The organism is Candidatus Woesearchaeota archaeon (genome assembly GCA_018303405.1).
Classification (GTDB): domain Archaea; phylum Nanobdellota; class Nanobdellia; order Woesearchaeales; family JABMPP01; genus JAGVYD01.
Map to the genome: position 1 here is coordinate 1 of JAGVYD010000012.1, position 57,671 is coordinate 57,671.

A 57,671-nucleotide genomic window follows, 5' to 3' on the forward strand; every position below is an offset into this window, starting at 1 on the left:
CAAAAATACACTTTTGAAGAATACCAAAGTGTAAGGAATCAGAGTCGGCTTACAGATTTCAACTAAACGCTGTGGGCTTCAGCCCACGGTAGTTTACAATCCACACAATGAAGATTAAAGAATTATTTTGCAAGAAACACCTGGTTTTTCACTTTATTCTGGATGTATGCCCTGACATTGTCCAATGATGTGTCCAGGATTCTCTGCAGCGCCTCCTGGCTGTTGAACGCATTGTGGGGAGTTATAATCACATTTTTCAGCTTGAGCAGGATGTGGTTTCGCAAAATTATCTTAAGCTCATCATTTGAAAATTTGGCTGAAAGCAGCTGGTTTTCCTCTTTAATCGCTGATTCCTCCTCAAGCACATCGAGGCCTGCCCCGCCAAGCTGGTTTTTCACAAGCGCCTGCACCAGCGCCTCTGTCTCGACAAGGCCTCCTCGCGCGGTGTTAATCAGGTAAGCCCCTTTTTTTATCTTGAAAACATTGTTCCTGTTGATTGTATGGTGAGTGAACTTATTATCCGGAAGATGCAGGGTAATGATGTCTGAGTTTGCCAAGAGATAGTCGAATTCAACATACTTGAAGCCGTTCCTGTGCGCCAGCTTTTCATTTGCAAATTTGTCATAGGCAATCACATTCATCTCAAATCCTTTCGCCATCCTTATGACGTGCAGCCCGATGTGGCCGGTGCCGATGACCCCTAATGTTTTTTTCCGCAGGTCAAAGCCCTGCAGGCCATCGATTGAGAAATCCGCCTTGACTGTCCTGTCATAGCTTTCGGGAATTCTCCTCGACAAGGCAAGTATCAGGGCAAATGTGTGCTCGGCCACGGTGTTTTCCCCGTAGAATGGCACATTGCAGACAATAATGCCCCTCCTGTCGCATTCTGCCAAATCAATATGGTCATATCCTGTCGACCTTGTTGCAATCAATTTAAGGTTGGGCAGCATGTCCAGGACTTTCTTTGTCAAATTAGAATAGATAAACACAGAAATAACCTCGCGGTCAAAGGCATCGTGGACATTGTCAAGCTTGAGCTCTTCGGAGAAGAATGTGACATCGCACCCGGCAAGATCGCTTTTCAGCGTAGCCTCTTCCCATTCCTGCACTTCAAAAAATCCCACTTTTACCCCTGTTTTTTTGCCGGATGGGCTGTACTTTTTCTTCACTAAAGGCACCTCTTTTATCCATTTCCAGATGCACAGGCAATATATATTTCTTTTTATATTGCGGCTTAGTAGAAAAGTTTACGTTTTGCCATCAATTCTGCGAGCACCTGGAAATAAGCAGACAGCAGTTTTCGAAGTTCCAGGGAGAAAACTGCCCTCATGAATAAGTATCTCATGCGAGCCGATGGCAAAACCTGAGCCTTCAGGCGAAGTTTTCTGCTAAGCTTATATTTGCATAGGATACCGGGATTGTGATGGGGTATTGGGATTATGGTGGCGCCAGGCATGCACAAAAACCGACAAGCATAAATATACCTTATGACACTGAATTTTTACCATGGGCATGCAAGAAGAACTCCATTACATTGAGCAGGAAGTCAAGCAATTGCGAGAAAGCCGCAAGTCCATGGAGGCTGAAGGCAGCACAGAGCAAAAGTCATTCCTTTACAAGAAAATCCTCCAATATGTTGACGGCTATATCTGGCGAATGAAAATAAGGATGTTCTGGATTGGCTTTTTCAACAAGGAGCTCAAGAGAAAGCTATACGTTGTGTCCGATTTCATTCTCAAGGCGCATGAATTTTTAATAGAGGAGTACAATGCCATTGCACAGCAGGCCGGCAAGGGAGAGGATGAAAACATCCTGGAATATCACATTGCCACGCAGCAGCTGGAGCACAAAATAAGGCAGCTGGACAAGGAAATCGAGGACAAGGCAAGGATTCTCGAGGAGACCAGGCAGAAGCCATTGTACAGGGAATTAGGTGCTATGCTGACACTTCGCCTTGTCGCGGCCATCTTTGTCAACCTGGAAAGGGACACCGTGCACACAAGCAAATTTGCAGAAGAGCTTGGCAAAAAATTCCTCCAGCTCAGGCCAGGCAGCAAGGATTCCCCCCTGAGCGGCAACAGTTGCCATCGCCCTACAAATAAGTGGTTCCCGTTGTAAACTGGACTTTCTAACTCTTATTGCAATTTAATCAATAATGTCCGGATAGAATCCTCTGTCTTTTCGCGCCATAATTTGACCGAGTCAAATTAGGGTTTATTTTTTTCCCCCTCGGCCAGAGCAGGGGAGAAAAATAAAGTCGTTGGAACAATGACCGCGAATGCCTATAGAACAATCAGTATACTGCAATTTATTCGCAAATTTAACCGATATCTTTATAAATTAACTATCATTAACATTGTTAACATGAAACTTCTAACTCCTCAGGAAATCGAGGTTTGGTACATCCTGCCGGCAGTCCGCCGGGAACTGGCCAAAATCATGATCAGCACAAAGGGCATGTCGCAAAAGCAGGCGGCAAAAGTCCTCTATTTGACCGAGCCGGCCATTTCCCAATACCTCAAGGAAAAGCGCGGCAAGGATGTCAAGTTCAATAATGCGGTCCAGCAGGAAATGAAAAAATCAGTGGACACAATCCTTGCCAACCCATCTCCATCATCCCTTATCTCTGAATTGCAGCGCATCCTAAAGGTCACCAAGCAGAACATGATTCTCTGCAGCGTGCATAAGAAAATTGACTCCAGCATCCCGCATGACTGCAATCAGTGCGTGAAATGGTGGTAGGGCTTTCTCTTCAAATTGTTTTACAATTGTTATTACTCTAGCATAGTATTCTTTTCCAAAGGTTTTTATACTACAGTTAATTATGAAGCTTTTCAGGGTGATATCAGTGTTTGAAAATACAGAAACTCCTGCTACAATGAAGCCCCTTGAAGCAATTCTCGCACCTGAGTATGAAAATGTCTTGGCTCCAGTCATCAGGCATGACAAAAAAGAAATGAGACGGAACCGGGACAGGATAGCCGAAGTGGCCGGGCACTACATGATGGCTGCCAAGCAATTCCATCCTGTGTACAAGGAAATTATTGGCGACTATGACTCACTGGGCTCAGACATCACAGAAGCCTTTATCCCTGATTCCAGTCCAACGGATTCAACCATCTCTTCCCTCAGGGAAAAGCTGGAAGGGCAAAAAACCATGCTTGCTGCGTCCCAGGTCGAATTGCTAATGACACTTGTCGACCGGAATCTGCCGATTGAAGAACAGGCAAAGCGATATCTTCTGAACATTCACGATTTAAATCAGAGGCTCGATAACATCGGCACTATCCTTGGCGAGGCAGCGGAATGGACATCCAATCCTGAAAAGGCAGCCAAATTTCAGGCCTTAGCTGCAAAAGTCCGAAATGTCTATGACAGGTTGCAGCATGCAGCTATTGACAAAATGCCCGGGATATATATCTCTCGGGCCGAAACACACTGATTTTTCTCTTAAATCTCATTTTTTTATCCAAAAAATAACAATTTATCCATATTTCTATAGTTTTCGGATGGAAATATTTATATATTAGTTGTGTCATAGATAGACAACTATACGATTGTGTATACTGACAATGTATGTTGATGTCAATGGCAAAGAAAAAAACCATCCCGGAAAACGTACCTGTCCCTGACAACTGTGAACGAGTCTTTGTGACCTTCACCGACGACGTGACTGTTTCTGATGGAGAAAAGGAGCTTGTTGTGGCAATAAACATTGAATTTGCCTTTGATGTGCCGCTGGACAACACTTATGCGGATGTGCCAGTATTGCTGAACAACAGCGCTGCGGCAGGCAGGCTGCCTGGCAGTGACTTGGCTTAGAAATTCTCCGGTTTGTTCTAGCTATTTGCCTTCCTGGCCTTGCCCGGGCTCTTTTCCATGGAAATAACTGCTTTCATGGAGGCAATGGCCACTTCAATCTGCTTGTTGTCCGGCACAGCTGTTGTCATCTTCTGTATCCAAAGGCCCGGCTGAACCATAATATTAATCAGCCAATTATCCTCAAATTTTGCGCCCAATTTCAGAATCTCATAAGCTATCCCTGCAATAACAGGAAGCAGGAGGATTCTCCACAAAAATTTCTCCCAAAAGCCAAAATAAGCCGGCACAAAAGAATAGACAAGGATGCTAAGGAAAATCACGATAAACAGGAATGTTGTTCCGCATCTCCTGTGGATTGGCGAATATTTCCTGACATTCTTGGGGGCAAGGGCTTTGCCCTGCTCATGGCAGGCAATGGACATATGCTCAGCACCGTGGTACATGAAAAGCCTTTTCACATCCTTCATCTGCGAAATCAGCCAAATGTACAGCACGAAAACCCCGAGCTTGAGCAAGCCTTCAATCAGGTTGAATAAAAAGCCTTGGCCAATCCCCGTAAGCCATTTGCTTATCTGTTGCGTGGCAAAAAGCGGTATGAGCTTGAAAATCAGCAGGGCCATCACAATTGAGATCAGCACTGTGAAGAATATCTCAGTGTTCGATGCCTTGTCCTCTTCGCCTGATGCCTGGCTCGCCGAAAAATTCAATGCTTTCATTCCCAAAAAAAGTATCTCAAAAAGCATGGCCATGCCGCGGAAAAAGGGCAGGCTGAACAGGTAGACCCTTTCAGAAATCGGGTTGAGCTTTTCTTTCCTTATGGCAATCTTGCCGTTCGGCTTCCTGACAGCAACTGCCATGTTCTTCTTGCTCTTAACCATGACGCCTTCAATCACTGCCTGCCCGCCGTAGGTTTGTTCTGCCATGTTGATAATAACCTGTCGCTTCAAAAATTGTAAAACATACTCATTATCCTATCATTTCCTGGCCCTGCCGCCCATGTAATCCAGTCGTATTCCTGCCTGGTTGGCATAAACCGTTATCCTCTCATCCCTGTAAAATTCCATGTAATGCACTGCCCTTATCCCTGAATTTGCGGCGAGCTTAAAGCATGTCAGGCAGGGCGAGGCTGTTATGAATATCTCCGAGTTGTCGATGTTCACCCCGTTTCGTGCAGCCTGGGCAATCGCATTCGCCTCTGCATGCACTGTCCTGACGCAATGGTCATGCTCCATGTCATGACCCACATCATCGCAATGCGGCGCGCCCCTCACGCTCCCGTTGTAGCCTGTTGACAAGATTGTCCTGTTCCTGACAATTACAGCCCCGACATGCTTCCTGTCGCATGTGCTTCTCGTTGCGACCTGGTCCGCAATGTTCATGAAGTAATTGTCCCAGTCAACCCTTTTGACATCCCTTTGCATTTTCTCCTGTGGTTTTTCTGCTGCCATCTTGCTCCCCCTTCCAGCTTCTCCCAGCTTTTTCTATTGAAATTATGTTTGTCCGGATATTTTTTTCCAGAATGCATTTGTATTTTTTTGCAATTCTGCAAGGCTGCCTTCATTGATTATTGTGAAATCCGCCATTGCAATTGGCCCTGCCTTGTGGCTGTTCTCAATCTCGGCCTTGTCGCGCGAGGCCGCTTCCTCATGTGCCAATGGCCTGATTTTCCTTTCTGCAAGGCGCTGGTACCTTGTCGCCGGTGACGAGGCAATTGCGAGCACAATCATCTTTTCCCCGAATTTTTCCCTGAGGAAAAGCCATTCCTCCCAGCTGTAAAGCCCGTCCGCAATTACGCTTCCTTTTTCCAGTGCCTTCTCAAGCTTTCCGGCATTCAGCCTGGCAAAGGCGTCCATTCCATGCTCTTTCCTCAATCCTTCGCGGACCATTCTTTCATTCTTCTCATTGACATCAAGCCAGCGTCTTTTCAGCTCCTCCATTGTCACGTCGCCAAACCTGACATAGGCAAGGCCATGCTTTTTCAGAAATTCAGAAACCTCGGTTTTTCCAGAGCCGGTCATGCCCACAATTGAAATGATTTTGTTCATATCCCAAAAGATAAATGACGGATATAAAAAGATTGACATAATTTTGGGCATAGTAAGTGTAGAAAAACATATAAACTTGAATGGTCTAAGATTGAGAATGGCATTGCTGAATCTGACACTTGATGTGGTTCTTTCTTTGGTCGCCGGCTTGACCATATTTTGGCTGTCAAGAATCTTCTTAAAAAGAAAATTTGATAATTTTTATGAAGCATATGGTCTAAGTTCAAGCTTTCTAAATTGGTTGTATGCTTTCTATATGGTAATATTCTTTTCATTGATGATCCTTACAATTTCGATGCTATCATTGATGACCTGCAGAGGAGAGTGTTATTACCTATTAATCTTTTATCCATTTTGGCAGTTTGCACCGTTCATCGTTGCCGCATTTCTTGGATTAATAATAATCTTGTTGCTTAAAGACGGCTATTTTATGACTTTTGTGCGTAGCGTGCCTAAAATATATTATCATGCCATCTTAGGTACTCTGTTCTTATGGGCTATTCTATCAGGCACAGATTTCTTAGAAATATTGCTGGGGCTTCGCGGCAATTGGCTATATGAGGCAATTAACGCGCTACATTATAAATTCTATTGGCCATTTATTGAACTTATAAGTGCAAACTATCATCACATAATTGCGATTATGATTGTGTTTTATCTATTTCTTCTGCTTTTCTTCATGATAAAAATACCTTCTAACTATCTGCCACACTATGTTATCATATTGGTAACTCTCCTTATTGTAAACACCTTTTTTCTTAGTGAAGGCGCGGAATTTTTGTATTATGTGGGTATACCTTACATCTTCTCACTTATTATCCTCGTCCCATTAAGAGAGTTTCAGACTAAAAAGTTGTTGATGGTGTTTGGGGCGCTGATTGTTCTGATCCTCCTATTTTTTATGCCCACACTTATTTCACATTTTACTCAATTTAGAGATGCAGCTAGTGAGGATAGCATAACGGTCAAATTTATTTGTCCTGCATGTGACAATCCTGAAAATTTGAACTATGCCTTTTACAAAATATGCTCTCGTAATTATTTCAGCAATCTGATGCCAGAAAAGGTTCAGCCAAATTATTACCGACAGAATGGCCTCGAGCGCTGTGATACCGGTGAAGACTGCTATTCCGTGATGTGTTTGATGGAAAACACAGGTGGAACAGCAACAACTAGATTTGGGCTGTACTCCTCGATACTTGATTGGCCACAAGGGAGTGTACAATCACTTAGATTCAACAATTTCACAACTAAAGATGATTGCACTGAATACTGTATCCATGAAATGAATTCTGTTAATGATTTCAATACTGAAATGGAACAAACTCAACTTACTGGCATTATTGATGACTACGCAGTGTATTTTGGCACAATTGATTCTAATAATCCTGTTAAAAATTGTGCATGTGAATTATTTATAACAGAAACAGAATAACATAAAATAGACCGAATTCATTGTGGACCGAAAGATTCAATACTCAATCCCCTTCCTCGCCTTTATCCCTCTTTGCCAGGGGTGCTTGACTTTCTGGATTACAGAAACATAGTCAGCGTGCTGGAACAATTCTTCAGGCGCGTCGCGGCCGGTGAAAACAAGCTCAACATTGTCGTGCATTTGCAGAAGCATTCCTGCATCTTCCATGGAAAGAAGTCCCTTGTCCAGGGCGCAGTTAATTTCATCCAGTATAACAAGCTCATATTCTTTCGATTTTAAAATCTCAAGCGCTTTTTCATATGCAAGCCGTGCGGCCTCAATTTCCATCTCATCGGGCTGGAAAACAAATTTCGCCTTCTGCTCCCGCAGGTTCTGCATGATTTCCTCCCTATTCTGGACTGCGTCAGCGCCGTACTGCTCAATTGTGAAATCCTTCTTGAACGATTCCGCGCTTTTTATCTCGCCGGTAAACCCACTTTTCAGGAATTGTATCATGTAAACCCTGTAGCCGTTTCCCAATGCCCTGGAAGCCAGCCCCAATGCAGCTGTTGTCTTGCCTTTGCCGTCGCCGGTGTAGATGTGCACCAGGCCAAGCTTGCTTCTGTCATCATCTCCCTGCACCACAATCGGTTTTTTTATTTTTGTGACCATCCCATTACCTCTCCTTTCTGTTCCCCGAAATCCAAGTCTCATCAGCCCTTATCGCTGCAGTGTCTTAATCTCCTCTTTGAAGGATGAAATGTCCTTGAATTCCTTGTAAACTGAAGCAAACCTCATATAAGCGACTTCATCCAGCTTCTTGAGCTTTTTCATGACCAGCTCTCCGATATATGCGCTTGAAATCTCCCCCTTCCCAAGCGATCTCAGCTTGCCTTCAATCTCCCCGACCAGGTGCACAATCCTTTCCTCTGTTATTGGCCTTTTTTCAAGGCAAAGCCTTATGCCTTTCTCGAATTTGGCCTTTTCAAACGGCTCTTTGGTGCCGTCTTTCTTGATGACAGTCAAATCAAGGTTCTCCACTTTCTCATAAGTGGTCCATCTTTTCTCGCATTTCAGGCATTCCCTTCTCCTGCGTATGGTCTGGGCATCTTCAATGTCCCGCTTATCAATCACTTTGGATTCAGAATTCGAGCAATACGGGCATTTCATGTCATTAACCCTCTTTATGATTTTGGGAACCATAATACAATATATTGTATTATTGCCACCTTACACCCCAATATATTGTAGTATCAGGCTTTTGCTATATATAAATATTTGTATACTTGAAAACAAGGTTTATGCTGATTCGGGCCCACTCTGGCCTTGTCCGAAAACTCGCCTTCCGGCTCGGTTTGGGCATCCGCTCAGCATTGCGGCTTCCCGCGAATTGCATTTTTCTCCTCTGCAACCCCGAAAAATGCATAATCCCTCCGGGAATGGGCTACGCAAAATTGATGCCCAAACTCACTTTTCGGACAAGGCCGCCCACTCCAGTATTATATAAAAAGGGAAATAACCAGGTAGGATAAAGCTGCAACAGCAGCAGATACCGGAATTGTCAGGATCCAGCTCCATAAAATCTTATTGGCAACTCCCCATCGCACTGCAGAAACCCTTTTTGCAGCCCCCACTCCCATAATGGAGCCGGCAATTACATGAGTTGTGCTGACAGGTATGCCAAACTGGGTTGCGCCAATAATCACGCTGGCACCGGCTGTTTCCGCGCAAAAGCCGTTGACAGGCCGAAGCTTGGTAATCTTATGCCCCATTGTATGGATGACCTTCCTGCCGCCAATCAGTGTGCCAAGGGCAATGGTTCCATGCGACAAAAGCACAATCCAAAAGGGCACGTAGAACTCTCCACTGAGGTAGCCGGCGCTAAAAAGCAGGATAGCAATAATCCCCATGGTTTTCTGTGCATCATTTGTGCCGTGGCCTAAGCTATAGACGGAAGCAGAAATCAATTGAAGCCACCTGAAGTGCTTGTTCACTTTCCGTGGGTCGCTGTTCCGGCTGAAATGGAAAACTATTGCTGAAAATAGCATGGCGCCAACCAGGCCAAGCAAGGGTGCCACAAAAATGAAAATAACAACTTTGGTGACACCTGAATAAATTATGGATTTGAGGCCAGCCTTGGCAAGGCCTACTCCCACCAATCCGCCTATAAGGCTGTGGCTTACTGAAATCGGGAAGCCCTTCCTGGTCATCAAATACACCCAAAAAATTGCGCCACACAAAGAAGCAAGGACTACATAGGGAGTTACAAGATTCGAGTCGATAATCCCCTTGCCAATAGTTTTTGCGACCGCAACGCCAAATACAAAAGCCCCCGCAAAATTGAAAAAAGCCGACATGAGTACCGCTGCCCTAAGTGATAGGACACCAGTCGCAACAACTGTGGAAACTGCGTTCGCAGCATCGTTGACTCCATTTCCAAAGTCAAATATGAGTGCAACAAGAATAATGATTATGACCAAAATAAGGCCGCCATCAAGCATGCTTCACCACAATCCCTTCAATGATTACCCCTATTTTGCAGGTCTTGTCTGTAATTGACTCCATAAGCTCATAAACATCCTTGTATTTGATAATCTCAATGGCATTCTTATTTTCCCTGAACAGCACTGCTATTGATTCAGACAGGACATCATCCGCATCCCTCTCCAACTGTTTCAGCTTATTGCAGTGCTTTTCGACTTCCTTCAATTGCCTTAGGTTATGCATGACCAGGTGGATTTCCTTGACGCCTTCGTGGATGATTTTGGAAAATTCCTTGATAAACTTGTCAACCTTTTTTATGTTGTGCACATAAAACATATTCCCGACATTGTCTATCGCGTCGATAATGTCATCCAGGAGATTGGCCAGATTATGGATGTCCTCCCTGTCAATCGGCGTAATAAAAGTCTTATTCAGCTTTTCAACCAATTCCCTGATGAGCTTATCCCCCTCATGCTCATATCTTTTCAGGTCCCGGATATGCCTTTGCCTCTTGGAGTGGATTGCAGAATTATAAGTATTGACCAGTGTCCTGAATGTCTCAGCCGATTTAAGGGCAAGCTTGGACTGCTTCTCTAAAAGTTTATAGAAGGTTTCGTCCCTCGGAAAAAGCCAGTTTAAGACCCCCATATCCGGTTAGTAGCAGATGTTAATTTAAATACCTATCGTCGCAACAGCTCAAGGTCGAAATTAATTGTTCATGGGGCCGCCCGGGAGATTTTTAGTAAAATCTCGTAAAAACAGGTGAGGCATAAAGCCTCTCGACGCGATCTAATGCAACCTTAAATTTCGCTATACCAACAAGGAGCGACGCATCAATATTGCAGAATGAAAGCTCGCAAGACTAAAAGGATATGGGGCTGCCCGGATTCGAACCGGGGTCACGAGGTCCCGAACCTCGAAGGATACCAGGCTACCCCACGGCCCCTTAAATCCTGTGAAAAACAATCCAGATGGAATACTATTTGTTATTTAAAGATGCCGGCATGGGTGTGATTTGCACAGTGCACCCAAGCAAATCATTTTTTCAGAGAAAAAATGTGTTTGGGTTCTATCCTTTCCCAGGGGATAGTACGATATCTTTAAATACTAGCATAAAATCCTCAGACTGGGTTAAGAAGGGTCCTAAATCATCTTTATACATGGAACCTCTGGAGTATATTATATGGTATCTACAAAAAGCTATGGCTCGACCAAGCGTTTCGGGGCCAGATATGGAAGAAGTCTCAGGCAAAAGCTGGGAGTAATAGAGGAAGAGCAGAGAAAAAAGCATAAGTGCGTGTTTTGCCACGCCACCCAGGTCAAGAGGCTTGCGGTCGGCATCTGGTATTGCCACAAATGCAAGTCCAAGTTTACCGGCAAGGCCTATGGCATTTCAAAGAAAATTTCATTTGAGGAAACCCCTAAAACCGAGAACATTGCCGAACAAATGGGCACATCCATGGAATCTGCCGTTGAAGGCCAGGACATTCTTGATGAAAAGAAAGAGGATGAATAAAAATGACTCTCTACAAATGCTTTGATTGCGACAAGAAGGTTGCGGAGACCTATATCAAGAAAAAGGTCAGGTGCCCTTACTGCGGAAGCAAGATGCTTTACAAGCCAAGGACAACCAGCACAAAAGTCAAAGCACGATAATAGCCAGGGCATTTGCCATGCCTGGCAAATCCACCACTGCACATGAAATTCCATGCCCAGATAAAAGTTGAGGACAAAAAGCCAGCCAGGCTTGCCAAGGCATTTTCAGCCGAGCTGGGGAATCCCAGGAAGGACAGGTCAACACTCAGGATTCAGCAGAAAAAGGGGCAGGTGCTTTTCAGCATTGATGCGGTTGATGCAGTTGCGCTGCGGGCAGCCGCGGACTCGCTTATCAAGCTTTTGATTGTTTACGAGAAAATGGGGGAAATTTCAGGGCAATCTTCCACGGAAGAATAGCCCGCATTATCCCGGGGCAAAAATGGAAAATACAGAAGATAAGATTCAGCAAATGCAGATGATTGAGCAAAATCTCCAGAATTTCTTGATGCAAAGGCAGCAATTCCAGATGCAGCTTATTGAAGTCCAGTCAGCCCTCGAGGAGCTGAAGGGCAAGGAAAATGCCTACCACATTGTTGGCAACATAATGGTGTCCACCAGGCAGGCAGACCTTGTGAAGGAGCTTTCTGAGAAGAAAAACATGCTCGAACTCAGGATCAGCAACCTGGAAAAGCAGGAATCAAGGCTCAAAGAGAAGTCCAAGTCAATCCGCCAGGAAGTGCTCGAAGGGCTTCAGAAAAAAGGTGAAAAGAAATAGATCGCCATAAGCATGCAACGAGGACAGGCGCAATTCATTTTGCTGACACAGCAGTTGCAACGAGAGACAAAAATGCTAGGAAAGGACAACTCAAACGCCAAGCCAAAGATACAGGACGTAATAGATGCTTTGCAGGACATAGCGAGCGACAATACTGTGCCAAGGAACATCAAGGGCAAGATCGAGGCGACCCTTGGAATCTTGCGAGAAAATACTGAGCTTTCTATAAGGGTCAACCGTGCCCAGAACGGGCTGGACGAAATCGCAGATGACATCAACCTCCAGCCTTATACAAGGACGCAAATATGGAATGTTGTCTCAATGCTTGAGAAATTCTCCTAAAACTCCAATATAACCTTGTCCCCGATATGGCCAATACAGTCCTATCCGGTTCGCCCTTTTTCCGGCCCGGCCTTGCCGACCCCGCCTGTCCTTCCTGCATTTTCTTTTCCATTATCCTTTTTATTCAGGACATGCACAGCATTCGTGTCAAAATGCACATTTGGGATGTAAATGGCATCACCCGACTCTGTTACAATATGCGTGTCATGATAGCCGATTTTTTGCACTTTGCCCGCCACCTTGCCGGTTTTGATGATGTCCCCCCTGCCAAAAGGCTTTTTTTGCACAAGCTTCAGATAGCTGATGAAATTTGGCAGGAAGTCAAGGCTGCTGATGGAAAAAGACGCAAGCGCAACAATCAAAATTGCTCCAATGATGGTGTAAAAAACAGCTGATGTTATGCCAAGCTGGTTGAATGCCACGACAATCGTGAAGAAGTATATGCCAAATGTGACAAGCTCAGCAATGATTTTTCTCGGTGAAAGCTTTCCCTTAAGCCTGAACAGCCTGTCGATGCTTAATTCTGCCAGGATTTTGTCAATAAGCTTGCCCACAAACCTTCCGGCGGCAAAACCCACCAGCAAAATTATGACAGCTATGACTGCATTGACAAGCAGATTTGCCACATGGTCCTGGAGCCAGTTAAAGGCAGCAACCATTGTTTCCTGTGTTTGTGCCATAGGATTCATGCTTATTCAGTAGTTTTTAAAGTTTCCCAGTTGGGGCATGAAAAGAAGGCTCTGTCCAGAGACTTGGTTTTGGCATCAATTTTGTGAGACTTATCAATCCTCACATAAAGCATTTTTCGGAGTTCCAGAGAGAAAAATGCAATTTTTCCCGGAGTTGAAGGCGAACAGATGCCAAAACTCGAGCCGAAGGCGAGATTCTGGACAGAGCATGAAAAGAATTAACTTTAATATAACCCCCTGCCATCCTATAACCATGGTTGACTATCTGGAACAGATTAAGCAGTTCGAAGATGAAATCAGGAAGACCCAGTACAACAAGGCTACCCAGCACCACATTGGCCTTGTCAAGGCAAAAATTGCAAAACTGAGGGAAGCCCATGAAAAAAGGCAGGCCTCAAAGGGGGGCGGCCAGGGTTATGCAGTCAGGAAAAGCGGGGATGCAACTGTTGTCCTTCTTGGCTACCCTTCAGTTGGAAAAAGCACACTCCTGAACAAGCTGACAGATGCAAACTCGCCTGTGGGCGCCTATGCCTTTACGACCTTGACAGTCATACCGGGTTTGCTGGAGCACAAGCACGCCAAAATTCAGATACTGGACGTGCCAGGCATTGTAATGGGCGCAGCATCGGGCAAGGGAAGAGGGAAGGAAGTTCTTGCAATAATCCGCTCAGCCGACCTTATCATCATATTGATCGATGTCAATGCGCCCGAGCATTATCGCATCATCCGCAAGGAAGTTTATGATTCCCATGTCAGGGTCAACCAGAGCAAGCCTGATGTCAAAATAAAAAAGGTGGCCCGCGGGGGAATAAAGCTTGGCACAACTGTCAAGCTGACAAAAATTGACCCGGCGACAATCAAAAGCGTAATGCAGGAATTCAAGCTCAACAACGCAGATGTCCTGATAAGGGAAGATGTCTCAGTTGACCGCTTTATAGACTCCATTGAGGCGAACAAGCATTACATCCCTGCAATAACCGTTGTCAACAAAATTGACATGGCAACGAATGACCAGATAAAAAAAGTAAGGGAAAAAATCAAGCCTGATATAATGATATCAGCCGAGCAGTCATTCCACATCAATGAGCTGAAGGAGCTCATCTACAAGAGGCTGCAATTCATGAACATTTACCTGAAAGAGCCCGGCAAGGAAGCTGACATGAAAATCCCACTGGTCATGAAAAAGGCAAGCACAATCAGGGATGTCTGCGAAAAGCTTCACAGGGATTTTGTGCAGAAATTCAAGTTTTCCAGGATATGGGGCAAGAGCGTGAAATTCAGCGGCCAGAAAATCATCAAGCTCGACCATAAATTAATGGACAATGACATTCTTGAACTGCATTTGAGATAATTGAGCTGTCTACCTCTGAGATTATATTATTTTATATCATTTCTGTATTTTATATCATTTCTGGAAGAATAATTCACCCCATCCCATCATGAATTAAGGCATGGCTCAATAATTTTATCTCGCTGACTTTGTACTCATCTGCCTGGTTCATAATTTTGTAGAGCCTGTGCGGATAATCATATTTTCGCAAGGTAGGGATACGTATTTTATCCCCTACCAAAGCCTTTTCCAATATTCGGAGGGGGTCATTTGACAATTCATCTGCCATCGGACCTGAATAATCCTTGGAGCGTGGTTCGATACCGATAAAAATGTGATAATCACTTCCCTCTTCAACAGTGCTATCAACCAAATCAGGGCTTATTTGGATATACACTCCGGTATTGGGGATTTCCGGATTCTCGGCTTGCAAAGGAGACGGAACTTCTGATACGTGCGCAAATTTTACCGATTTAATCGTCCCGGTCAGATAACTTTTCGCCACTGCATCTGGATCAGGAGATACCAAATTATAGTGGTGTGGATATTTTCGAGATTTTTCTATTTTGCCCGGAACCAGTGCGCCGTTTGGCAGGGTTTGTGTGTCCCATAAGGGTCTTCTCTCGCTTTGCTGGATGCATGCTTCCAATCCTCCAACAGCCGCGACACCCGATCCCAATGCAAACGATTTCAAAAAAGTTCTTCTGTCCATTGTAGTTTTCCACTTCTAATACAAGCTCAGCAAGTCTAATATTTACCTCTCTATTATAGTAAAAACTCTTTCTTTAAAAGTCTTTGCAGGGCAGGGCCTTGTCCGAAAACTCGCCTTCCGGCTCGGTTTGGACATCCGCTCAGCATTGCAGCTTCTCATGCATTGCATTTTTCTCCTCCGCAACTCCGAAAAATGCCTAACCCATCCTGGAATGGGCTTCGCAAAATTGATGCCCAAACTAACTTTTCGGACAAGGCCGCATGGCAGTGCATCATATGGTGAAAAATATCACAAGACTAATATAAGCTCAGCAAGTTCCATATCATAAATGGCACTCGAACTTGAACGCATCCCGAACACTGAATCCCTCAAGCCCAAGCCGGCATTCGAGGAACGGTATACAACGCTTCTTGGGGAAAGATATCCGCAGTTTATGGAATGCTCATTGTCTTTCCTCAGGAAATCAATTAGGGTGAATACGCTGAAAACAGATGTCGGCACTATTGTAAAGCGATTGTCGCCAAAATGGAAGCTTACACCTGTCCCATGGTGCGCAGAAGGCTTCTGGATTAAGGGGGAAAGAAGGGATGTTGGAAATTTGACAGAGCATGCATTGGGCTACATTTACATCCAGGAAGCGGCATCAATGATCCCGCCAATTGTCCTGGATGTCGGGCCCGGGCAATCCGTTCTTGACCTTTGCGCAGCGCCAGGCTCAAAATCAACCCAGATTGCACAATATCTCCAGAATTCAGGCGCGCTTATCTGCAATGATTTCCTCGGCGACAGGATAAAGGCCCTGGGGATGAACCTGCAGAGGTGCGGAGCGATGAATACAGTAATCACGCAAACCAAAGGCCATAGGTTCAAGGAGCTGAATCTGGAATTTGACAGGATACTGGTTGACGCGCCATGCTCTGGAACAGGCACAATTAGGAAATCCCTCAGGACTCTCAAGATGTGGAATCCGAACATGGTCAGGCGGCTGTGCGGAATACAGAGGGAACTCATTCGCACCGCATGGGGCCTTTTGAAGCCTGGCGGAATAATGGTTTATTCAACCTGTACTTTGGAGCCGGAAGAGGATGAAGGAGTTGTTTCTGATTTCCTGGCCGGGCATTCGGATGCAGAACTCCAGAAAATTGATTTCAAGGGAAGCAGGAGTCCTGCCATCCTGGAGTTTGAAGGCCGAAAATATGATGGTGCTGTCAGGAATTGCCTGAGGCTCTGGCCGCAGGACAATGACACAGAAGGATTTTTTGTGGCAAAATTCAGGAAAAAATAACCTGTTTTTATATTCCAATGGGAATAATTCAAGCATTAAAATTTATAAAGAGTTTCTTTCCCCAATGTATTGCAGCGATGGTGCTTGAACGATCATGATGGTGTTTGAATGAGCATAATATTATCCAATGGCTACAGGGAGACGGCAGAAGTTGAATTCTCAGGAAAGCATCCTGATATTTTCATGACATATGCCATGGCCAGGCTTGTGAAAAACCTGGCAGAAAAAACGCATGAAATTGATTCAAATGGCTCAGGCCTGCTGGGCAGGTTCAGGGCTGACCTTAACGGGCAGCTGGGCACTGTCAGGCACGAGCCTGGCAAGGTCACTCCCATAAGGCTGAGCATTGCAGGCCAGCTCGTGATTCCTGACGGTGTTGACTTTGAGGGGATTGCATACCAAACTCTTGAAGAACAGCTGAGGGAGTCAGGCTACCTTGATACAGGCAATTTTTCCCTGGACAATGCCATAATTGACCACAGCAGGATTACCCCGCAGGCTATCAACATCAATGCGACCTCAAATGGAAACAAGTTTGCTGATTCTGCCATTGCCTATGGCCATTATATCCGGCCGCCCCATGGAATACATGGAACCTTCCCGTCCCTTGAAGTGGCAAAAAAAATCGATGAGACCCTGGACAACCTTGTAAGGCTGAAGAAGAATGAGTTGATGCCCGACGGAAAAGTGCATGTCACAGTTGAGCACAGGAAAGACGGATTTGATGTCGTGGATGTTTATCTGTCCGTGGCCCACGCGCCTGGCCTGAACTCAGACTACAGGGAGACAATAAAAAAGCACATTATTGCAAACCTGCCGGAATACAGGCTCGGCAGGGCCCATTGGCATATCAACGAGGGGGATTTTGACCAGTATTTTATCCAGGCAGACTCAGGGGTAAGCAAGGCCAAGGACCCGGAGATTATTACAGGGGGCCTCCATCAGCTCGGCACTGACAAGGTCTGGGGGAAATGCATGTACAAGGCCAGCAGTGTCATTATTCCATATGCTTTTGCTCTCTCAAGGGCAGTTGCCGAGGAAACAGGGGCAGGTTTTGCATCGGTAAGGGTCAGCTCAAAATACGGGCAGAAAGAAGCTGACATTGAAATTGCTGACCTGGATTTTTTTCTCGGGGATGACCGGCCGTGTATCAGCGATGCTTTGCAGCACATGCCAAGGGACAGGAAGCAGATACTCGGGCTGCTTGGGATGGACACCGGCATTGCAGCATACCGCCAATTCAATGACGTCGCTGGCTTCCATGGCAATGATAAGCCTTGGAAACAGCACAATGCAGGGCTCCGCGCCCTATTCCATAAGCACCTGAGCAATGCCATAAGCGACAATGAGTGATGGCCACTGCCACAACAACATTAAGCATCAGCATTAATGGTGTCATTTCTTTTGCAAAAAATATTTATAGTCTAAAAAATGCATCCAAGCCATGTCAACAAAAATGTGGGTCGATGGCTCATGCCACTTGTGCAACAGGCACACGCTTAAGAAATGCGACGGCTGCAGTAAGTTTGCCTGCGAAAGCCATTCAAAGGTCATTAAGCTGGGAGGCTACACGCTTGATGTATGCACTGTCTGCATGAAAGGTATGAAGCCCGGCGCTAAGATTGGCGGCGTGATTATTACAGAAAAGGCTATGGAAGATATCTGAGAATGCTTATTTTTGCCCGCCAAAGCAAAGCTTTAAATACTAAAGATTTTTTACAAATCTCAGCATTCTGAGAGAAGTTCTGGGGAATTACTAGCGGAACTTAAGGCGAGCATTGAGGCCAGATAAACGAGCCAAAGCCGAGTCAATAAAGGAAACAGAGGCGAATAAAAAAATGGATACGGAAAATATCTTCCAAAAAGGAACCACAACAGTTGGAATTGTCTGCAAGGACGGAATAGTGCTGGCCGCTGACAGGCGGGCCACAGCTGGAAACCTGATTGTGAATAAGAGGACAGAGAAAGTCCAGCTGATAAATGACAATATGGCCATCACAATGGCAGGGACAGTGTCTGATGCTCAATTGCTTACAAAGTTAATAAGGGCGGAAACGACCCTGAAAAAGATCAGGAGCGGCAGGGAGCCGAATGTCAAGGAAACAGCCAATCTGCTGGCCAACATGGTCTATGGCAATATCAGGAAGTTTTCAATCATTCCGGGAATTGCGCATTTCCTCATGGGCGGCAAGGATGATGAGGGATTCCACATTTACGATATCTTTGCAGACGGCTCTATTACAGAAGTGGATGATTACATTACATCCGGCTCAGGCAGCGTGATGGCCTACGGCGTTCTGGAAACCCTCTTCAAGAAGGACATGTCAATTGACGACGGCGTTAAGCTGGCAGCAAAGTGCATAAACGCAGCCATGCAAAGGGACACCTATTCCGGCAATGGCATTGATGTTGTCACCATAACCAAGGATGGCCTCAAGAAAGTGCTGTCAAAGGATTTGACGCCAGTGTTGGAGATATAAAAGAAATATAAGAAAAGGAATCCCGGCGGCAAAAGCGCCATCCAGGTGCCAATAATCAACTAAATCAACCTGGTTAATTTATGAAACTAACAACAAAATAACACTAAAAACAATATCTGAGATGAAAATGCTGAAATGTGATATTCTATGATGAATGAAATCTTAAAGGAAGTTATGAAATTTTTGCCAGAGGACAAAATAAGCGACGCTGGTTTTGAAGGCGCAAACATTGTGCTATACACCAAGGACACTGATTTTTTCCTGAACAACAACGGCATAATCAAGAAAATAGTTGACAATATCAAGAAAAGGGTTGAATTGCGGCCTGACCCGTCAATAACCCTGAATGCTGAAAAGGCTGAAAAGGAAATCAGGAAGCTCATTCCGGAAGAGGCCAACATTGACCAGATAATTTTTGACCCGCAGCGCTCTGTTGCAATTATCGAGGCTGAAAAGCCCGGCATTGCCATTGGGAAGCAGGGAAGCCTTCTCCGCGACATAAAGAACGCCACATTCTGGGTGCCGGTGGTGAGGCGAACCCCCCCGTTAAAATCCAAGATAACAGAAAACATCCGCGCTGTGCTTTACCAGAACAGCGAGTACAGGAGAAAGTTCCTGAACAAGGTCGGCCACAGGATTTATGACGGCTGGATAAGGGGCAAAAAGAGCGAATGGGTAAGGGTCACCTATCTCGGCGCGGCCAGGGAAGTTGGCAGGAGCGCTATTTTCTTGCAGACTCCTGAGTCAAGAATACTGCTGGATTGCGGCGTCAACGTCGCCTCCGAGGAAAATGCATACCCTTACCTTGAGGTGCCCGAATTCAAGATTGAGGAGCTTGACGCAGTCATAGTTTCCCACGCGCATCTTGACCACTGCGGGTTTATCCCGTATCTCTATAAGTTTGGATACAAAGGCCCGGTTTATTGCACTCCCCCGACAAGGGATGTCATGGGCCTACTCCAGCTCGACCTTATCAAGATTGCCAGGGGCGACGGCAAGGAAGCAATTTACACGACAGATGACATCAAGGAAATGATGAAGCACACAATCACTCTTGATTTTGAGGAAGTGACTGATGTCACTCCTGATGTTAGGATCACATTCTATCCGGCAGGCCACATCCTGGGAAGCGCAATGGTCCATCTGCACATTGGAAATGGGCTGCACAACCTGCTTTACAGCGCGGACACAAAATTTGGCAAGTCACAGCTTCTGGACGCAGCAGTAACCGAATTCCCGAGGCTCGAGACCTTGATGATAGAGGCGACATACGGCGGGAAGGACAACATCCAGCCGACAAGGCAGGAATGCGAGGCTCAATTTGCTGATATAATCAAGACAACAGTCAAGAACGGGGGAAAAGTCCTTGTTCCGGTTCTTGGAGTCGGCAGGGCCCAGGAAGTCCAGCTCGTCGTCGAGGAAATGATTCGCATGGGCGAATTGGAAAAAATACCTGTTTATGTGGATGGCATGGTTTGGGATGTGACGGCAATCCACACAGCCTATCCTGAATACCTCAATACCTTTGTCCGCAAGCAAATTTTCCACAAGGATGCAAACCCATTCTTGTCCGACATTTTCAAGCGCATCGGAAGCCAAAAGGAAAGGATTGAAGTCCTTGAGGAAAAGGGGCCGGGCGTTATCCTTGCAACATCAGGCATGCTGACAGGCGGGCCGTCAGTGGAATACTTTAAGGCATTGGCATCAGGCTCCATGCATTCGATAATTTTCGTTTCATACCAGGGCGAAGGAAGCCTTGGCCGAAGGGTCCAGCGCGGCGAGAAGGAAATCATTTTCACTTATGGCAACAAGCAGGAGATGATTAAAGTCAATATGAATGTCCATACCATTGAGGGATTATCCGGCCACAGCGACAGGCGTCAGCTCATGAGCTTCGTGCACAAGTGCAACCCCAAGCCAAAAAAAGTCATTGTAAACCACGGCGAGTCCAGCAGGTGCCTTGACTTGGCGTCGTCTATCCACAAGGCCAACAGGATAGAAACTGCAGCGCCGAGAAATCTTGAGACAATAAGGATTAGGTAGATAGACAGGGAATAAGGTGGCTTGAGCATTAAGCAGGGGGATAATGAAGAATTCTATAATTGAGGGATGGTTTATAATCGAGAGATGGTTTGCTCAGCATAATAATCCCTGAGCAAATTCTCAGTAGCATGGATAAAAGGGCCCGCCCTTTGAAATGATTGGCCGTCAACAGGTATTTTTCCAGTAATTTTCAATTGCAGGCTTTGCTTGCCAGAAGCCTTTGATGCAGGGGTATGGTAAAATGAGACATTCGAGACCTCTGGCGCAACGGCCATGCCCAGCTTTCCGGCAAGGTCCCTTATTATCCTTAATTGCGGGGATTTCTCAAAAGTCTTCATCATGGAAGGAGGCAAGCCAACCAAAGTTGACAGGTACATTATTTCGATTGCACCAGAATCCGGATACTGCAGCATCGACATGGTTGATGTGCCAGCGGGATTCAAGACATATGTCTCTTCAAATCCATTCTGGAGCCTGTCATATCTTTTGTCTTCAATGGGCTCCCTTGGCAATAATCTTCTCCCAACACCATTCAGTTTAATCATCCCCGCAGAACCAGTCAGGAGCGTATATCCCTCCGGGCCAACTTTTGAATCTATTGCATCCAGGAAATCATCGAAATTCTGCCGGGCCTGTGTAATCAGATATTTTCTCGGGTTGCCGAATACTTTCATCTCTGCAAATTCTTTCTCTGCCCTTTTAATTAGTGTTTCAGTTTCCATAACTGTCTTGACAAGAACAAAAATAAGATTATACCTGGTTTGCCTCCAGCTTTTCCTCCATTGTCTTGAATTCCTTCCTGAGGCTGTCCAGCTGGACTTTCTTGTAAGGATTAATCTGCCCCATCTTCTCATCCCATTCAAGGACGCTGATTTTATCCCTCATTGTCACTAATCTTGACCGTATCTGCTCGTCTGTCATTCCGACCGTGGCCTGGGCATTTTCCATTATAAAGCACCTCTGCTTCCACAACCCCTGTATTCTTTAAAGATAAGAATTATCGAACTTCTATTCAGCAAAAGTGCAAGCTATTTAAAGGTTTGGGATGCAGTCAGGAGGTCATGGAGAGGAAAAAGAAGGGAAAGTTGCAAAAAACCAAAAAAAATGCCTATGACTTGGTTGTTTTTGACCTGGACGGGACCATCATTGACAATGTTAAATATATTTGGCAGCTGATCCACACTTATCTTAAAACAGACCAGAAAAAAAGGGAGCATTACAGGCAGCAGTTCTTTGCAAGGGAAATTCATTATGCTGAATGGGCGCGCATGGACATAAAGCTGTGGAAAGAAAGGCAGGCAAGGAAAAAAGACATCATGCGGGGCATGTCATCAATCAGGCTCATGAACGGGGCACGGCAGACACTGATGGCCCTTAAAAAATCAGGGCATAAGCTTGCAATCATTTCAGGCAGCCTGAACATCGCCGTGGAAAAAGTGCTCCCGGAATACAGGGAAATTTTTGATTATGTGCTTGTGAACAAAATTTATTTTCGCCGGAACGGGGAAATCAGCCGCATCATTCCAACAAAATATGATATCGAGCACAAGCTGACCGGCCTGAAGCACATTTGCAGGCTGGAGAATATCCATCTGAGCAGGACCGCTTTCATAGGCGACAATTATAACGATATCCATATCGCAGAGGCAGCTGGCCTGTCTATTGCTTTTTGCCCTAATTCAAAGGATCTTGAAAAAGTGGCTGACGTAATCATCAGGAAAAAGGATTTGCGCCTTGTTCTTCCGCACATAACCGAATAGCTTTGAATTTAGCTTGGCGCATGCCCAGGCCAAGCTTTGCCCATCCCGCCTGTGCATAATTCATTTGTTGATTCCCGGTATTTTTGGAAATCCGGAAACCACCTTTTCATTCAGCTTTTTTACCAGGTCTACAATAAAATTGATATTGTCCTCCACAGTTCCCATCAGGGTTTCCAGGACATTCCTATCCTCCGTCATCTTCATAATCTGCTCGACAAAGCTGGACATGCAAAAGGCCTGCGGGAAATTGCCATGCTGTTGTCCGCTATGCTGGTCGAAATGCTCGGCGCAGAGGTACAAATCAGTTGAAAATTCTATGGCATCAAGCAGCATCTTTCTTGCCTTGGCGAGATTCCTTGACCTTATATAATGGCTGACCAGCCACAGTGTGGGCAGAAAGAAGGGCAAGACTGCATCTTCATACCTTTTTACAGCCCCCTTGTCCATTATTAATTTCTCCTCAATCAGCTTGAGTGTTGCCCTCATTTTCCTGTCACCCGGCTCGACCAGGCCATAATCCTCCACCGCAAGCACCGAGATGTCAATTTGCGCATCCTCGTCATAATTCTGCAAAAAGGCCTGCCTTTGCTCTGACCAGGCATTCCTTGTAATCTCGCTTTTCATTTTGCTCCTTGTTTTTTCCCAAGAATCTGGATACTTGTGCCCGAGCACATTGGCCATTCTGATTGCCGACTCCAGGCCCACAAAGCACAGAACTTTTCCATAAACCCAATGCTCTTTTCTTTCCCTGAATTCCCATATCCCGTTCTCCGGCCTGTTGTAATTAGCCTGAATCCAATTTGCGGCTTTCCTTATCTTTGTCCAGCAATGCTCAAGCATCTCCACATCCTGAGTGAAAACATAATAAAGGTAAGTGGTGTGGAGAACACTCCCCTCGCTGTCAAGCTGCAGCTGGTTTTTGGCGCCATTATTGACACGAATAATCTCTTCCATATTGGGCCCTCTTAATTTCTTCAGGACCATCTCTTTAGGGGCAGTCTTGCCGTTTATTGTGTAGAATGGCTGCTTCCAGTGGCCATCATTGCCTTGAATGAAATAAAAAAACCTGAGCTGCCTCTTAACTTCCTCAAAATGCCCGGTCATCAGCAATGCCCTGCTCATAAAATACGAATCCCTTATCCAGCAGAATCTATAGTCCCAATTGTCTGTCCCCGCGGGCACCGCAGGAAAACTTGCAGTCGGCGCAGCAATCATTGCGCCTGTCTTTTCAAATATCAGCAGCTTCATGGTCAAAAGGCTTCTCTCCAGCATTTTGCTGAATTCCATATGGTCCAGCTTAATTCTTTTTCCCCTGTCCATCCAGTCCTGCCAAAATTTTACTGCTCTCCCAAACTCCAGCTCGGGATCAATGTACTTTGCCCTGTTCAGCATGCCCCTCACCGCCCGTGCGGTCTCGCTATAGGCCAGCACAAGGCTGGCATTCCTCTCTCCTCCCTCCTTCAGCTTGAAATCCTTGAAATTCTCCGGCTTCAGGTAAATGCCGAGGCTGGCCATGGGCTTTTTGGAAATCATCTGCGTTTCAGCCAGGTCCTTAAACTTTTTTTGGGAGCTGCCTATCCCTGAATTAACACGGATTGAGAATCTCCTTGTTTTGGGCGCAAGGTTTTTCACAGAAACGATTCTGAAGAGGAATCTCTGTTTCCACGGGAAGAAATCAGTGATGGTCATGGTTGTCTGCTTAAAGGAAATTGTTGTCTGCAAGACATTGGTTTTCGGGATATAGGCCTGTTTTGTGTTTTGGACCAGGAGCTCCCTGTTGTTGTCCAGCAGCGACAGGCCGAAGCTTTGCCCTGAAATCCTGTCCAGGGCCCTGGAGTAGACAATATTTCCGTCGAATTTTGGCAGGCATAGCCAGTCAATTTCTGCGGTGGGTGAGACTAAAGCGCAGGTCTCCCCATTGCCAATAATCCCGTAATATTGCTGTCTTGGCATAGCAATCCTCTTGTGTTGTACCCTTCATCCAGTGTCCTGGGTGGTAAGGGCCCGGCCCGGCAGCGAGGGCATAATCATTCTGGGCAAGGCCTCAACTTTTCAACTGGTTAATGATTTCTATTATCCCTCTTGAAGCTGGCTTTTTGGTAACATGGTCTGCCACCATTTTCAGTTTAGCATGGGCATTTGCAACCGCAACCCTATAACCCGGAAGGTTGAAGAGCTCCACATCATTTTCCGCATCCCCTATAATTATGACCTTTCCAGGGTCTAATTTAAGCAGGTCCAGTGCAATTTTGCTGCCTGTCGCCTTGTCCACATTTTTTGGCAGGACCATTATCTCGTCCACATTGCGCACCAGCTTGAGATGCTTGCGAATTGGCTTTAATGCTTTTTCCAGTCGGGAACTGTCCCTGACATTTACGCTTGTTATCACGCTGCCGAACCTTGCCTTGATACCCTCATGCTTTATCCTGCCCATGGCAGTTGCAACAAATTTGTTGGTGATTGTAATCATCCTGTCATCTTCGCTCATATAGATAACCGCTCCGTTCTCTGACACAACAGCGTCAAAAATGGGATACCTCTTATAAAAATCTATGGCAAATTTTTTTGGCCTGCCAGTTGACAGTATCAGGGGCTTTCGCAATCCCTTGAGGGCTTTAATGACATCGTTGCCCACTCTTCCCGGGACATCAGCCAGAGTCCTGTCAAGGTCCGTGACAAGGCCTTGGACATCCTCCAACTTCATCATTCGCGGGCTGTATCTCTCAGTTTTCTCAAGCAGAACATCGTGGTATAGCTTTATATGCTTGTCTACCGTATAGCTTTTCAGGAATTTTTTCTTGACAGTTTTCATGCCATTTTGGCCCATCCTTTCTCTTAGTTTCTCATCGCCCAGCAGTTTTATGATGTATGCGGCCGTTGCCTTGTAATCCCCGACTCCGACCAGATAGCCATTATAGCCGTGCTTGACCTGTTCCGGAATGCCCCCTGCATTTGTGCCTATAATCGCCTTTCCGCAAGCCATCCCTTCTGTGACTGACAGCCCGAACCCTTCAAGTTTTGAGGTCAGGGCAACAATATCCGCGGAATTGTAGACTTCCGGCAGGCTTTCATAATCTATATTCCCTGTAAATACTACCTTTTTCCTTAGTCCCAGCTCCTTTATCACATCCTTCACTCTTTTTTCATACACTTTCCTGTCATTGCTTATTTTTCCTGACAATGATTTGCCTCCCACAAACACAAGCCTTGCCTCCGGGTATTTTTTTAGCACCGCAGGCATTGCCCTGATAAGTTGCTCGTGGCCGCTTTTCCTGTCAATTCTCTGAACACACAAAATGACCTGCGCATTCTTTTTCATGCGGTATCTTTTTCTGAACCTGCTTGGCGGCACATCCAGTTTTTTGAACAGTGCTGTATCCGTGATGGGGCAAATAACCTCCACTTTTTCCCTTATCAGGCCGTGTTTGACGGCTTCGTCGGCATAAGCCCTTGTTGAGAAAATCACCCTGTCAAATTCGTTCATGTGCCTAATCATGAATTCCTTCAGAAACCTGGACATTGTGGGCACAAAAGGAATGTGCCATGTGAATATCAATGGAATGCCCCTTGGAATATACCTGTAAAGCAAAAGAAGCTGGAAATCATGTATATGCACAACTTCTGGAAGCTCCTTTTCCAGCAGGCTGTCAAGCTGGTTGCCTATCTCATCATTTACCTTATAATACTCCGCATATCCCTCACTTTCCACAGGGTCCTTTGTAAACCCCACAGCAAGGCCATGCGATTCATTATACACAGCTTCCTTAAACCGTGAGTAACCGGCCAGCATTTTCCTGTCCAGAGGCTCCTTGGGCACTCGAAATACAGAAATATTCCTGATTTCCTCATAACTTTCCGCATTTGGCGGCCTTAAATGCACTTCAGACACGCTGTGCCCGCGCTGCTGCAACCCTACTCCCAAATTAAGCAGGTGTGTTGAAACACCACCAATGTTGGGAAAGAACGACTGGCTTGCAAATAGTATTCTCATGGTTCCTCCACCGTGCTGCTCTAAAAATAAACTATCTGTACGACCTGCAAATTAAAAAAATTCTGCTTCAATACATGCAGATCTTAGCCATAGAGATTCTCCTTTCATTTAAATATTTTATGCAACTTAGCTGAAAAATATCGAGAACAACCATGCAACTATATCAAGATTTCCAGTTCCTTTATCTTTTCCCTCAATGTCTCTATTGTCTTGGTATTGTCATGCTGGTCAAGAAGCGTGCCGCACTCTGGGCACTTGAACTCGTACTCAGTCGCCTGGTCAAAATCCATCCTGACGCAGGCATTTTTGCACAGGAAGAAGAATCCCCTATTTTTCTCCTCTTTCTCAAGCCTTTCCTTGAATCTTGAAATCTTCTGGATTTTCAGGTGGCTTACGAGATCCTTGACCCTTCTCTTGTTGAATGTCCAGTAGCTGATATACCATCCCTTCTGCCTGTCCTTTTTCCTTTTATAGGTCACAAGATGCTGGTTGTGCAGCCTGTACAGTATATTCCTTATCATGTGAATCTCAGAATTGGTCTTTTCCGCAATCTTGAACTCGCTGATGTTTTGCCTGTCCTTGAGGTATTCAACTACCCTCACTGCGTCGTCGCCAACAACTTCTCCAACTAGCTCGAAGATTTTCTTGTTGGTAATTTTGCTTCCGTCTGCTTTTGGCGCAGCTGCCTTTTTTGCAGGCACACTTTCAGTTTTTTTCTTTGCCATAGGATTAGGTGATCGTTTATTCCAGTGTGGGCGCATTCCATTGCCTACATACACAAGGATTGCCCTTTAGATTGATAATACTGAACCTGGTCTGTCCCCCCTCAGAATCCATCATTATCGAAAAGCCATTTCCTAAAGCACACTCATATATAACCTGTATATATGGCCTGCATGCTCATGAACGGTCTTAAACTTAATTTTTGCCATTTTTCATTTAAATACTTTGCGGTGTTATAAAATATAGATTAAAGTATATATATGACCTCCAAATTTTTGTCGTCGGGAAGCTGCCATCCCTAAAACTTATAAATGACAGCGGGTTTTGCAGGATGTCATGGCGCATGCTATCTACATAAGGGGAAGAAGGACAGATATAATACACCTGGGGCCAATAACAACTTCCGCAACGGAGATAGGCCAGCTTTTCAAGGCCTGGCTGGCCATAAGCCTGGCATTTGCAATTGTCCTCGGCGGTTTCTCATTGACTACGAAATTCTTGCAGGTGATGGTAATAGCTGCCTTTACTGTCGGCATTGGATTTCTGCTGCATGAGCTTGCCCACAAGCTTGTGGCGCAGGCCTATGGTGCATGGGCAGAGTTCAGGTCTTTTGACCAGATGCTGCTGTTGGCCATTATAATGAGCTTTTTTGGCTTTGTCTTTGCAGCGCCTGGCGCAGTTTTCATTCACGGCCATATTGACATGAGAAAAAATGGGATTATTTCAGCGGCAGGCCCATGGACAAATATCGGCATTGCCATCCTTTTTGCGATTTCGGGTTTGATTTTTTCCTTGCCTGCAATTTTCATTGCCTATGGCTTTATGATCAATGCATGGCTGGCTGCATTCAACATGATCCCCTTTGGCAATTTCGACGGCCGGAAAGTCTGGGCATGGAGCAAGCTCGCCTATATCATCACTTTGCTGATCAGCATTTTCCTGGTCATGGCATCCCAGATGTTTACTTTATTGTAAGATGAATATTGTAAGATGAATAATATTGCTGATAGGCCGTTGATGGATGTGGCAATATTTCCAACTGAGATGTTGTCCAAACTCACTTTTTGGGCAAAGCTTGCCAATGGGTAAACTTTATATTCTGCAGGGGATTGTTCTGGCTAATGCAAATCGAAGACCTTGGGAAATGGAGAAAAGCCGGCAGGCTGACAGCAGAAGTAAGGGAATTCTCGCGCACAGTTGTCAGGCCAGGAACAAGAATCCTTGATGCAGTTGAAATCATTGAAAAGAAAATCTATGAGCTCGGCGGAGAGCCTGCATTTCCTGTCAATATCTCGCTGAACGATTGCGCTGCGCATTACACTCCTGTCCCCAACGATGAAACAATATTTTCTGACCAATTGGTTAAAGTGGACTGCGGCGTTCATGTCGACGGCTGTATTGGCGACACAGCAGTGACCATTGACCTTTCAGGCAAATACGCAGACCTTGTCAATGCTGCAAAGGAAGCTCTTGAAGCGGCAATCGCGACTTTGAAGGATGGAGGGTCGCTTGGCGAAATCGGCGCAACTGTGCATTCCAAAATAACTTCAAAAGGCTTCTCGCCTGTAATCAATCTTTCCGGGCACGGTTTGAACAAGTTTGTCGTGCATGACTCCCCTAATGTGCCAAACTATGACACAGGAGATGCAAGGAAGGTTGCGGCAGGTTCGATTATTGCCATTGAGCCTTTTGCCTCGCTTGGCAAAGGTGAAATCTATGAGTCTGGCAATGCCATGATTTTTTCTGTCTCCCGAAAGGCAGGAATCCGGAATATCATCACCAAGAAGGTTTTCCAGGAAATAGAAAAGTACAGGGGGCTGCCTTTCTGCACCAGGTGGCTTGCAAAAAAATTCCCCGAAGCCCAGGTGAATTATGCCATGCGAGACTTGAAGCAGTTGGGCGTCTTGCATGATTATCCCCCATTGGTTGATGTCAGGCACGGCATGGTCAGCCAGGCCGAGCACACCATTTTTGTTGGCGAAGATGGCATTGAAGTCTTGACAAAGGTGTGATTTCTTAAGAGTGGCAACTATAGCCAAGCTTTAAAAATAAGCTTCTCAACGCATATGCATGAAACCGCATCGAATGCATTATAAAGGGGGAGGCTCCCAAAAAAAGCAGCGATTTGAGGCAGCGCGCCGCAAATTGGACATTTTGGTTTCTGAAAATTATGCACATTACAATCCGAAAAAGCATGGCAATTATGGGGATTTTGCGCGCATGATAGGCGATAACCATGGTGCTTTTGTGTCAGGAGTTTTGAAATTATACCGTTCCGGGAATTACATTGAAGAAACCAAAAGGATGATGGATGACGAACTGGATTTTCTTGGATTGAGAGAGCAGGTTTTGCTTGCCCAACAAATGGATGGGCAGCTTTCGCTTGAGCGCATATTGCCCGGCGGCTACAGGCGCATAAAAGAATCTGACAATCCCTGGGTGTCCGGCATTACGGCAATTAGGAATTACCTCACCCGGACCACTCCCAAAGATGCCACCCTGCTAGTGGCAGTTTATGAGCCATATGGCCTAGTTGACCACCACCATCTGAAGAACCCGCTTGTGCTTGGCGAGTCATCCATGCCAAAAAGTCCTGATGGCAGGCTTGTTGTCACGGCAAATTATGATGGCGGAACCTATAGGGTGGATTTTACCCTTGCCAAAGAACCAGATGGAAAGTCGCATGCTGTTATGTTCAAACCTTATGTTCCCCCTATTCCCCGACAACCTTCACAATGACCCTTTTCCTTCTTTGCCCGTCGAATTCCGCATAATAGATTTGCTCCCACGGCCCGAGGTCCAGTTTTCCGTCAGTAACTGGCATCACAACCTGGTGTCCCATCAGGGTCCTTTTCAAATGCGCATCAGCATTGTCTTCGCCAGTCTGGTGATGCCTGTATGGCAGGCCATATGGCGCAAGCTTTTCAAGCCATGCCTGGAAATCCTCTATCAGCCCAGATTCTGCGTCGTTCACATATACGGCTGCAGTGATGTGCATTGGATTTATCAGGGCAAGGCCATCTTTGATGCCGGATTTCCTGACCGCATTTTCGACCTGGCCGGTAATGTTGAGAAATTCCTGTTTCTTCTTGGTGTTGAACCAGAGATATTCTGTGTAAGGCTTCATATTTTTCATGGATATGTTTCATGTTTTTAAATCTATATCAGAAAAAATTTATTGGAAATAAAAATGCCGCTACGCTGCCACCAGCACTCTTTCTTTTTCCCTCTTGGGCATTGGCTCCCGTTCTGGCGGCTTTTGCCGTGAATAATGGTTCCTGAGCGGGCCTAACAGTTCAGCCGGCTGCGGTATTCTGTAGTCACTAACTTTGGGAATAATATGGTAGTGCACCCTGTTCAAATGCTCCTTCCCTTTTCTCGCTTCGTGTACGACAATCGCAATTTCCTGTACTGCCGGGTCCCGCAAAAGCACTTCCACGGCCCCTCGCATATTTTCACCCACATATTTTCTTTCTTCCGGGTTCATGTATTCCAACCGTGCAATCCTTGTGTCAGCATCTATCCTTCGGGGATTAAGAACATCATATGGCACTGACAATTGGCTGAATTCATCCCAGTGAAAGGTAAGCTCCTTTTTTTCACTCTTCTGCTTGAATGCTTCCAGGGGGGTTTCCACTCCATATCCAGGTTTCATAAGCATTTCAACCCACCTGGACTCGTCATCAGCAACGGCTCTCGTGTCGCTTGTCGCCGGCAATGTATACCCTCTGATCATGAGCGATTTGCTCTCAGGCCTCTTTGTTATTTTATACACCTGAACCAGGCCCTCGAGACTTTCATCCTGAGAAAACAATCGGGCCAATTCACTTCCGCTTGCGGTAATGGCGCGCATATCCTGGTAGGTTATATCATCAAGTGAATGCCTGTTTGGGAATACAGTCACAATGACTGCCTGCCCATCTCCGAATTCCGACACAAAGGAATAATGTTTTTCCCTGTCCTCCTCGGAAGAATAAGACCCGCTGTGGTAAAACTTTCTGCCCAGCCTTGCCTCTTTTGTATCCATTGAGTAATTTGGTCCCTGGCCATTTCCCATATTGATAATTTTTTGCATCAGGCCAGGCGGAAGCTGTCCATTGCTGGGTAATTTCAACTGCGACCTGAGGTTCGGTTTTCCGGCATTAGAAATAGTATTGTTTACCAGTTCGTATCTGTCATCCAGTGTAGTCCCTTCATATGCCATTTCTAGCCACTCTGTACACACTGTAATGTCTTCAACCTGCAGGGGGGCATAGAATTACAATTATAAAAACTTTTCTATTTATCATACTTTATATGATAACTCAATTAGGCCTCTTATAACTCTCATAATTTAGCCATGGCCTTATAACTATGGTCCAATAATCCAGCTAAGAATCAGCCCTTCTCGCAAATTATTGCCTCATCCTCACCCAGAAAAACATGCAGGGTCTTTTCCCCGGCCAGCCCTGCCTGGATTGCGTTTTTCTCCTCCCAATACCTGTCAGGCGCAATGTTGCCATGCAAGACAGCCTTCCTGGCATTGAAGCCTGCTAGGCTATGCCTTATGGCATCCTTGCCATTTGATTCAATAGCCAAAACCTTGTAGCTTGCCTTGAAGAAATCCCCTTTAACCAGCTTCTCAGAAGTCAGGTATTTTTCATACATAAACAAGCCTTGCCCGGGGATTCTCTGCACCAGCCCAGCGCGCTCTGCAGCAGGGTCAACCTCATATATATAATCCAGCGGGGAGGCATAAGCAAAAATGTTTTCCTCATCCTTGTCTGTGAGCCGTGCTTCCTGCGGAAGGCAAACAGCTGAGATATTTGACAGCCTGGCCTTGCCGAGGTAAATGTTAAGCCGGTTCAACTGCCCATTGAGGCTTATATATTCCCTTTCAGAATCCTGGGCAACCCACCTGATCTGCGGAGGCAGCTCTATGCAAAGGGATTCAGAGATTTTTCCATAATACCCAATCAAATCCTGGATTGCAGGTTGAAGCGAGCCAAGAGACCTCGATGCTTCCGTGGCAGGCCTTTCCGGGTCGCAGAAAATCACATCTGCTTTTTTTATGGTTTTAAGCAAAGCCATTCCATCGCCGGAGTGAAATTCAATATTGCCAACTCCTTCTTTTTCAGCATTGAATTTTGCATAGCCCACTTTTCTGGGGTCAATGTCGACGGCAATTACCCTTTTGCATGTTTTCGCAAATGCAATGGCCTGCATGCCAATGCCGCATCCAACATCCACAATTTCGTCGCAGGCAAGCCTCTTTGCGCGATATGCCGCAATAACCTGGTTTGTTGCAAATCTTAAGTCAGATTCATTAAAGGCAAAAGAATCCGGCAATTTCCCAGTCCTGGAGTTGCTTATAAGCGCCCTGGCAATGGAGAATGCTTCTTCAAAATCCCCTGATCGGACTCTTGATTTTATCCTGTCTTTGTATATGCCCTGCCTGATCAATTTTTCAATTTTGTTTGCAGATTCCTTCAAAGAAGCTGGTTCTGATGCCATGCAGGCAAATTAATTGGCCGCATTAATAATATTTGCTATAAATCACAACTGTATTAGGACACTAGTCAGGGAGCACCCGGATTAGTCAGGTCTTTTTCAACAAGCTTGCACGGCATGCACCTGCCTGTCCCAAGGACATAGCCTATGACCTCCTCTGGAATTGGCTCCATCAACCAATTATCCTCGATAAGGCGGCCAGCTATGGTATTATCCTGTCTTCTTAGGTAATTGCCCTGCACCTTATAGCCCGGCTGTTCAATCAGGTAGTCAATGAATTTTTCACGCATGAATGCTGGATTTTGCAGGTGTTTAAGAATTTAATTGTCTATTGTCAAGAACTGCCTTTTGCCATAAACGGCTTTGCCCGAAAAGCCCCTTTTCTGTCCAAATAGTCGGACTTTTATGGAGTTATTGGGCAAATCCATTCTAAGTGGCCTTATCCGAAAACTCGCCTTCCGGCTCGGTTTGGGCATCCGCTCAGCATTGCGGCTTCCTGCGAATTGCATTTTTCTCCTCTACAACCCCGAAAAATGCATAATCCCTCCGGGAATGGGCTTCGCAAAATTGATGCCCAAACTCACTTTTCGGACAAGGCCATTCTAAGCAGAATATTTAAATAGTCACCTTTATTGATGCTTTATATGGAACAGGAAAATATTTTCAATTGCCCAAGATGCTCGGGATTTTTCGCCAGGCAGCCTATGAGGAAATTGCAGCATCCTGCAGGCATACTCCTGGATGTATGTGACAAGTGCCATGGAATGTGGATAGACGGCCACGAGATTGCGGTTTTGGAGAAATCAGGCATCCTAGCTGACAATAAAAAAAGGGTAGGTAACGGAAAGAAGAAGGGAAAAGGTGGTAAAAAATGAAGAAACGGAATCCGTGGATGATTGGCGGGTTGATTGTGCTCGGAGTTATTGTTTTGCTTGTTTTGACGTATATATCAATTTATAATACCCTTGTCAGGATGAATGAAGGCGTCAATGGTGGCTGGGCAAATGTTGAGACCCAATACCAAAGAAGGGTTGACCTGATTCCCAACCTGGTGTCGACGGTGAAGGGTGCTGCTGATTTCGAGGCAGGCACACTTGAGGAAATAACCAGGCTCAGAAGCCAATGGCAGGCAGCGCCTGATGTAAATGCGAAGATAGAGACAGCCAACCAAATTGAATCTGCGCTGTCAAAGCTGCTTGTGATAGCTGAAAATTACCCACAGCTGACTGCCACACAAAATTACCAGGCATTGCAGGACGAATTGGCCAACACTGAAAACAAGATTTCAGTGGAGCGAAAAAGGTACAATGACCTTGTCAGGGCATTCAATGCGAAAATCAAGACTTTTCCAAGCAACATAGTTGCAGGGAACCTGGGCTACACTGACAAAACATACTTCGAAGCTGCTGCAGGTGCAGAGACAGCTCCACTTGTTGACTTCGGACAATGAGGCTGAATCGGACCAAGCTGGCCTTTTTTTTCATTTCTTTGTTATTTATCCTGCCAGGCCTGGCCATGTCCCAGGCAGCATCTGTCAAAATACGGCAGTATGTTGTGGACAATGCGAATGTTTTTGATGCAGGAACTGAGCTCGAGTTGACGCGGATTCTTACAGAGCTCGAGCAGGCCACCAATGGCGTGCAGTTCGTTGTGTTCACCGAAGCGCAAATCCCATCTGACACAACGCTCGAAGAGCGGACTTTAAGCCTTGCAGAGGAAAACGGGATTGGGAAGCAGGGTGCTGACAATGGCGTCCTGCTCTATCTTGCAACTGAAGACAGGCAATACCGCTGGGAAGTCGGCTATGGCATGGAATCAACCCTGAACACCCCCTTGCTCGGCAGGCTGTCGCGGCAATATATGGTTCCTGATTTCCAGGCAGGAAATTATGGGCTGGGAATTCTCAAAGGCATTGATGCTGCATCAAAGGTAATATTGGGCTCAACTGACCCTGACATTGTCAAGCTGCAGTCAGGTGATGCAGGCAGCGCATCAGAAATTTCAACAGGAAACATAATCATATTCTCAATTATAGTCTTGCTGGCCTTGATAATGGGCATAATGCGATTTTTTTTCATGACCCGGGCTGTTATCAGGCTGGCATCTGGGAAGTCCAAGAAGGAAGACAAGGTATTCCAGGACGTTGCAACTTTAATTTTGCTGGGCTCCCTTGGCGGTCGAAGAGGAGGAAGAGGTGGCTTTGGCGGCGGCGGTTTTGGGGGCTTTTCAGGAGGGGGAGGCAGTTTCGGCGGCGGCGGCTTTGGCGGAAGGTTCATTAATTGCTAGACATAATCTTACCGGTCTAGTTATAATCTTGCCAGTAAGCCAGTAATAATAACCTAACTATAATCTATAATATAACCAGAATAAGCTATAACCTGGAATAATCATAAACTATAATTACCTGTAAGCATTTCCGGCAGTTCTTTTCAGAAATTAGGTGGGCTGAGGGCATATTTGGGGCACATGACACATTTTCGGCATATTTTCATATACCAAATGGCAAAGCTATATAAACAAATTAACTAAACAATTGTAAAGTCAGACAGTTTCGCAATAAAAGGGTGAATAGGCGGGCCATATATTTCAACTGGTTCAGACAGGTCTATGCCCTGCTAAATTTGAGTGAGTATGGGCCACTGTCCAGCCACTATCAGCCACTATGCACGAACCCGCAGTGTTGCGCTGTTTATGATTCACTGCTGATAATGTTTCACTGTTTCACATCAAAATCATAAATTGAAAGTTGGGGGCACAGAGTTGAAGAAGCCAAAAATCATGAATAGGTTTATTTTGATATTTTTAATTGCCATAGCCATGGTATCTGGCATGCTCCTTCTGCAAAAGTATTTTCAGATAACAGGCGGGGACGGATCCTCAAGCACCGGAAAGGCAGCGTATGCTGACTCAGTTTCAGAATTCTCCAAGCTGAGCAAGTCAAAGAACCTTGGATTTGACAGCGGCGCTGCTGATAATTCAGATTCTGAAAACACAAATTCGCCATCCGATATGGTAACTGGCTCTGGCACTGTCAGTGTAAATGGGCAGGATTCTGTTGTGGACGGAGATTCTCAGGGCGCCCCGGAATTGAGTGCAAGCGCAAGTTTCTCTGGCTCTGGAGCTGATGCACGTGTAGCTGATGCCTCCGCAATGACCATGGAGGAGATTGTACAGACAAGGGAAATTCTGCAGCAGGAAGCCCAGCGTCAGAATATTGTGGTAAGCGATGAGCTTGTTGATTCTACTATCCAGGCCAGCCTTCAGATGTATGGCATGACTGAACAGGAATTGCAGGCAGAGCTCACTGAAAGGGGCATGTCAATGGAATCCTATAAGTCTGAAATGAAAACAAACCTTGAGATTGCCAAATTGATCACAGACAATGTTGACCTCGACAGCATCGAAGTCACAGTGGGGGAAGTCGATGCGTTTATCGCAGCAAACCAGGAAGCCTTTTCAGATTTCCTGGACAACCCGGACGCAATGGAAATGATAAGGGTAAGGGTGCGGAATCTCCTCATTCAGCAGAAGCAGCAGGAAATAATTGAAGGGTATGTGGAAACAATTAGCGCGACATAATCCGAATGCAGGGCATAATCCACAAGTTAAAAATCAAAAATCAAACTGGTCAAAAATGAAACAAGCAAAAAAAGGAATGGCCAATAACCCCGGGGGCAGCGCAGGCGCAGGAAGCGCCGGATGTGCCGGAAGTGCCAGTAGCTCAGGCGTTCTTCGTGCCGATGCATTTTATTCGAGGCTCTTTCTTATTCTTTGCCTATCCTTCTCTTTTCTGGCATTGGCCGAACCTGCATCAGCTGACATGATTGCGGCATGCCCTGTTGATATAAATTCCGCGGGAACATGGTACCTGACGGAAAATCTGGATTCCGCTTCCACCTGCATAAACATCCTGTCTTCAAATGTAACCCTGGACTGCACCGGATTGGGAATCACAGGCCACCAGAATGGGTCAGGCATTGTTGTGAACAATTCACAGGATGTGCTGATTACCAATTGCGAGGTTATTGGTTTCAATGTCGGTGTTGAAGCCTCAAATTCCGATGTTGCCGTGACCTATGGCTTAATTTTCAACAATTCAATCGGCATCTCATCAGATTCATTGTCGGCCATAAATGCATCCTTCAACGCGATCTTCTCCAATACCCAATGGGGTGCATTCAACGCAGCTGCCGGGCCTGTGCATGCGATTGATAATTACTGGGGCACAACCCTCCCTGCGGAGATTGAGGTAGCTCTCTCTGGCAATGTTGAATACGACCCATACTTAACTGAAAATCCGTACGATGATTTGGATTCTGACGGGATAATCAACCTCAGGGACAATTGCAAGAGCATTTCCAATCCAGACCAGGCTGATTCAGACCATGATGGAAAAGGAGATGCCTGTGACATCAATGTAATCCTTAATTGGTTTGTATTCGACCCGGTCAATGAAGCCTATAGCATCTATCCGCCTTTGCTGGCATCCACAGAGACAGGCTATTTTATCGTGCAGCTTCATGATATCTCGCAAAAGGATTCTACATTTTCAAGCATTTCAGCTACATCGCTTGGCCCTGTTGCTCAAAATGCATTCCTGGTCCAGTCAGGCCAGACCAAACTCCAGATCCAGTCAAATGCCAATGTGCGATGGGCTGACATTTACCATCCAGCGTTCAAATTGGGGCAGGACCTTTATTACCTGGCCTCAACAGGCGCAGGGTCTGGAACAAATGTTGAGATTGAAATATCCTACTTTCCAGGTGGAAGCGCAAGTGTTTTGCAGCAGCTGGCAAGCCTTAATGCCCAGATAATGTGGGAATTTGAAAACACTGTCACCTTGAACCTCTCAGTTGATTCTCTCCTGAACATTTCCCAAAATCCTTATGTATTCATGATTGGCAGGTATTACCCGGTCACCGAGAAAAATGATGTTGCGCGGGGGATTACCAGAATCAATGCAATGCACCAGGGAACTTACGGGACAATCTTGACCGGCGCCGGGCATAATATCAGCATTATGGACACCGGCCTTGATACTGCCATTGGCTGCCTTGGGCTCACTGATTGCAGCACCAAAAATCCAACCCTGATGCAGGATTTTATTGGCAGGCTGCTTGAAGTCCGGCTTTCCTCAGCACTGCCGGGCAATGCCACTGATACAAACAGCCACGGCACGCACGTCGCTGGAAGCGCAGTCGGGGACGGCTCCCTGTCTGGCGGCATGTTCAAGGGCGCGGCCCCAGATGCAAAATTCATGTACTTAAAGCAAATAGGAAACAATGCAGCAGGCACCCAGTATGCCATGCAGAAAGGATACAAAATCCTCACAAACAGCTGGGGCGGCACAAATTGCAGTTTCGCATATCTTCCTGTTGCCCAGACTTATGATCAGCTGACCTACCAATTTCCAAAGTCAGCAATGCTTTTCGCAGCTGGCAATGAGGAGCAGAATCCGTGCGGCGGGACCGGCCAAAATTCCATTGAGCCGGAGGCAGTTGCAAAAAATGTCATTTCAGTCGGGGCAACTGAATCGCTGAGGGCACTTCCAGCCCCGCCTGCTGCAGGGCCGCATGCTGGCAATTTCTATGTCACCACCTCCAGGCGAATAACAGGGCCTCCAAATTTCAATTATCAAAGCGGATTTCCAATAGGTACAATAGCTGGAGATGCAGACAATATATATGATATTGCAGGATTCAGCAGCCGGGGCCCAAATGCGAATCCACTCACGGCTAACACAGTGAGAATCAAGCCTGATATTGTTGCGCCAGGACATTATATAATATCCACCAGGTCCACTGTATGCGTGGATGACAGTGATGCCAACGCGGACGGGGGCATCAACCATTCCGATTGCGTGGGCAGGGGCCTTCCCGGAGGGCCATATTCCGCCTTCCAGGGAAATTATAGTGTCATTGACATATTGAACAGCTCAGGCAATGTCTTTGTCTCGAATTTCAACATAAGGGATTCAGATATCCCTGGTTTGCTTGTTTATCTGAATGCAAATTATTTTGGAGCGCCTTTCACAACTTCAAATGTCAGGCCAATCCCGGCCAATCCAAACATGCCGGGCGCTGCCACACAATTTTACATGTACAACAGCGGTACAAGCATGGCAACGCCTCACGTGGCCGGCTCGCTCGCTGTCATTCTTGAGTATTTCACCAAGCTCAAAGGATACAATGACGTTTCGTCGTCATTGATGAAGGCAATGATAATCAACGGCGCCAGGGATATTGGGAAGCTTGGAAGCCCCGGTGGCATGACCGCAACTAATGCTCCGGACAATGACCAGGGATGGGGAATGCTCAGCATGGATGATGCACTTTTCCCTGCAGGACTTGCCACCCGCCTTGTTTACAAGGATAATGAGGACCCGAACAAGCTCAAGGCAAACAACGACATTGTATCATACATTGCATTGGGCAGCGTCCCAATAAGATTTTCCAAAAAAGTGAATATCAGCATCACCCTTGTGTGGATGGACCAGCCAACAGCAGTGCCGAGCCATAACCTTGTCAATGACCTCGACCTTCTTGTTATAGACCCTAAAGGTGAAAAATTCCACGGGAATATTTTCAAGGCCAATGGTTTCTCTGTCCCTGAATCAACTCGTGCAGGAAAGGATGCAGTCAACAATGTCGAAAAAGTAAAACTGCAAAATGCAGTTGAGGGATTTTATAATATTTCAGTCATCGCCGCGTCAATCGCGGGCAACCCGCAGGCTTTTGCGCTGGTTGTTTCCCCTGTCATCGGGGCAGATTCCCAGAATGCCGCGGGCGAATACGATTATAATTTTTCGATTGGTGAAAAAGTTTATGCCGCTGCCGTTGGCTTGCCCAATGGGACAAGCGTAAAAGTTTATGCAATCAAGCATTCAGACGCAGTTGGCCTGGCAGAGGGCCAGTCCATTTCAAGCCTGGCCCAGCAGTCATCCGGGGCAGTGAGCGTGATGACAGACAACGCAGGCACATTCAGCGGGCAGTTGCTGTGGGAAACAAGCAAGGACATTAAAAAAATAATTCTGTCAAACGGCGAATTCAATATTCTGGTCGACGCCAATAACAACGGCAAATTCGAGGCATCAGTAGATGTGCTTGATTATTCAGGCAGGATAGGATTCAATGTCAAATGCGTAAATCCGGCGAATGGCAATACGTGCGGAGTCGTTGAGTCAGCCATTTCAACTGGCGTCAAGGAGCAGAATTTCAACAAAAAGGACGCTGCCTTTGCTGCTACTGACATCATTTCAGAGGATGCCAATAAGAAAGGCAAGCTGCATATTGTCAAGAAGGGCAGCCTCAAGGATGGAAAGGCATATGACGCTGACCCAAGCAACACGCAGGAGCAATTGACATTCACAGCTGGCACGGTGCAATCTGCAACTACCAACATATGGGCGCCGGACCTTGTCGGCGGGGATTATGACCTCGTTGTGGACCTTGGCGCAGGAGTCAACCCGGACGGAATTTTCAACTCCTCTATGGACATTGTGGATGCGGATGGCTTCAGCGTGCTCGGGGTTGTCGAGCAGGTCAAGTTTGCCATAGACTCAGGCAATACACTGCATGCGGTAGGCGTTCAGATCAGCAAGGACAGTTCTGGAAATGAAATCACCAAACTGGTCTATGGGTATTCCCTCGGGGGCACAAAATTCACCGTCGATAGGGAGCATGCAGAATTGTATGACTGGAGCACGGACACAACAGTAAAATGGAAAGTCCTTAGGGAAGGGTATGGCAGCAAGTTCAGGAATCCCGACATTGCTGTTGACAGCAAGGGCAATCCATTCATCATTTCAGAAATCCATCCAACAGGCTTTGAATGGCTTATTTTCATGGCCCTCAATGGAACTGCAGGAACCTACAAAACGGACTTCGGCAAAAGCATAGGCGGGAGTACGGGCAATGCTGTGGACATTGTTATCTATTATTGGGACGATTTCTGGGACCCTCAGCTTTCAAACCCGCGAATTGAGATTGACCCAACCAACGACATGCCGATTATCCTCTCTAAGGTATTCCTGATGTTCCCTGATTTATTCTATTTCCAGCAGATTTACCCGGTGGCGGCATTCACAGTGCAGAATGTTGTCTTCCCACATCCTCTTGTGCCAACCACCTCAACTCTTGACATAAAGGGCGGGCCGGCAGTTTATTTCGGCGACAGCCTGCAAGTAGCGACCTATGCCCGTGAGGAGACCACAGGCGGAGGCGTCGTAATATCGCACGGCACTGTGCATTGGCCATGGAAATGGGATATTCCTGATGCAGTATCTGGCGAGCCATCGCGAACTTCAAACTCATATCAGATCGCACTCGATGAGGAAACAAAGGTTATGTCCGACATAGCCACAGCATCTCCAAGGCGCGGCTCCTGGCGCTGGTGGCCTGTAGACGAAGTGAAAGGTTTGGGGGATGATATTGGCAATGGAGATTTGGTAGTTGATGAAAATGGGGATATCCATGTGGCTTACTACAGGAACTTGCAAAAATATACCTCCTCAATCTCAACTGTGCCAGACCGCAGAATATTCTATTCAAAATTCACTGCAATCCCGCTGGCAAATCCGCCTGAGTATCCTGAGTCAGCAATTGTCGACTATAGCATGCCCGTGATGGTCTCTTCAGACAATACTCTCAGCATTCATTACACGCCGGGAATTGATGTTGACAAATATGGAAGGGTGCATCTGGTCTATCCTACTGAAACGCACATCCAGTATGCGCAATTTGAAAGCACGGTTTCACCTGGCGCGGACTACGACGAAACGCAAATAAGCAATGTCCAGATAATTGATGTGGCCCCTTTGGCTGATATTGGCCAGAATGCACGGCCAACAGTGGCTGTGACAGAGAACGGGCCGAACATTGCGTTCAGGGATATGGATGGCATAAATTCTTCGGACAATGCCGGCTATTTTGTGAGAAATACGGGTCCGCTTGACAGCCCAGTGTTTGGCACTCCTGTGCAGATACTCAAGCCTGCAGACTATTCTGCGCCGCCGGCACTGAATTTCATCCAGATGGAGCGCAACAAATGGTCAAAGACCATGCGGCCCGAGCTTTATCTTGGCTGGACCCATATCCTCGACGGCGAAATGACATTCCAGTTCAAGAAGACACTGCCGCACACAACTTTCCTTATAGTGATTGATGGCATGGATTCTGCAAAGTTTAACCAGCAGCTGGCCAATGGCAATTTGCCAAGGATGAAGCAGCTTATGGCTGATTACACCAGCCTGAAGGCCACAGCTACAGGCATTTATCCGCAATTGACTTTCCCCGCTTACACTTCAATGATGACTGGATTGCTGCCAAAAGACCACGGTGTGCCTGGAGACAGGTTCAGGGCAAGTGGCCAGGTCATTGATCTCTTCACTGATCCAAATAAGATAAATTCACACCTCACATCAGCTGGCACAGAAACGATTTTTGATGTCCTGGCGGCAAACAGCAGGACCATGGCATCCCTTGAGGCCCCGATTACAAAGGGCATCCCATCAGATGACCCCAATAAGAACACTGCCATTGATGTCTCTTTTTCCGGAGGCACAATCAATAATTTCAATGATTTGACAACCTATCTGAACAGCATTGACTCTTATGACGACCAGTCTGACAATGACCCCGTGGATTTCGTATCTGTTTACCTGCTTAGCCAGGATCACGGGCTTGCAACAGCGTCCAGCAGCATGTCTTACACAGATGCAGACTCTAAAGTTGGGCAGATCATTGACGCCCTTGCCGGCGTGAACGGATTGGAGCAGTCAATTTTCCTAATCACTTCTGATCATGGTTTCGGCGATGTCTCTGCCAGCGCTGACAAGGTGATAAAGGATATCCACAGTGCAACAAAAACATTCACAACCGACAACAATGGCTATCTTGCCTATTATTACTTGTCTGGCTCGCCTTCAAATGCTGATATTTCAGCAGCTGCCAAGGATATCCAGGATCATAATACAATAATCCCATCAAGCAATGTCCTGGGCAAGCTTGCAAATATATATGTCAAGCAGGGCCCATTGTACAAGAATTTTGTGGCTGGCGCAGTTGGCGGCAATTCCCCGGCCAAGTACCAAAACCTGTTCTCGCAATATTCAGGCGACATAATCATCACGCCCGATACATCCTTCTATTTTGCTGATGCGCAGCATAAGGCACTGGAAAAAACAACCCTGAATACTGTGCCAATAATAATCACTGGCAATTTCTATAAGTCCATTATTGAAGGCACTCTCCAGCTTACTGCTCCTGTTGAGCAGATAGACATAGCAAAAACCATCGCCTATATTGTGGGGGGGTCAGATATCGCGCAGGGCGTAGGAGGGGATGGCAAGAATATCTTCGATCCAGAATTCAGCGTAATTGTCGGCTCACCGGTCTTCGTCCACTTGTATGATTCTCAGGACAATCATGTCGGAATACTCCCCAGCGGGGAGCTTGAAGCCACAGTTCCATTGTCATCTTATTCCTTTGACAACAAGACCAAAAAAATCAGGATTGATGTATTGCAAAAAGTTGACGATTATAAGATTCTGATTGATGCATTTGGCACTGGCAATTTTACCCTCAGGATACGGCAAAATCTCAGGAATGAAAGCTTTGCCATTGACTATCCAACCATGAATATCAAGCAAGGCTCAGTCGCAGTTGTTGACATGCTCAGCTCCCCTGGCTTCACAATGAATTTTGACTTTGACGGGGACAGCATTTTTGAGGCTGCTGTAAGCCCAAAATCCAATATCCAGTCGCAGTTGATTGACGGGAATTTAATCATGGCCATTAACGCGTTGCAGGGCGACAAGCTGGACATTGACTTGCTGAGCCAGTATGGAATCAGGATACAGGGAACTGCGCTCAATGACATTGCCGATGGGACAATCATTTTTTCCAAAGCTCCCGATGAAGGGTATGGAGGATTTGGATTTTTGTCTGTCAATGAGCTTCTAAATGTCAACTCCCCTGATGGTGTAGAGGCACTGATAGGGGATTTGAACATTTCACTAAAGTACAACACGGCCCTGCTTGACCATGCTGTCAAGGGCTCTCTGCAATTATATAACATACAGGGAGGTGTCCCATCTGTTGTTCCAGGCGCCATCCTGAAAAGCAATTTCAACTTGTTCGAGAACATTGATTCAACAGGCCTGTATATAGTCGGAGCAGGTGACCAGTCGCCAATAATCCATAATGTGGAAGTCATGCCTGCGGTAAGCAATATTGCAAATTCCATGTTCCTTGTTGTTGCGAATATAACTGACAACCAGGCACTGCAGGGCGTGGTCGCAAAATACTTGGGCAATAATTACACAATGTCTTTCAACATCGGAAATGGATTATATGAAACTGCCCTTCAGGCCCCGCTGGCTGATGGGACTTATCCCATCTCTGTGACGGCAACTGACAATAACAACAATACTGCCATTGCTTCCTATTCGGCTTTCAGGCTTGACTCAACTCCTCCAACAGTCAGCATAATATCGCCGTCTGACAATTCTGTTATTAAGGATAATCTGGCATTTGTCAAATTCCAGGTCAATGAAAATGTGCTGAATGCCAGCTACATCCTGGACCAGGGCCCAGAAGCACAAGCGCCTCTTGAGGGATTTGACATAACCCCTGGATTCGGCATGCACAATCTGACGGTCAATGTTCTGGATCTTGCGCTAAATCCGGCGACTGACTCCATTTCATTTGAGATCCCAATTGACAATGTTGAGGTGTCAGAGCTGGAAATGCCTTACGCAGCCAAGCTCGGCCAGGAGATTGAAGTGGCCTTTGTTGCAAGAAACACCGGAAATGACTCAGAGTCCGTAACCTTCCAATTATTTGACAATGCAACAATTGTTGCCAGCCAGGCTCTGCTTATTGCGAGCAATGAGACTGTTATTTCCAAGTTTGATTATGTGCCATCGCTTGGTGTGCACAATATCAGCGTAATGGCTTCGCCAGTGCCCGGAGAGACATACCTGGCGGACAACAGGCTGGCGCAGCTGGTAAAGGTTTCAGACAAGTCGGTGCTCCTTGTGGTCTCCGATGGCGCCGATCCGGCAGGGTCCCAGGATTATTTGCAGGCTATAGCCTCTGCAGGCTATGACAGCGTGTTTTTTGATACCGCATCAAGCATCATAACTGACAAGCTTGTCAATGATTTCAGGCTTGTAATCTGGTACACCGGCAATAGCCAATCTACGCTGAATGGGATAGAGGCAGAAATTTTGCAAAACTACATCCTAAATGGCGGCCGGCTCTTCCTGTCAGGATCAGAAATCGGCAAGGATATTTCTGGAACTGATTTCTACTCATCAGGATTAGGGGCAGCCTACACCAAGTCAGTTGACCAGCTTCAGAATATTGTCGGAATTTACCAGGATCCGGTCAGCAGGGGGCTTCTTGCTGACATTGGAGAAGGCGGCGAGGAGATTGCCGCATCTCCGCTTGCAAACAATTCCCAGATCGAGACAGTGTTCACCTACATTGGCGCAAATGCCGCCGGGCTCAGGAAAATTGACCCAAACAGCAAGGTCGTATACTTTGCCTTTGCCTTTGAGGTAATTGCATCCGCAGAGGATAGGAACATTATCATGAGCAGGCTGATAGCTGATTTCAACATTGATGACACTCCACCGCAGATTCTCAGCCTAACGCCACCTGAAAAATCCAAACTCCCGGTGAACACAACGAATTTCACGCTCCGGCTTGAAACCGATGAAGTTAGCTCATGTGCAATTTCAGAGCAGAAGGGCCTGAGATTTTCATTGATGCAGCCATTTGATTCTGCTGATGGATTTATACATTACAGCAACATAACCAACCTGAGCAATAATGTCGCATATACCAGGTACATCAAGTGCAAGGATACAAAGAATAACCTGCTGGCCCTGGAATACAACTTCTCAGTTGAGAACAGGACATTCATTGCCCCTACATTATTGCCCATCAGCGCCAGGACAGTTGATGAGGCGTCTGCCATTGAAATATTTGTGAATGTGTCAGACGAGGAAAATGATCCCATCCAGCTCTACATAAAGGACCTGCCGAGCATCAATTTCCCCAAGCCAATTGCAGACAGGTTTACTCTGTCAAGCCAGACATTCATGCTCAGCACAAATTATGACGATGCTGGCCAGTACAAGCTGCAGGTAATTGCCAGCGACGGTTCCGGAAATGTGACAACTGATTTTGTGCTCTATATAATTGATGTAAACAGGCCTCCGGTGCTTGACTTCATTGCGCCCATAACAGCAAAGGTTGGAAATTACCTATACAGAAACATCACAGCATCTGACCCTGACGGGGACGCATTGCTATTTTATGAGGATTCTGGTTTATTCACGGTCAACCTTTACACTGGCGGCGTGGTTTTCAAGCCAAAGGCTGAGCAGATTGGGAATTACACAGTGAATTTCAGTGTCAGCGACGGCGAATATACGGACTATCAGCTTGTTCCTCTTGAGATAACTATGACCAACAGGCCGCCCGTGATCCAGTTTATGCCAACGATGTCCACATTGCAGGGCGCGCTGTTTGTTTATCAGGTTAATGCCACTGACCCGGATGGCGATGAGCTGAATTTCACGTCAAACAGCACTGCCTTCAATATCACAGCATCAGGCTTAATCAGTTTCACGCCGGGGATTTCGGATGTCGGGACGCATATCGTCTCAGTTCGGGCAAGCGACGGGCTGCTTTCAGCGACGAGAATACTGAACCTATTAATATATCCCACAAATTCAGCGCCGAAGATTTTGGACATCATCAAGCCTTTGTTTGCATTCCCGGGAGACCAGGTGAATATTACCGTCGAGGCGTGCGATCCTGAATTGGATCCATTGTGCGCCTAACAGCGCAAAGAGAGAGATATTGGATAATAAAAAATAAACATAAAATGAAAAAATAAAAAATGAAAATCAAAAGACAAAAGGGATTGGAAAATCTTGCATGGGCACTGGCTGCTCTGCTTATCCTTTGTTCTTCATTAGCTGCAGCCCTGCCTGACCTCATTGTGGACTCTGTCTCATCTCCGTCGGTAATCAATACCAGCGCAAATGTCACAATAGAAGCCAACATAAGCAATATCGGCGATTCAAGTGCCAATAATTTCATGAATTTATTTATAGTTTCCCCGACTGTTACATCGCCTTATCTGTATGGACTGAGTGAACCGGCAGTGTATACTGGCTCTGTAGCTGACCAGCCAACTTCAGCCCTGGACTCCATGGGCAACCTGCACATGCTATGGATGGACAGGCGAACCGGAGATCTGGAAATATTCTACCGCATGGAAGATAAGAATGGAAATATCCTAATTGACGACACACAGCTCACATTTTCAGGCACAGATGCTGTCAGGCCATCAATTGCAGTTGACTCAAATGATAAATTGCACATAGCGTGGCAGGACAGGAGGCTCGGCTCACCTCAGATATTTTACAAGAAGCTTGACCCTTCGCTTGATGACCAGGATGGCAGTTCAGCCACTGCTGCTGCCATAACTGAAGTCAGTGATATGCACATATCAATCAATGCCCAGAATGAGCATGGCTCACAGGACTCACAGCCGGCTATCGCAGTAGATAATACCCAGGATGTGCACATTGTCTGGGAAAGGACCGGCGACGAAAGCATCGGATATGCCAAGCTGGATAACGATGGGAATTTCATAATTACCGATGTGAGAATTACAGAGCAATATGGGAATCTGTTCCATTCAGTCCCATCCATTGGCATTGACAGCAATGGCAATGTCCATATTGCATGGAATGAGGTGACCTTCACTTGCGATTATGAAGTATTTTACATGATGCTCAACGGCTCAAATGGGCAGCCATTAATCAATGCGAGCCAAGTCAGCATAGACGATTGCTACGCATCATTTTGGCAGAAGCTGGCAGTGGACTCCTCAAATAATGTGCTCATTGTTGCGGCAGATGAAGGTGGATTGGAAACAAATATCTTCTTTACTGCTTTTAATCCATATGCATCGGGCCTTGATGGGCAGCCGGCAAACCTTACCCTCATTGCCTATTTTCCATTTGGCCCGCTTCTTCCGGATGATGGAATATACAGGACACAGCCTAACATGGCGCTTCTGAATGATAATGCACACATTGCATTCTATGATGAAACTACAGGCGATCAGGAATTGCACCTGGTTGTCGTGGGCCTTTATGGCAACCTTTTGACTCAGGACACACAAATGAGCAATGGCGCCTATGTCACGACATGGACGGGTTGGACTTTCCCTTCAATAGCAGTCAGCAATTCAGGTGATGGATACATCATGTGGACAGATTACAATCCTGGCCAATATTCTATTTTCAGGTCGACTTATAATTTGCCGCAGCCAAGGATATTTGACCAGCAGTTGGCAAGCGCAAATGCCGGGCAGGCAGTGAATGTGCCTGCCACCCTTGATACCTCTGGCCTGGTTGGCAGCTATAATTTATTTGTAATCACAGACTCAGCAAATTCCATCAGCGAGGAAAATGAAAGCAACAACAATCTTTTGTTCTCGTTGCCTGTTATTCAGGGCGCTGACCTAGTAATTGATGTGCTGACTGTTGTTCCAAATGAATCCATAATCTCGGGCGCTGGCATGGTTGTCAACGCAACTGTCAGGAATGCTGGAATTGTTGACTTGTCAGGCCCAATCTTGGTGGATTTCTTCGTGGATGACCTGTTTATCACTTCCACAATTGTTGATACTGTCCTGACATCAGGCTCTTCAATTATAATAGGCGGCATGTGGCAGGCCATACCTGGAGACCATGTTATCAAGGCTGTTGTAAATCCATCCGGCTGGATCCCGGAACAGGACCTGGGCAATAATGAAAATTCAGTAGCGCTCCCATACATAATCGGACCGGACTTGATCCTGACAAACATTAGCTGGATGCCAAATGAGACAATTGCAGCGCTTGGCTCGGTAATAAATTTCAATATCACCATGATGAACATCGGGGGCTCTTCAGTAGAAAGTGGATTTTATGTGGCAGTGAGCCTGAATGATGTATTTGTGGGCAATGCGTATGTGCCGGCATCTGTTGGCAGCCCCATACTTCCAAACGCGTCGCGATCAGTGATTTTTGCCTGGGCTGTCTCCGTGGGCAACAGGACAAATTTGACGGCAAATGTCGATGCGTATAATTACATTTTTGAGCAAAATGAGAGCAATAACCTATTGAAAAATGAATTTCTGCTGCAGGTTGACTTGCCTGATGTAATTGTTTCAGATGTATTTGTTCAGCCCAGCCCTGCCAGGGTCGGCAACCTGCTGAATTTCACAGCAACGGTCACAAATATTGGCGCAGTCACCCTCTACCCTGATTATTATGTGCAATTCCTTGTGAACAATGCATTTGTGCAGAATGTTTACACCACCATCAACATCCCTCCTGGGGCTTCACTCAACATTTCAACAACAGTTAATTATGCCGGGATTTTAGGCTCGCATAATCTCACAGCGAACGCAGATGCATACAACTATTTCCCGGAACTGAATGAGCTGAACAACCTCCGGATGGAAGGATTCAATGTTTCATCGGGCCCAATAATTAATGGTGTTTCACACTATCCGTCTGCAGTTGCAGGCGGGCAGGGATTCAATGTAACTGCAAATGTGACTGATGACAAGGGTGTGGCTTCTGTCGAGATTTATTACAGATATGATAGCGGTCCATTTGCAACAGGCAGCATGGCCTTGGCAGGAGGGGACATTTTCCAGGGTGCAGTCTCTGGGATGGCCAATATCACAAATATATCCTATTTTGTGGCTGCAATAGACACTGATGGATTTTCAACCAATTCCACATTATTCACTGTTTTGATTGATTCAATGCCTCCTGGCTTCGGCAATATCCAAACCTCATTGCCATTGCCCAGTGCCTTGAAGCCTGCGAGGGTCACTGCAAGGATTCTCGACAAAAATGATATTGCCAGCACAATCCTCTCCTATAGCTATGATGGCATAACCTTCCAAAACATTTCCATGGCCAATACCCTGTCTGGCAAGCTGGACGTGTTGGTGCTCGGTGCAGACTCAGCTTCATACCTGAATGATGTGAAGAATAAGCTGCTCCAGTTCAATTTCATAAACAGCGTTGATGTCTTCCAGGCAAATCTTGACACGCCGAGCCTGGCCCTGCTGATGCAATATGATGCAGTCCTGACATGGACAAACAACTGCTATTTCAATAATGTGGCTTTGGGGGATGTCCTGGCTGCATATGTGGACAATGGTGGAGGAGTTGTGACAGGCGTGTTTGCATATAGCGGCGGGTGCCAGGGGCCTGCTGGCAGGTTCTTGTCCAGCAATTACTTTGCAATCCCCTCAAGCACATCTTACACTTCAGGAAGCAGCACTTTCAATATCCTCAAGCCAGGCCACCAGATACTTGACGGATTTTCCGTGCTCAACGTGCTATATTATAGGGCGGCCAGCACAACTGTTGTAGCTGGCTCGGAAAGGGTACTTGACTGGAGCGATAGCAGGGCTTTGGTTGCGACCAGGGATATAGGGAGCGGAAGGGTGGTTGGCTTGGGAATCTGGCCCCCGTCGTCAGATGTCACTGGCTCAAGCTGGAGCTCAGCTACAGACGGTGATGTCCTGATGGCAAATTCATTGCTTTTCACCTCGCCAAAGAATTTGGTCTTCGCCGACATCCCTCCTGCAAATGTGTCAGGCAATGTAACATATTTCATCAGCTCAACTGATGCAGCCGGCAACACCAATGTGTCCCAGCTAAAAATATTTTCCACTGATGCAGAGATTCCAATGGTATCAAATATCAGTTTCATCCCCCCAAATCCAACTTTAAATGATATCATAAGTGTCAAGGCAACAGTGACTGACAACATTGGCCTGAAAAATGTCACAATCAATTACACAGTCGGCAGCCAGCGCGTGGCAAGGCAAATGCTGCCCGGAGTCCAGCCCAACACATTTGTAATAAACATCGGGCCAATTTTCTACAACGAAACAGAATTCATCATCCAGGCCGAGGACAATTCCACCAATCTCAACCGTTCCGATCCTATTTTAATCCCGATTGCCATTCCCCAGATGGGTTACAGCCCATCCTCTGTCAATTTTGCCCAGTCCGGCATCGGGGATTTGCTGTATGAGAACATCTCAATATATAACAATGGGACTGTTAACCTCACTGTGCGGATTTCATTGCCCTCTTTCCTGAAAAATTCATCTGTCGCCTGCGACAGGCCTTTTGTTGTGACAGGCGACAACAATGCCCTCATATTGATGGTGGAGAGCAACCAGGATGGCACATTCAGCCCCCAGCAGCAGGTTGCGGATGAGCCATGGTCCCAGCTGTGGGGATTGGGAATAGGGGATTTTGACAATGACAATGACTGTGATTTTGTAACTGGCAGCAGCACCAATAATGTGTATTATTACAATAACAATGATAACAATGTATTCTCACCTGCGCAGGTGTTGAACACTTATACATCAAGCAGCTATGCAATGGATGTTGCAGTTGAAGATTATAACAATGACGGCAACCAGGATTTCATCCTTTCCGGAAATAACCAGCTCCTATACCTTTTCACAGGGCTCGGGAACGGCTCTTTTGTAAAAACGCAGCTTGCAGATGCCATCACAAGCGCAAGGGGCAAGGACGCCGCTGATGTTGACAGCGACGGTAATATGGACTTTGTCATTGGCACGAGCTCAACAAATCTGTACCTCTACAGGGGCAATGGGGACGGGACATTCAAGGTCAGGGAGACTATCACTCACCCGTACTCGGATGTTTATTCCGTCATCCTGGCTGACTTTGACAGCGATGACAGGATTGACATCATCTCACAAAGTTCCTCGAGCGGTGGAGAGCTCTACTTCCTGAAAGGCAACGGGGATGGGACATTCCAAACCGGAGTCTACACTGGTCAGGATATGAATAATTACCCTCCGGGAGATAATTTTGATTTTGACAATGATGGCAAGATGGACCTGGCAATTGCCACATACACTTCAACATCGTTGAGATGGCTGAAGGGAAATGGCAATGCAACGTTTGTGTCGCCCGCAAATACCATCATTGGCCCGGCACTGGGCAATGGCAGGATGGGAGTGTCAGCACCGACACCAAGGAAATTCATGACAGTAAGGCTGGCCCCCAATTCAGGATATACCCTCCAAATCCAGCTGGACACAAGATTGCCTGGAAATTTCTCTGGAAATGTTACAGTTCGCTCGAATGATCCAATAAATCCAATTGCTGGAATTCCAGTTTCTGCTGAAATCATCGACACCCTGCCTCCCTTAATAGAAAACATCACCAATGTCAGCGGAGTTCAGAATGCATTGCAATCCTTCAGGATAGAAGCAACGGTCAGTGATAATTCCCAGGTTAAAAATGTGACAATGCAATTCTTCAGGGATAATGTGACTCTGACTTATGTCATGGGCAGAAATATGGGCACAGGCCTTTCTGGCATCTACAACGCAACTATACCATACTATAACATATCATCAAATTACACATATTTTATTGTAGCCACAGATGCCGGGAACCTCATGTCAGCTAGCGGTAATTATAGTTTCCAGACAACGACTCCTCCCGCCATATTCAATGTCAGCATAGACCCCCTTTTCCCTGGCCTGAATCAAAACATTGATGTGTCTGCAAATATTACCGACGATAAAGGTGTGCAGTCTGCAATTGTTTTCTACACAAAGCAGGTTGGCGCATTGAACCTGACAGGAATTATCAGCCATTGGGCGGCTGAAAATAATGCTGATGACACCGAAGGAAGCAATAATGGCGCATTGGTCAATGGCGCAGGCTTTGCGCAGGGCAAGTCCGGAGATGCATTCAGCTTTGACGGCATTGATGATTATGTTAATGTTCCGCATGATGCCTCATTGAGCCCATCAACTGTGACAGTCATGGCATGGATTTATCCCACTACACTGTCCGGCAATCATAATGTGGTGTTCAAGGGCGACCATCAGTATTTGCTCCAAATCAGGAACAGCAATGTTCTCTTTGGCTCAAAAGACGCTTCAGGCGCCTACTCTGAATTCCAGGGAAGCCTGCCGCTCCAGGCAAATGCCTGGAACCATGTGGCAATAACCCATAATGGAAGCGTGAGGAGAATTTATGTAAATGGCGCGCTGGACCCAACAGCATCATCCCAGAATGGCCTTTACACCCTTGATGCCAATGCCCTTAAAATTGGCATCCACAATATACTGAGCGAGCCATTTAATGGCCTTATTGACGAAGTCAAAATTTATGGGAGATCGCTGACCAATTCCGAAATAGCAGCAATGTACAATTCAGGCCAAAATGGGGTTTGCTATACTTTGAATGAATGCTTTGACTCTGTTGCAATGGGCAATCTTGGTGATGCTTATAGCGCAACCATGCCCGGCGCGGCGCAGACATTAAGCATGCAATTTTACATCAATGCAGTTGACTTTGACGGATTTGCCACAAACTCCTCACGCTTCAATTTCACAATTGATGGCCAGGTGCCGGGCGTGGCAACAGTGCAGCTTGAGCCGGTTTATCCAAAGCACAGTGACAATGTTTCCGTTACTGCAGATATTGAAGACAATGTGGGAGTCACTGGCGCAACGCTTTATTATAGCTATGACGGCCTGAACTTTGAAAGCATAGTGATGAATTCATCAGGGCAAAACAAGATAAATGTTCTTGTGCTCGGAGCCGATCCATCCAATTATCTAACTGATGTCAAGAATAAGCTCCTTCAATTCCCGTCTATTAACTCTGCTGATACGTACGATGCAACAAGCGGAACTCCGACATTGGGACAGTTAATGGCATATGATGCAGTGATTACCTGGACGGACTATTGCTATTCCAACAGTGTTGCCATGGGCAATGTCATGGCGGACTATGTGGACAGCGGAGGAGGCGTTGTGATGGGCGTATTTGCCTACAATGGCGGCTGCACAGGCCTTGAAGGAAGATTCCTTTCCAACAATTATTATGCCATCCCTTCAGGCACAGGTTCATCCAGCGGCGGCAGCCTTGTCAACATCCTGATACCAAATCATCCGATCTTCAGGGGATTCAATTCCATCTATGTGGATTATTATCGCGCTGCCAGCACATCAGTTGTGGCTGGCTCTGAAAGGGTTGCAAATTGGAATGATGGAAGGGTTTTGGTGGCCACCAGGCAGATTGGCCAGGGCCGGACAGTTGGGCTTGGATTCTGGCCGCCGTCATCAGATGTAACGGGCACAAGCTGGTCTTCATCTACGGATGGCGATGTGCTGATGGCAAATTCCCTGCTTTATGCAGCTGGTTCTGATGGATTTGCCGCCAAAATACCTGCGAGGAACAGCACAGGAAATGTTACCTTTTTTATCAATGCAACAGATTTGGCCGGCAATACAAATGTTTCAATATTTTATTATTACCTGGCAGATGGGGAATCTCCGACAATCAGCAATGTCACTTTCAATCCGGCAGTCCCAAGCGTAAATGATAAAATAAACATCACAGCTGTGATTGAGGATAACCAATTTGTCGGCTTGGCCTATCTCAGCTACTACAATGGAGTTAACAGGACTGTTGTTTACCTAAATGCCACTGGAAATAATACTTACTTTGTGCAGATAGGGCCATTGGCATTGAACCAGACTGATTTCTACCTGCTTGCCAGGGATCCGGCCGGGAATTCAGTCAATACAAGCCCCATGGTCATCACTTTCGCCACACCGCAGATTATCGTTGTGCCATTGGAAATAAATTTCTCCATAGTGGGCATTGGAAATGATGTCAGGGCCAATCTGTCCATAACGAATGACGGGGCAGCTGAATTGATTGCCAGCGTCAAGCTTCCTCATTTCCTGAACGCTTCGCAAAACACTTCGTATGTATCTTCATGCAGCAATGCTTTCATTGTCACCTCCGATGTCAGTGGCCTGCTCGCATATCTTAAAATCAATGGTGATGGGACTTTCGGGCCGCAGACCTCAATTGTCGACGAGCCATGGACCGGCGTTTGGGGAGTTGGAATCGCTGACTTTGACAATGACAATGATTGCGACTTTGTGACAGGGGGGAGCGACAGCAATATCCATTACTACCAGCAAACCTCGCCCTTTGCCTTCGCGCCGCAGGTTTATTCAGGTACATATTCATCATCAGGATATGGCATGGACATAGCAGTGGCTGATTATGATGAGGATGGCAATGACGATTTTGTCATTTCCGGCAATGGTGGAAATGTATACCTTTTCAAGGGAACTGGCTCCGGGACTTTCACAAGCACCCTGCTGGAGGGATTGCCTGCAGCAGGACGTGGAAAAGACTCAGGCGATGTCAATAATGACGGCCACATTGACTTTGTCTCAGCAACCTCAGATTATAATTTATGGCTTTACAAGGGAAAAGGTGACGGGACATTCTTTGCAAGGGAACTTGTCAGCCACCCGTATTATAATGTCTACAGCGTTGTCCTTGCTGATTATGACAACGATGGGAATGTGGATATCATGGCTGAGAATTGGGGCGGCACAGGTGACTTATACTTCCATAAAGGAAACGGGGATGGCACTTTCCAGGCAGAAGTGTATTCAGGCATAAGCCTAAGTGATTATATCCCTGCGGAAAATTATGACTTTGACCAGGACGGAAATATGGACATTGTCATTTCCAGGTACAGCAATTCTGATGTAAGGTGGTACAAAGGGGATGGGGACGGAACCTTCACTGCGCCGGCAAACACGCTGATAGGTGCGCCGCTGGGCAGTCAGCGAATGTCTGTCAGCACGACACCAATTGACACCGGATTTGAAATAATCATATCGCCCAATGAAACTATAACAATAGAATTAAGGCTCGATACCTCGCTGCCACAAATTTTCTCAGATTCAATACTGGTCAAATCCAATGATTTGGAAGCTCCGTCCATTGCAGTGCCTGTCTCGGCAACAGTTACAGATATTACACCTCCTGTTATCTCAAATATCACTTTCAGTCCGGCAGAACCAAAGAATACCGACAGCCTGAACATCACAGCCGTTGTAACTGACAACAGCGCAGTCAATTTCGTGAGCCTGAATTTCTCCAAGAATGGGGAATATTTCCTGGCCAACATGACCCAGTTGTCAGGCAGCCTTTACAGTGCCAATATCCCATTGGGATTCAAGGGCATTTTTACCTTTGAGATTATAGCCTATGATGCCGGCAACAATCTGGCCGAAAGTGATGCATTCATTGTGCCTGTAATCGGGCCTGATGCAGTTGTGTCGCCATTGGAATGGGCCATAGGAGATGTAACAATTGACCAGTATGTTGCGCAGAATTTCACCCTGCTCAACAATGGCACATCCGTATTAAGCGGGCGCGCAGCCTTGCCGGGCTTTGTTGGTGTAAGCGGAAGCCATGATACTGAATGCGCAAATGACTTCATTGTCCAGACACACGATAATGGAAGGATAGAGATAGTGCCGGTGGAAAGCAATGGCTCATTTGCAGCGACGAGCTTTGTTGCCCAGGACTCCTCCACAATCCGCGGGGCTTCAGTTGGAGACTTCAATAGCGACGGGCACTGCGACATTTTAGCGGGCGGCAATGACGACAATGTCAGATATTATGAGAACAACCAACTCCTCCCGCTGACTGGAAGCAGTTTCAAGCCAGGGGTGATAATCGGCACCTACACTTCAAGCGGCTATGCCATGGACACAACTTCCGGCGATTTCAATGGAGACCTAAACACTGATTTCATTCTCAGTGGCAATAACCAGATTATGTATATTTTCAAGGGGCAGGGAGACGGCTCTTTTGTGAGGGTTCAATTGCCAAATGCCCCGACAACCGCAAGAGGCAAGGATTCAGGCGATATAAACAATGACGGCAAGCTTGATTTCATACTTTCCACATCCTCAAGCAATCTTTATGCTTATCTGGGATACGGCAATGGCTCGTTTGCGCCGCCATTGACAATTGCCTATCCTTATACTGACCTCTACGGCCTGGCCGTGGCGGATTTTGACCAGGATGGCTTTGCTGATATCATAACAACAGATTCAGGCGGCGGAGGCGCGCTTTATTTCCTGAAGGGAATTGGGAATGGCACTTTCCAGGCCAGAATTTATGCAGGAATCGATGTGAACAACAACAATGCAATGGACAATGCGCTCATAAACAATGATAGCTATCAGGATTTGGTGATTGTGACCTATTCGAGCCAGACCACGCTCCTGCTCCTGGGCAATGGCGATGGCACTTTTACAAATGCCGGCGTTATCAGCCCTGCCAATGGTCAATACAGGCTTGGCGTCGGGGCGCCGGTGACTTCCCCTTCAATGCCGTTTAACCTCACCATTAATTCATCGGTCACATTTGAAGCTGTGCTTGATACATCCATGCCATTGGATCTTTCTGGCAGGATAATTGCAGTCAGCTCAAATGACCCGGAAAATAGATTAATAGCCATAAACCTCAGCGGAAGGATACTCGATGTTGTGCCGCCTACAATCCATAATATGACTGAGTTCCAGGCTGTCACAAGCACAGGGCAGCCGATACCAATCACTGCTGTTGTTTCGGATGACACACTCATATCCGCAGTGCAGCTGGTTTACAGCGCAAACAATGGCCCTCTCCAATTTTTGGCAATGAACCGGACAGCTGGCAATGCAGCATTCGGCTCCTACAACGCCACAATCCCGGCAACCGGAGTCCCGCAAAACATATCCTATTTTGTCAGGGCAGGGGACATTTCGAATAAC

45 protein-coding genes and 1 tRNA gene (1 of these 46 running past the window's edge) are annotated in these 57,671 nt (G+C 46.3%); 26 read left to right on the forward strand and 20 right to left on the reverse strand.

The genetic code is table 11. From position 1 onward, the window contains the following. Window positions 1-122: 122 nt before the first annotated feature. Window positions 123-1,169: a hydroxyacid dehydrogenase gene (locus J4227_04405; protein ID MBS3109742.1), complete on the reverse strand. Its 1,047-nt coding sequence runs from the start codon at window positions 1,167-1,169 to the stop codon at window positions 123-125. 337 nt (window positions 1,170-1,506) lie between these two features. On the opposite strand from J4227_04405, the gene J4227_04410 reads away from it, so the two are divergent. The 4 genes from J4227_04410 to J4227_04425 all read left to right on the forward strand — a co-directional run bounded on the left by J4227_04410 (window position 1,507) and on the right by J4227_04425 (window position 3,822). Then, complete coding sequence (locus tag J4227_04410; protein ID MBS3109743.1) at window positions 1,507-2,118, forward strand: hypothetical protein; 612 nt, start codon at window positions 1,507-1,509, stop codon at window positions 2,116-2,118. Window positions 2,119-2,364: 246 nt separating this feature from the next. Continuing rightward, window positions 2,365-2,742 carry a hypothetical protein gene (locus tag J4227_04415; protein MBS3109744.1) on the forward strand — a complete coding sequence of 126 codons (378 nt, stop codon included), beginning with the start codon at window positions 2,365-2,367 and terminating at the stop codon, window positions 2,740-2,742. 82 nt (window positions 2,743-2,824) lie between these two features. Then, on the forward strand, window positions 2,825-3,442 hold the full coding sequence (locus J4227_04420; protein MBS3109745.1) for a hypothetical protein: 618 nt from the start codon (window positions 2,825-2,827) through the stop codon (window positions 3,440-3,442). Window positions 3,443-3,588: 146 nt separating this feature from the next. Further along, entirely contained in the window at window positions 3,589-3,822 is a 234-nt protein-coding gene (locus J4227_04425; protein MBS3109746.1) for a hypothetical protein, read from the forward strand. A gap of 17 nt (window positions 3,823-3,839) precedes the next feature. Here the strand turns inward: J4227_04425 and J4227_04430 are convergent, their stop codons facing one another. The 3 genes from J4227_04430 to J4227_04440 all read right to left on the reverse strand — a co-directional run bounded on the left by J4227_04430 (window position 3,840) and on the right by J4227_04440 (window position 5,867). Continuing rightward, window positions 3,840-4,745 carry a DUF1385 domain-containing protein gene (locus J4227_04430; GenBank protein MBS3109747.1) on the reverse strand — a complete coding sequence of 302 codons (906 nt, stop codon included), beginning with the start codon at window positions 4,743-4,745 and terminating at the stop codon, window positions 3,840-3,842. A 51-nt stretch (window positions 4,746-4,796) separates the two neighbouring features. Further along, window positions 4,797-5,243, reverse strand: a complete 447-nt coding sequence (locus J4227_04435) for a deaminase (protein ID MBS3109748.1) — start codon at window positions 5,241-5,243, stop codon at window positions 4,797-4,799. 69 nt (window positions 5,244-5,312) lie between these two features. Further along, the gene (locus J4227_04440; protein MBS3109749.1) at window positions 5,313-5,867 is read right to left on the reverse strand and encodes an AAA family ATPase; all 555 of its coding nucleotides are present in this window, start codon (window positions 5,865-5,867) and stop codon (window positions 5,313-5,315) included. A gap of 97 nt (window positions 5,868-5,964) precedes the next feature. Here J4227_04440 and J4227_04445 point away from each other — a divergent pair, with 97 nt between their 5' ends. Continuing rightward, window positions 5,965-7,302 (forward strand): hypothetical protein, encoded by a 1,338-nt coding sequence (locus J4227_04445; GenBank protein MBS3109750.1) that lies wholly within the window; start codon window positions 5,965-5,967, stop codon window positions 7,300-7,302. A 36-nt stretch (window positions 7,303-7,338) separates the two neighbouring features. Here the strand turns inward: J4227_04445 and J4227_04450 are convergent, their stop codons facing one another. The 5 genes from J4227_04450 to J4227_04470 form a co-directional block, all read right to left on the reverse strand. Further along, the gene (locus tag J4227_04450; protein MBS3109751.1) at window positions 7,339-7,953 is read right to left on the reverse strand and encodes a cob(I)yrinic acid a,c-diamide adenosyltransferase; all 615 of its coding nucleotides are present in this window, start codon (window positions 7,951-7,953) and stop codon (window positions 7,339-7,341) included. 48 nt (window positions 7,954-8,001) lie between these two features. After that, window positions 8,002-8,451, reverse strand: coding sequence for a transcriptional regulator NrdR (gene nrdR, locus J4227_04455; GenBank protein MBS3109752.1), 450 nt, complete (start codon window positions 8,449-8,451; stop codon window positions 8,002-8,004). 329 nt (window positions 8,452-8,780) lie between these two features. Then, a complete protein-coding gene (locus J4227_04460) occupies window positions 8,781-9,782 on the reverse strand; it encodes an inorganic phosphate transporter (GenBank protein ID MBS3109753.1) in 1,002 nt (333 codons plus the stop codon). Continuing rightward, window positions 9,775-10,413: a DUF47 family protein gene (locus tag J4227_04465; GenBank protein MBS3109754.1), complete on the reverse strand. Its 639-nt coding sequence runs from the start codon at window positions 10,411-10,413 to the stop codon at window positions 9,775-9,777. Before J4227_04465 ends, J4227_04460 begins: the two co-directional genes overlap by 8 nt. Before the next feature lie 225 nt (window positions 10,414-10,638). Next, window positions 10,639-10,711: transfer RNA gene (locus J4227_04470), tRNA-Pro, on the reverse strand. Window positions 10,712-10,948: 237 nt separating this feature from the next. Here J4227_04470 and J4227_04475 point away from each other — a divergent pair. The 5 genes from J4227_04475 to J4227_04495 all read left to right on the forward strand — a co-directional run bounded on the left by J4227_04475 (window position 10,949) and on the right by J4227_04495 (window position 12,418). After that, a complete protein-coding gene (locus tag J4227_04475; GenBank protein ID MBS3109755.1) occupies window positions 10,949-11,281 on the forward strand; it encodes a 50S ribosomal protein L37ae in 333 nt (110 codons plus the stop codon). Beyond that, complete coding sequence (locus tag J4227_04480; protein ID MBS3109756.1) at window positions 11,278-11,421, forward strand: DNA-directed RNA polymerase subunit P; 144 nt, start codon at window positions 11,278-11,280, stop codon at window positions 11,419-11,421. Before J4227_04475 ends, J4227_04480 begins: the two co-directional genes overlap by 4 nt. A gap of 12 nt (window positions 11,422-11,433) precedes the next feature. Continuing rightward, entirely contained in the window at window positions 11,434-11,718 is a 285-nt protein-coding gene (locus J4227_04485; GenBank protein MBS3109757.1) for a hypothetical protein, read from the forward strand. A gap of 22 nt (window positions 11,719-11,740) precedes the next feature. Continuing rightward, entirely contained in the window at window positions 11,741-12,076 is a 336-nt protein-coding gene (locus J4227_04490) for a prefoldin subunit beta (protein MBS3109758.1), read from the forward strand. Window positions 12,077-12,148: 72 nt separating this feature from the next. After that, window positions 12,149-12,418: a UPF0147 family protein gene (locus tag J4227_04495; GenBank protein MBS3109759.1), complete on the forward strand. Its 270-nt coding sequence runs from the start codon at window positions 12,149-12,151 to the stop codon at window positions 12,416-12,418. A 41-nt stretch (window positions 12,419-12,459) separates the two neighbouring features. Here J4227_04495 and J4227_04500 read toward each other — a convergent pair whose 3' ends face one another. Beyond that, window positions 12,460-13,098, reverse strand: a complete 639-nt coding sequence (locus J4227_04500; protein MBS3109760.1) for a mechanosensitive ion channel family protein — start codon at window positions 13,096-13,098, stop codon at window positions 12,460-12,462. A gap of 262 nt (window positions 13,099-13,360) precedes the next feature. On the opposite strand from J4227_04500, the gene J4227_04505 reads away from it, so the two are divergent. After that, complete coding sequence (locus J4227_04505) at window positions 13,361-14,458, forward strand: GTP-binding protein (protein ID MBS3109761.1); 1,098 nt, start codon at window positions 13,361-13,363, stop codon at window positions 14,456-14,458. A 73-nt stretch (window positions 14,459-14,531) separates the two neighbouring features. Here J4227_04505 and J4227_04510 read toward each other — a convergent pair whose 3' ends face one another. Beyond that, window positions 14,532-15,149, reverse strand: coding sequence for a hypothetical protein (locus tag J4227_04510; GenBank protein ID MBS3109762.1), 618 nt, complete (start codon window positions 15,147-15,149; stop codon window positions 14,532-14,534). 328 nt (window positions 15,150-15,477) lie between these two features. Here J4227_04510 and J4227_04515 point away from each other — a divergent pair, with 328 nt between their 5' ends. The 5 genes from J4227_04515 to J4227_04535 all read left to right on the forward strand — a co-directional run bounded on the left by J4227_04515 (window position 15,478) and on the right by J4227_04535 (window position 20,957). Continuing rightward, window positions 15,478-16,434 (forward strand): RsmB/NOP family class I SAM-dependent RNA methyltransferase, encoded by a 957-nt coding sequence (locus J4227_04515; GenBank protein MBS3109763.1) that lies wholly within the window; start codon window positions 15,478-15,480, stop codon window positions 16,432-16,434. A gap of 108 nt (window positions 16,435-16,542) precedes the next feature. Then, window positions 16,543-17,787: a hypothetical protein gene (locus J4227_04520; protein ID MBS3109764.1), complete on the forward strand. Its 1,245-nt coding sequence runs from the start codon at window positions 16,543-16,545 to the stop codon at window positions 17,785-17,787. Between the two features lie 91 nt (window positions 17,788-17,878). Next, window positions 17,879-18,100 (forward strand): hypothetical protein, encoded by a 222-nt coding sequence (locus J4227_04525; protein ID MBS3109765.1) that lies wholly within the window; start codon window positions 17,879-17,881, stop codon window positions 18,098-18,100. A 172-nt stretch (window positions 18,101-18,272) separates the two neighbouring features. Next, window positions 18,273-18,914, forward strand: a complete 642-nt coding sequence (locus J4227_04530; GenBank protein MBS3109766.1) for a proteasome subunit beta — start codon at window positions 18,273-18,275, stop codon at window positions 18,912-18,914. Between the two features lie 150 nt (window positions 18,915-19,064). Continuing rightward, window positions 19,065-20,957, forward strand: coding sequence for a beta-CASP ribonuclease aCPSF1 (locus tag J4227_04535; protein MBS3109767.1), 1,893 nt, complete (start codon window positions 19,065-19,067; stop codon window positions 20,955-20,957). A gap of 71 nt (window positions 20,958-21,028) precedes the next feature. On the opposite strand, the gene J4227_04540 is transcribed toward J4227_04535, so the two are convergent. Then, window positions 21,029-21,679, reverse strand: a complete 651-nt coding sequence (locus tag J4227_04540; protein MBS3109768.1) for a hypothetical protein — start codon at window positions 21,677-21,679, stop codon at window positions 21,029-21,031. A 28-nt stretch (window positions 21,680-21,707) separates the two neighbouring features. After that, window positions 21,708-21,905 (reverse strand): hypothetical protein, encoded by a 198-nt coding sequence (locus J4227_04545; protein MBS3109769.1) that lies wholly within the window; start codon window positions 21,903-21,905, stop codon window positions 21,708-21,710. A gap of 113 nt (window positions 21,906-22,018) precedes the next feature. Here J4227_04545 and J4227_04550 point away from each other — a divergent pair, with 113 nt between their 5' ends. Then, window positions 22,019-22,717, forward strand: a complete 699-nt coding sequence (locus J4227_04550; protein MBS3109770.1) for an HAD family phosphatase — start codon at window positions 22,019-22,021, stop codon at window positions 22,715-22,717. Window positions 22,718-22,777: 60 nt separating this feature from the next. Here J4227_04550 and J4227_04555 read toward each other — a convergent pair whose 3' ends face one another. The 3 genes from J4227_04555 to J4227_04565 all read right to left on the reverse strand — a co-directional run bounded on the left by J4227_04555 (window position 22,778) and on the right by J4227_04565 (window position 27,433). Next, window positions 22,778-24,670, reverse strand: a complete 1,893-nt coding sequence (locus J4227_04555) for a glycoside hydrolase family 15 protein (protein ID MBS3109771.1) — start codon at window positions 24,668-24,670, stop codon at window positions 22,778-22,780. Between the two features lie 91 nt (window positions 24,671-24,761). Then, window positions 24,762-26,708, reverse strand: a complete 1,947-nt coding sequence (locus J4227_04560; GenBank protein MBS3109772.1) for a glycosyltransferase — start codon at window positions 26,706-26,708, stop codon at window positions 24,762-24,764. 158 nt (window positions 26,709-26,866) lie between these two features. After that, complete coding sequence (locus J4227_04565) at window positions 26,867-27,433, reverse strand: hypothetical protein (protein MBS3109773.1); 567 nt, start codon at window positions 27,431-27,433, stop codon at window positions 26,867-26,869. A 391-nt stretch (window positions 27,434-27,824) separates the two neighbouring features. On the opposite strand from J4227_04565, the gene J4227_04570 reads away from it, so the two are divergent. From J4227_04570 to J4227_04580, 3 genes are all read left to right on the forward strand, one after another. Beyond that, on the forward strand, window positions 27,825-28,406 hold the full coding sequence (locus J4227_04570) for a metalloprotease (GenBank protein MBS3109774.1): 582 nt from the start codon (window positions 27,825-27,827) through the stop codon (window positions 28,404-28,406). Window positions 28,407-28,552: 146 nt separating this feature from the next. Then, window positions 28,553-29,443 (forward strand): type II methionyl aminopeptidase, encoded by an 891-nt coding sequence (map, locus tag J4227_04575; protein ID MBS3109775.1) that lies wholly within the window; start codon window positions 28,553-28,555, stop codon window positions 29,441-29,443. A 58-nt stretch (window positions 29,444-29,501) separates the two neighbouring features. Beyond that, window positions 29,502-30,170, forward strand: coding sequence for a hypothetical protein (locus tag J4227_04580; protein ID MBS3109776.1), 669 nt, complete (start codon window positions 29,502-29,504; stop codon window positions 30,168-30,170). On the opposite strand, the gene J4227_04585 is transcribed toward J4227_04580, so the two are convergent. The 4 genes from J4227_04585 to J4227_04600 form a co-directional block, all read right to left on the reverse strand. Beyond that, a complete protein-coding gene (locus J4227_04585; GenBank protein ID MBS3109777.1) occupies window positions 30,145-30,558 on the reverse strand; it encodes a secondary thiamine-phosphate synthase enzyme YjbQ in 414 nt (137 codons plus the stop codon). The genes J4227_04580 and J4227_04585 overlap by 26 nt on opposite strands. A 69-nt stretch (window positions 30,559-30,627) precedes the next feature. Then, on the reverse strand, window positions 30,628-31,635 hold the full coding sequence (locus tag J4227_04590; GenBank protein ID MBS3109778.1) for a hypothetical protein: 1,008 nt from the start codon (window positions 31,633-31,635) through the stop codon (window positions 30,628-30,630). Between the two features lie 173 nt (window positions 31,636-31,808). Beyond that, window positions 31,809-32,924 carry a methyltransferase domain-containing protein gene (locus J4227_04595; GenBank protein ID MBS3109779.1) on the reverse strand — a complete coding sequence of 372 codons (1,116 nt, stop codon included), beginning with the start codon at window positions 32,922-32,924 and terminating at the stop codon, window positions 31,809-31,811. A gap of 65 nt (window positions 32,925-32,989) precedes the next feature. Continuing rightward, window positions 32,990-33,211 (reverse strand): hypothetical protein, encoded by a 222-nt coding sequence (locus J4227_04600; GenBank protein MBS3109780.1) that lies wholly within the window; start codon window positions 33,209-33,211, stop codon window positions 32,990-32,992. A gap of 354 nt (window positions 33,212-33,565) precedes the next feature. On the opposite strand from J4227_04600, the gene J4227_04605 reads away from it, so the two are divergent. The 6 genes from J4227_04605 to J4227_04630 form a co-directional block, all read left to right on the forward strand. Further along, window positions 33,566-33,796, forward strand: a complete 231-nt coding sequence (locus tag J4227_04605; protein ID MBS3109781.1) for a zf-TFIIB domain-containing protein — start codon at window positions 33,566-33,568, stop codon at window positions 33,794-33,796. 17 nt (window positions 33,797-33,813) lie between these two features. Then, window positions 33,814-34,371, forward strand: a complete 558-nt coding sequence (locus tag J4227_04610; GenBank protein ID MBS3109782.1) for a LemA family protein — start codon at window positions 33,814-33,816, stop codon at window positions 34,369-34,371. Continuing rightward, the gene (locus J4227_04615; GenBank protein ID MBS3109783.1) at window positions 34,368-35,207 is read left to right on the forward strand and encodes a TPM domain-containing protein; all 840 of its coding nucleotides are present in this window, start codon (window positions 34,368-34,370) and stop codon (window positions 35,205-35,207) included. The genes J4227_04610 and J4227_04615 overlap by 4 nt, the downstream gene beginning before the upstream one ends. Window positions 35,208-35,738: 531 nt before the next feature. After that, window positions 35,739-36,500 (forward strand): SurA N-terminal domain-containing protein, encoded by a 762-nt coding sequence (locus J4227_04620; GenBank protein ID MBS3109784.1) that lies wholly within the window; start codon window positions 35,739-35,741, stop codon window positions 36,498-36,500. Between the two features lie 55 nt (window positions 36,501-36,555). Continuing rightward, window positions 36,556-46,776 (forward strand): S8 family serine peptidase, encoded by a 10,221-nt coding sequence (locus J4227_04625; protein MBS3109785.1) that lies wholly within the window; start codon window positions 36,556-36,558, stop codon window positions 46,774-46,776. Between the two features lie 59 nt (window positions 46,777-46,835). Then, window positions 46,836-57,671 carry the 5' portion of a VCBS repeat-containing protein gene (locus tag J4227_04630; protein ID MBS3109786.1) on the forward strand. Its footprint extends 21,177 nt past the window's final position, so only the first 10,836 of its 32,013 coding nucleotides appear in the window; its start codon is at window positions 46,836-46,838; its stop codon lies off the right edge, out of view.

What these genes read in the sequence shown, in the direction of transcription:
- J4227_04610 (MBS3109782.1), top strand. Translation starts at nt 33,814, where the DNA reads ATGATTGGCGGGTTGATTGTGCTCGGAGTTATTGTTTTGCTTGTTTTG.
- J4227_04620 (MBS3109784.1), top strand. Translation starts at nt 35,739, where the DNA reads ATGGTATCTGGCATGCTCCTTCTGCAAAAGTATTTTCAGATAACAGGC.
- J4227_04605 (MBS3109781.1), top strand. Translation starts at nt 33,566, where the DNA reads ATGGAACAGGAAAATATTTTCAATTGCCCAAGATGCTCGGGATTTTTC.
- J4227_04465 (MBS3109754.1), bottom strand. Translation starts at nt 10,413, where the DNA reads ATGGGGGTCTTAAACTGGCTTTTTCCGAGGGACGAAACCTTCTATAAA.
- J4227_04545 (MBS3109769.1), bottom strand. Translation starts at nt 21,905, where the DNA reads ATGGAAAATGCCCAGGCCACGGTCGGAATGACAGACGAGCAGATACGG.
- J4227_04435 (MBS3109748.1), bottom strand. Translation starts at nt 5,243, where the DNA reads ATGCAAAGGGATGTCAAAAGGGTTGACTGGGACAATTACTTCATGAAC.
- J4227_04580 (MBS3109776.1), top strand. Translation starts at nt 29,502, where the DNA reads ATGAAACCGCATCGAATGCATTATAAAGGGGGAGGCTCCCAAAAAAAG.
- J4227_04515 (MBS3109763.1), top strand. Translation starts at nt 15,478, where the DNA reads ATGGCACTCGAACTTGAACGCATCCCGAACACTGAATCCCTCAAGCCC.
- J4227_04585 (MBS3109777.1), bottom strand. Translation starts at nt 30,558, where the DNA reads ATGAAGCCTTACACAGAATATCTCTGGTTCAACACCAAGAAGAAACAG.
- J4227_04595 (MBS3109779.1), bottom strand. Translation starts at nt 32,924, where the DNA reads ATGGCATCAGAACCAGCTTCTTTGAAGGAATCTGCAAACAAAATTGAA.
- nrdR (MBS3109752.1), bottom strand. Translation starts at nt 8,451, where the DNA reads ATGAAATGCCCGTATTGCTCGAATTCTGAATCCAAAGTGATTGATAAG.
- J4227_04625 (MBS3109785.1), top strand. Translation starts at nt 36,556, where the DNA reads ATGAAACAAGCAAAAAAAGGAATGGCCAATAACCCCGGGGGCAGCGCA.
- J4227_04505 (MBS3109761.1), top strand. Translation starts at nt 13,361, where the DNA reads ATGGTTGACTATCTGGAACAGATTAAGCAGTTCGAAGATGAAATCAGG.
- J4227_04440 (MBS3109749.1), bottom strand. Translation starts at nt 5,867, where the DNA reads ATGAACAAAATCATTTCAATTGTGGGCATGACCGGCTCTGGAAAAACC.
- J4227_04495 (MBS3109759.1), top strand. Translation starts at nt 12,149, where the DNA reads ATGCTAGGAAAGGACAACTCAAACGCCAAGCCAAAGATACAGGACGTA.
- J4227_04415 (MBS3109744.1), top strand. Translation starts at nt 2,365, where the DNA reads ATGAAACTTCTAACTCCTCAGGAAATCGAGGTTTGGTACATCCTGCCG.
- J4227_04510 (MBS3109762.1), bottom strand. Translation starts at nt 15,149, where the DNA reads ATGGACAGAAGAACTTTTTTGAAATCGTTTGCATTGGGATCGGGTGTC.
- J4227_04490 (MBS3109758.1), top strand. Translation starts at nt 11,741, where the DNA reads ATGGAAAATACAGAAGATAAGATTCAGCAAATGCAGATGATTGAGCAA.
- J4227_04530 (MBS3109766.1), top strand. Translation starts at nt 18,273, where the DNA reads ATGGATACGGAAAATATCTTCCAAAAAGGAACCACAACAGTTGGAATT.
- J4227_04420 (MBS3109745.1), top strand. Translation starts at nt 2,825, where the DNA reads ATGAAGCTTTTCAGGGTGATATCAGTGTTTGAAAATACAGAAACTCCT.
- J4227_04590 (MBS3109778.1), bottom strand. Translation starts at nt 31,635, where the DNA reads ATGGCATATGAAGGGACTACACTGGATGACAGATACGAACTGGTAAAC.
- J4227_04555 (MBS3109771.1), bottom strand. Translation starts at nt 24,670, where the DNA reads ATGCCAAGACAGCAATATTACGGGATTATTGGCAATGGGGAGACCTGC.
- J4227_04520 (MBS3109764.1), top strand. Translation starts at nt 16,543, where the DNA reads ATGAGCATAATATTATCCAATGGCTACAGGGAGACGGCAGAAGTTGAA.
- J4227_04560 (MBS3109772.1), bottom strand. Translation starts at nt 26,708, where the DNA reads ATGAGAATACTATTTGCAAGCCAGTCGTTCTTTCCCAACATTGGTGGT.
- J4227_04550 (MBS3109770.1), top strand. Translation starts at nt 22,019, where the DNA reads ATGGAGAGGAAAAAGAAGGGAAAGTTGCAAAAAACCAAAAAAAATGCC.
- J4227_04460 (MBS3109753.1), bottom strand. Translation starts at nt 9,782, where the DNA reads ATGCTTGATGGCGGCCTTATTTTGGTCATAATCATTATTCTTGTTGCA.
- J4227_04615 (MBS3109783.1), top strand. Translation starts at nt 34,368, where the DNA reads ATGAGGCTGAATCGGACCAAGCTGGCCTTTTTTTTCATTTCTTTGTTA.
- map (MBS3109775.1), top strand. Translation starts at nt 28,553, where the DNA reads ATGCAAATCGAAGACCTTGGGAAATGGAGAAAAGCCGGCAGGCTGACA.
- J4227_04565 (MBS3109773.1), bottom strand. Translation starts at nt 27,433, where the DNA reads ATGGCAAAGAAAAAAACTGAAAGTGTGCCTGCAAAAAAGGCAGCTGCG.
- J4227_04410 (MBS3109743.1), top strand. Translation starts at nt 1,507, where the DNA reads ATGGGCATGCAAGAAGAACTCCATTACATTGAGCAGGAAGTCAAGCAA.
- J4227_04450 (MBS3109751.1), bottom strand. Translation starts at nt 7,953, where the DNA reads ATGGTCACAAAAATAAAAAAACCGATTGTGGTGCAGGGAGATGATGAC.
- J4227_04600 (MBS3109780.1), bottom strand. Translation starts at nt 33,211, where the DNA reads ATGCGTGAAAAATTCATTGACTACCTGATTGAACAGCCGGGCTATAAG.
- J4227_04525 (MBS3109765.1), top strand. Translation starts at nt 17,879, where the DNA reads ATGTCAACAAAAATGTGGGTCGATGGCTCATGCCACTTGTGCAACAGG.
- J4227_04425 (MBS3109746.1), top strand. Translation starts at nt 3,589, where the DNA reads ATGGCAAAGAAAAAAACCATCCCGGAAAACGTACCTGTCCCTGACAAC.
- J4227_04475 (MBS3109755.1), top strand. Translation starts at nt 10,949, where the DNA reads ATGGTATCTACAAAAAGCTATGGCTCGACCAAGCGTTTCGGGGCCAGA.
- J4227_04500 (MBS3109760.1), bottom strand. Translation starts at nt 13,098, where the DNA reads ATGGCACAAACACAGGAAACAATGGTTGCTGCCTTTAACTGGCTCCAG.
- J4227_04540 (MBS3109768.1), bottom strand. Translation starts at nt 21,679, where the DNA reads ATGGAAACTGAAACACTAATTAAAAGGGCAGAGAAAGAATTTGCAGAG.
- J4227_04445 (MBS3109750.1), top strand. Translation starts at nt 5,965, where the DNA reads ATGGCATTGCTGAATCTGACACTTGATGTGGTTCTTTCTTTGGTCGCC.
- J4227_04535 (MBS3109767.1), top strand. Translation starts at nt 19,065, where the DNA reads ATGAATGAAATCTTAAAGGAAGTTATGAAATTTTTGCCAGAGGACAAA.
- J4227_04430 (MBS3109747.1), bottom strand. Translation starts at nt 4,745, where the DNA reads ATGGCAGAACAAACCTACGGCGGGCAGGCAGTGATTGAAGGCGTCATG.